Source organism: Streptomyces sp. HB132, from assembly GCF_016909575.1.
GTDB lineage: Bacteria > Actinomycetota > Actinomycetes > Streptomycetales > Streptomycetaceae > Streptomyces.
The window spans coordinates 1-52,028 of record NZ_JAFBGA010000026.1 but is presented as its reverse complement, the minus strand read 5'-3'; the positions used below and the strand labels follow the sequence as shown (position 1 = coordinate 52,028).

The 52,028-nt window shown below is 72.1% G+C and carries 7 protein-coding genes and 1 pseudogene; all 8 read left to right on the top strand.

The window, feature by feature from the left end:
* On the top strand, positions 1–17,260 hold a 17,260-nt coding region (locus JOC24_RS32020; RefSeq protein ID WP_205023956.1), incomplete at its 5' end, for a type I polyketide synthase.
* Positions 17,261–17,305: 45 nt separating this feature from the next.
* Positions 17,306–28,180 carry a type I polyketide synthase gene (locus JOC24_RS32015; RefSeq protein ID WP_205023955.1) on the top strand — a complete coding sequence of 3,625 codons (10,875 nt, stop codon included), beginning with the start codon at positions 17,306–17,308 and terminating at the stop codon, positions 28,178–28,180.
* A complete protein-coding gene (locus JOC24_RS32010) occupies positions 28,177–33,204 on the top strand; it encodes a type I polyketide synthase (RefSeq protein ID WP_374104547.1) in 5,028 nt (1,675 codons plus the stop codon). The genes JOC24_RS32015 and JOC24_RS32010 overlap by 4 nt, the downstream gene beginning before the upstream one ends.
* Positions 33,205–33,264: 60 nt before the next feature.
* Positions 33,265–42,783 (top strand): type I polyketide synthase, encoded by a 9,519-nt coding sequence (locus JOC24_RS33920; protein ID WP_275588672.1) that lies wholly within the window; start codon positions 33,265–33,267, stop codon positions 42,781–42,783.
* 61 nt (positions 42,784–42,844) lie between these two features.
* Positions 42,845–46,795, top strand: a pseudogene (locus tag JOC24_RS31985) (type I polyketide synthase); the annotation flags it as partial.
* A 155-nt stretch (positions 46,796–46,950) separates the two neighbouring features.
* Positions 46,951–47,955 carry a TauD/TfdA family dioxygenase gene (locus JOC24_RS31980; RefSeq protein WP_205023952.1) on the top strand — a complete coding sequence of 335 codons (1,005 nt, stop codon included), beginning with the start codon at positions 46,951–46,953 and terminating at the stop codon, positions 47,953–47,955.
* 48 nt (positions 47,956–48,003) lie between these two features.
* Positions 48,004–51,030 (top strand): non-ribosomal peptide synthetase, encoded by a 3,027-nt coding sequence (locus JOC24_RS31975; RefSeq protein ID WP_205023951.1) that lies wholly within the window; start codon positions 48,004–48,006, stop codon positions 51,028–51,030.
* Positions 51,023–51,892 carry a metallophosphoesterase family protein gene (locus JOC24_RS31970; protein WP_205023950.1) on the top strand — a complete coding sequence of 290 codons (870 nt, stop codon included), beginning with the start codon at positions 51,023–51,025 and terminating at the stop codon, positions 51,890–51,892. Before JOC24_RS31975 ends, JOC24_RS31970 begins: the two co-directional genes overlap by 8 nt.
* Positions 51,893–52,028 lie beyond the last annotated feature (136 nt).

The following is a 52,028-nucleotide window of genomic DNA, read 5'->3' as shown; positions in this document are numbered from 1 at the left end:
GGGCCGGTTGTGTGGGGTGTTGATGGGTGGGGGTGGTGAGGATCAGGTTGCGGTGCGGGGTTCGGGTGTGTTCGGGCGTCGTGTGGTGCGTGCCCGGGGGACGGGGGTGGCATCGGGTGTGGTGGTTGGTGGGACGGTGCTGGTGACGGGTGGTTCGGGTGCGTTGGGTGGGCATGTGGCCCGGTGGGTGGTGGGTGAGGGTGCCGGCCGTGTGGTGCTGGTGAGTCGTGGTGGTTCGGCTCCGGCGGAGTTGGTGGGGGAGCTCGAGGGGTTGGGTGCCGAGGTGGTGGTCGCGGCCTGTGATGTGAGTGATCGGGTAGCTCTGGCTGGGCTGGTGGAGCGGGTCGAAGCGGCCGGTGGTCCGGTGCGTTCCGTGTTCCACGCGGCTGGTGTCGGTCAGATGACCGGTCTGGTGGGTATGAGCACCGATGAGTTCACTGAGGTGCTGCGGGCCAAGGTGACGGGTGCGGACAATCTGGATGCGGTGTTCGGTGACCGGCCGCTCGACGCGTTCGTACTGTTCTCCTCGATCAGTGCCGTCTGGGGCAGTGGCGGCCACGCCGCCTACGCGGCGGCCAACGCGCACCTCGACGCCCTGGCCGAGCAGCGACGGGCGCGCGGGTTGACCGCCACGTCCATCGCCTGGGGCCCCTGGGGCCAAGGCGGCATGATCGAGGACATCGGCGAAGCCGAACTGCGGCGACGCGGACTGTCCACCATGGCTCCGGCCACGGCGATCACCGCTCTCCACCGGGCGCTCGTTGAAGGCGACGTGCACGTGGCGGTCGCCGATGTGGACTGGGAACGCTTCGCGCCCGCGTTCACCGCCGCGCGGCCGAGCCCACTCCTGGACGGTCTGCCCGAGGTGAGGCAGATCATCGAGCGCGCCGAGGCTCCGGTGGAGGACTCCGCCTTCAAGCAGCACCTGGCAGGTCTCTCCACGCCGGAACGTGATGCGGAACTGCTCGAACTCGTTCGCCGTGAGGCGGCGGCCGTGCTGGGACACCGAGGCGCTGAAGAGGTGCCCGCCGACCGCGCGTTCCAGCAGCTCGGTTTCGACTCGCTCACTGCCGTGGAGCTGCGCAACCGGCTGACAGCGGCTACCGGTCTGTCCCTGCCCTCGACGCTGATCTTCGACTACCCGACCCCGGCAGTGCTCGCCGGCCACGTCCGCACCGAGGTATTCGGCGAGGCTCTTGAGGTCCCGGCGACGTCGTCGGTGACCAGGGAGTATGCCGAGGATCCGGTCGTCATCGTCGGTATGAGCTGCCGGTTCCCCGGCGGTGTCGCGACGCCCGAGGAGCTGTGGGCGCTGCTCGAGTCCGGAGGCGACGGCATCTCCGGCTTCCCGGAGGACCGCAACTGGGACGTGGGCGCACTCTACGATCCGGACCCCGAGAGCGTGGGGACGTCGTACGTCTCCGAAGGCGGGTTCCTGCACAACGCGGCGGAGTTCGACCCCGGCTTCTTCGGGATCTCGCCGCGTGAGGCGCTGGCGATGGACCCCCAGCAGCGTCTGCTGCTGGAGGCGTCGTGGGAGGCGTTCGAGCGAGCGGGCATCGACCCGACCTCGCTCAAGGGCGACCGGGTCGGTGTGTTCACCGGAACCAACGGCCAGGACTACGGCTATGTGCTGGGCGGCGCCGGCGACTCCGTGGTGGGGTACGGCGCCACGGGCAGTTCTGCCAGCGTTCTCTCCGGACGCATCGCGTACACCCTGGGTCTCGAAGGACCGGCGGTAACCGTAGACACTGCGTGCTCCTCGTCCCTGGTAGCCCTGCACCTTGCGGTGCAGGCGCTGAGGGAGGGTGAGTGCACCATGGCCCTGGCCAGTGGTGTGACCGTCATGTCGATGCCGGGCGCCTTCGTGGAGTTCTCCCGGCAGGGCGGCCTCGCGGTGGACGGCCGGTGCAAGGCGTTCGCCGAGGCGGCGGACGGCACCGGCTGGGGCGAGGGTGTGGGCATGCTCCTGGTGGAGCGGCTGTCGGACGCGCGGCGCAACGGGCACCAGGTGCTCGCGGTCGTACGAGGCTCTGCGGTGAACCAGGACGGTGCGTCGAACGGTCTGACGGCCCCGAACGGTCCCTCGCAGCAGCGGGTCATCCGCCAGGCCCTGGCCAACGCCGATCTGGAGCCGGCGCAGGTCGACGTGGTCGAGGCGCACGGTACGGGTACGAAGCTGGGTGACCCGATCGAGGCGCAGGCGTTGCTGGCGACGTACGGGCAGGGGCGGTCGGAGGGACGGCCGCTGCTGCTCGGCTCGATCAAGTCGAACATCGGGCACACGCAGGCCGCCGCAGGCGTGGCCGGGATCATCAAGATGGTTCTGGCGATGCGACACGGTGTGCTGCCGCAGACCCTGCACGTCGACGAGCCGTCGTCGCACGTGGACTGGTCGGCGGGCGCGGTGGAACTGCTGACGGAGTCGGTGGCGTGGCCGGAGACGGCTGCGCCGCGGCGGGCGGGTGTGTCGTCCTTCGGTATCAGCGGGACCAACGCGCACATCATCCTCGAGCAGGCTCCGGAGACGGCGGACGTGGTAGTTGCCTCGTCGTTGCCGGTGGTGCCGTTGGTGCCGTGGGTGGTGTCGGCGAGGACGGCCGAGGCGCTTGTCGCTCAGGTGGAGCGGGTGTCGGCGTTCGCAGCGGATCGGAATCCGGTGGACGTCGGGTTCTCGCTGGCTACGTCGCGTGCGGTGCTGGAGCACCGTGCCGTGGTCATCGGCGACCGGACGATCGAGGGGTCGGTGACCTCGGGTCGTACAGCCGTGTTGTTCTCGGGTCAGGGTGCGCAGCGCTCGGGTATGGGCCGTGAGCTGTACGGGGCGTACCCGGTGTTCGCGGATGCCTTCGACGCGGTGTGTGCGGAGCTGGACCGTCATCTGGATCAGCCGCTTCGCGAGGTGGTGTTCGAGGGTGGTGAGCTGCTGGATCAGACGCAGTTCACGCAGGCCGGGCTGTTCGCGCTCGAAGTGGCGTTGTTCCGTCTGGTGTCGGCGTGGGGTGTGAAGCCGGATTACCTGCTGGGTCATTCGATCGGTGAGTTGTCGGCCGCGCATGTGGCTGGTGTGCTGTCGCTGGAGGACGCGGCGAAGCTGGTGGCGGCGCGCGGTCGTCTGATGCAGGCGCTGCCGGCCGGTGGGGCGATGGTGTCGCTCCAGGCGTCGGAGGACGAGGTCCTGCCGCTGCTGACCGACGGTGTCGACATCGCCGCGCTCAACGGGCCGTCCGCGACGGTGGTCTCCGGTGACGAGGACGCTGTCCTCGCGATCGCCGCGCACTTCGAGGCGGAAGGCCGTAAGACCAAGCGGCTCCGTGTCAGTCACGCGTTCCACTCGCCCCGCATGGGCGCCATGCTGGAGGACTTCCGGGAGGTGGCGGAGGGCCTGGCTTTCCACCGGCCTGGAATCGGGATCGTTTCCAATGTGTCCGGTCTGGTCGTGTCGGGCGACGAGATCTGCTCGGCGGACTACTGGGTGCGTCACGTCCGCGAGGCCGTGCGCTTCGTCGACGGGATGCGGGCTCTCCAGGGCCAGGGAGTGACCACGTACCTGGAGCTGGGTCCGGTCGGTGTGTTGTCCGCGATGGGCCAGGACTGCGTCGAGGCGTCGGCGTTCGTCCCGGCTCTGCGCAAGGACCGCGACGAGGCGACGACCCTTGTGACCGCGCTCGCCGAGCTCCACGTACGTGGATCGGCCGTCGACTGGGCGGCGTACTTCGCCGGCACCGGCGCCCGCCGCGTCGACCTGCCGACCTACGCCTTCCAGCGTGAGCACTACTGGCCCGCCGCCGCAGCGCGATGGCTCGGTGACGTGTCCGCCTTCGGGCTGCGCCCGGTCGGGCACCCCATGCTCGGTGCTGCGATGACGCGGGCCGACGCGGACGGGCTGATCATGACGGGCCGCCTGTCGCTGCAGACACACCCGTGGCTCGGCGACCACGCCGTACTGGGTGCGGTCCTGCTTCCGGGCACCGCCTACGTCGAGCTCGTCCTGCAAGCCGGCGAACACGTCGGTTGTGGCCTTCTCGAGGAACTGACACTCCAGACACCGCTGGTGCTCCCCGAGCAGGGCGGAGTCGCCGTACAACTGACCGTGGGCGCACCGGACGCGGAGGGCAAGCGCCCCGTCGCTCTGTACTCACGGCCCGCGGAAGCCCAGGACGACGCCCTTCCGTGGCAGCAGCACGCCGCCGGCGTGCTGGCCCCCGCGGGTTCCGAGGCCAACGATACGGAGCTGGCCGAGTGGCCGCCCCGAGACGCCGTCGCGGTGTCCGTCGACGGGCACTACGAGGGTCTCGCCGAGCACGGCTACGGTTACGGCCCCGTGTTCCAGGGGCTGCGGGCCGCATGGCGCCGCGGTGAGGAGATCTTCGCCGAGGTCGCGCTGCCCGACGGCGCCGAGGCCGAACGATTCGGTCTGCATCCCGCTCTGCTCGACTCCGCCCTGCACGCGATGGGGCTGAACGGTGGCAGCGCGTCCCAGGGCGAGCCGACGGGGGTCGGTCTGCCGTTCGCCTGGTCCGGCGTCTCCCTGTACGCGGTCGGCGCATCCGTGCTGCGGGTGCGGATCACGCCCACCGGGTCGGGTATCCGCCTCCTGGCCGCCGACGGTTCCGGTTCCCCGGTCGCCCACGTCGAATCGCTGGTACTGCGTCCGGTGACCGCAGCACAACTGACGGCGCCCGGAGTGGAACAGGACGCGTTGTTCCACCTCGAATGGTCGCCCCTCCCCGTGCCTCCCCTGCCGTCGGACGGCCCCGCCCGACGGTGGGCGGTGCTCGGCGAGGACTGGCCGGTGGCCCTGGGCGCCGAACCGTACGAGGACCTGGCAGCCGTGGACCCGGCCGTCGACCTCGTCCTCGTCACCCACTGCGCCGATGCCTCCGACGACCTGGCGTCCGACGTGCGCCGGAGCGTGCGCGAGCTGCTCGAGCTGGTCCAGGAGTGGCTGGCCGATCCCCGGTTCGCCGACGCCCTGCTGGTGATCGCGACACGCGGTGCGGTCGTGCCCCGCGGTGAGGACGAGCTGTCCGACCTGGCCGGAGCGGCGGCCTGGGGGCTGATCCGCTCGGCGCAGTCCGAGAACCCCGGCCGACTGGTCCTCGTGGACCTGGACGACTCCCACGCCACGCTGCTTCCCGCACTGGCCACGGGTGAGCCGCAACTGGCCATCCGCGCCGGTGACGTGTTCGTACCCCGGCTGGGCCGTACCTCGGCCGGTGAAGCCCTCGTACCGCCGTCGGGGAGCAGCCCGTGGCGGCTGGACATCACGGACAAGGGGACCCTCGAAAACCTCACACTCGCCGCGTGCCCCGACGCCGTCGAGCCCCTCGCACCAGGGGCGGTACGGGTCGGCATGCGTGCCGCGGGCCTGAACTTCCGCGACGTGCTGATCGCGCTCGGCGTCTATCCCGGTGACGCCACCATGGGCATCGAGGGCGCCGGCGTCGTCCTGGAGACCGGCCCCGGCGTCACCGGGCTGGAGCCCGGCGACCGCGTGATGGGTCTGTTCTCCGGTGCGTTCGGACCGGTCGCGGTGACTGACCGCCGCACGCTTGCCCGCATCCCGGACGGCTGGTCCTTCACCGAGGCGGCGTCGGCCCCGGTGGTCTTCATGACCGCCTATTACGCACTCGTGGACCTGGGGCGACTGCAGCCCGGCGAGTCGGTCCTCGTACACGCCGCCGCCGGTGGCGTCGGCATGGCCGCCGTGCAGCTCGCGCAGCACCTGGGCGCCGAGGTCTTCGCCACTGCGAGCAGCGGCAAGTGGGACGTGGTGCGCTCGCTCGGAGTCGATGACGCGCACATCGCCTCCTCACGCACACTCGACTTCGAACGACAGTTCCTCGACGTCACCGAAGGCCGCGGTGTCGACGTCGTCCTGGATTCCCTCGCCCGGGAGTTCGTGGACGCGTCGCTGCGCCTGCTGCCGGGCGGCGGCCGGTTCATGGAGATGGGCAAGACCGACATCCGTGACGCTGAGGTGATCGCCGAGACCTTCCCGGGCGTCGCCTACCAGGCCTTCGACCTGATCGAGGCCGGCCCCGAGCGGATCGGCCAGCTGATGGCCGAGGTACTCGCGCTCTTCGACAGCGGAGCGCTCAAGCCGCTGCCGATCCGTACCTGGGACGTGCGGCAGGCCCCCGAGGCGTTCCGCTTCCTGGCCAAGGCACGCCATGTCGGCAAGGTCGTCCTGACCGTGCCCGAACCCGTCGAGCGGCACGGCACGGTCCTGGTGACCGGGGCCACCGGCGCCCTCGGCGGGCTGGTGGCACGCCACCTCGTCGCCGAGCACGGTGTGCGCAGCCTCGTCCTGACGGGTCGCCGCGGCGCGACGGCCGCCGACGCCGCCGCGCTCGCCGCCGAACTGACCGAGGCCGGCGCCGACGTCGTGCTGGCCGCCTGTGACGTCACCGACCGCGACCGACTGGCGGCAGTCCTGGCGGACTTGCCCGAGGACAGGCCACTGACCGGTGTCGTGCACGCCGCGGGTGTCCTCGACGACGGTGTGGTGTCGTCCATGACACGCGAGAGCCTCGACACCGTGTTGCGACCCAAGGTCGACGGCGCGGTCCACCTGCACGAACTGACCGCAGGGCTCGACCTGTCGATGTTCGTCACGTTCTCCTCGGTGGCCGGAGTCTTCGGCGGGCCCGGGCAGGCCAACTACGCGGCAGCGAACGCCTTCCTCGACGGTCTCGCCCAGCAGCGCCGCAGCGCGGGACTGGCGGCGACCTCGCTGGCGTGGGGCCCCTGGGCCACCACGGACGGCATGCTGGGACGACTCGACGACTCCGACGTGGACCGGATGGTGCGCTCCGGTGTCCTGCCGCTCGCGGACGAGCACGGCCTCGCCCTCCTCGACGCCGCGCTGGCCTCTCCACGGGCGGCGCTGGTACCGGTCGGCCTGGATCTCGCAGCCCTCCAGGCGCAGGCCGCCGCAGGTGCACTGCCGGGAGTCTTCCGCGGACTGGTCCGTACCTCGGGCCGGCGCCGGGCTCCGGCCGCCGTCACGACGGGTGCGTCCACCCTGGGACAGCGCCTCGCCGGACTCGCCCCGCAGGAGCGCGACCAGGAACTGCTGGACCTCGTGCGCACCCAGGCTGCCTCCGTGCTCGGCCACGCGGGGGCCGAGACGGTCGACGGTGACAAGCAGTTCAAGGATCTGGGAGTCGACTCCCTGACAGCGGTGGAGCTGCGGAACCGGCTGAACGCCGCGACAGGTCTCCGGCTCCCCGCGACCCTCGTCTTCGACTACCCCACCCCCGCCGCTCTCGCCGGATTCCTGCTGACGGAGATCCTGGGCGTCGTCGTACCGGAGAGCGCGGGCGCGCTGCTCACAGCCGCCGATGACGACCCGATCGCGATCGTGGGCATGAGCTGCCGGTTCCCCGGCGAGGTGAACTCGCCCGACGACCTGTGGCGGTTCCTTCTCGACGGCGGTGACGCGATCTCCGGGTTCCCCGACGACCGTGGCTGGCACGCCGACCGGCTGAACGGCCCGGCGTCGGAGGGTGCCACCGACCTGCTGACCACCGTGCGCGACGGCGGCTTCCTGACCGGTGCGAGCGCCTTCGACCCCGGCTTCTTCGGTATCTCACCGCGTGAGGCCCTCGGAATGGACCCGCAGCAGCGACTGCTGCTGGAAACCGCATGGGAGACCTTCGAACACGCGGGTATCGACCCCGCTGACGTACGCGGCAGCGCGACGGGTGTGTTCGCCGGTGCGTCGTCCTCCGCGTACGGGGCCGGGGCACAGCTGCCCGAAGGGTTCGAGGGGAACGCCCTGACCGGCAGCGCGACCAGCGTGGTGTCCGGCCGGGTGTCGTACACCTTCGGCCTCGAGGGCCCCGCGGTCACGGTGGACACGGCTTGCTCGTCCTCGCTTGTGGCCCTGCACCTCGCCGTGCAGGCGCTGCGGCAGGGTGAGTGCACCATGGCGCTGGCCGGCGGTGTCACGATCATGGCCGACCCGGGCATCTTCATCGAGTTCAGCCGTCAGCGCGGGCTGGCGCCGGACGGCCGCTGCAAGCCTTTCGCGGAGGCGGCGGACGGTACGGGGTGGTCCGAGGGCGTCGGCATGGTGCTGGTGGAGCGGCTGTCGGACGCGCGGCGCAACGGGCACCAGGTGCTCGCGGTCGTACGCGGCTCTGCGGTTAACCAGGACGGTGCGTCGAACGGTCTGACGGCCCCGAACGGTCCCTCGCAGCAGCGGGTCATCCGGCAGGCACTGGCGAACGCCGGCGTCGCCGCCGGGGACGTCGACGCCGTCGACGCGCACGGTACGGGCACCCGGCTGGGTGACCCGATCGAGGCACAGGCGCTGTTGGCGACGTACGGGCAGGAGCGGCCGGACGACCGTCCCCTGCTGCTCGGCTCGATCAAGTCGAACATCGGGCACACGCAGGCCGCCGCAGGCGTGGCCGGGATCATCAAGATGGTGCAGGCCATGCGGCACGGCCTGCTGCCCCGCACCCTCCACGTGGACGAGCCGACGTCGCACGTCGACTGGTCGGCGGGTTCGGTGGAGCTGCTGACGGAGTCGGTGGCGTGGCCGCAGACGGGTGAGGCGCGGCGTGCCGCGGTGTCCTCGTTCGGGATCAGTGGCACGAACGCGCATGTGATCCTGGAGCAGGCTCCGGTGATCGAGGCGCCGGAGGAAGCCGCGGAGGCGGTGTCTCCGGGGTTGCCGGTGGTGCCGTGGGTGGTGTCGGCGAAGTCCGAGGCGGGTCTTTCGGCGCAGGTGGAGCGCTTGTCGGCGTTCGCCGCGGATCGGAACCCGGTGGACGTCGGGTTCTCGCTGGTCACGACGCGTGCGGCGATGAATCACCGTGCGGTGGTCATCGGGGACCGGGTGGTGGTTGGTTCTACCGCGCCCGGTGGTCTGGCGGTGTTGTTCTCGGGTCAGGGTGCGCAGCGCTCGGGTATGGGGCGTGAGCTGTACGCGTCCTATCCGGTGTTCGCGGATGCGTTCGATGTGGTGTGTGCGGAGCTGGACCGGCACTTGGACCGGCCGCTCCGCGATGTGGTGTTCGAGGGTGGTGAGCTGCTGGATCAGACGCAGTTCACGCAGGCCGGGCTGTTCGCGCTCGAAGTCGCCCTGTTCCGTCTGGTGTCGGCGTGGGGTGTGAAGCCGGATTACCTGCTGGGGCACTCCATCGGTGAGTTGTCGGCCGCGCACGTGGCTGGGGTGCTGTCGCTGGAGGATGCGGCGAAGCTGGTGGCGGCGCGTGGTCGTCTGATGCAGGCGTTGCCGGCCGGTGGGGCGATGGTGTCGCTCCAGGCGTCGGAGGACGAAGTCCTCCCGCTGCTGACCGACGGCGTATCGATCGCCGCGCTCAACGGGCCTTCCGCGACGGTGATCTCCGGTGACGAGGATGCCGTCCTCACCATCGCCGCGCACTTCGAGACCGAAGGTCGCAAGACCAAGCGGCTCCGTGTCAGTCACGCCTTCCACTCGCCGCGCATGGACGCCATGCTGGAGGAGTTCCGGGCGGTCGCGGAGACTTTGACCTACCGATCCCCGCAGGCCGCCATCGTCTCCAACGTGTCCGGCTGTGTCGTGTCGGACGAGGAGATCTGCTCGGCGGACTACTGGGTACGCCACGTCCGCGAGGCCGTCCGCTTCGTCGACGGCATGCGGGCCCTCCAGGACCACGGTGTCACCACCTTCCTGGAGTTGGGTCCGCTGGGTGTGTTGTCCGCGATGGGGCAGGACTGTGTTGCGGACTCGGTGTTCGTCCCGGCCCTGCGCAAGGACCGTGACGAGGCGACGACCCTCGTCACCGCCCTAGCCGAACTGCACGTACGCGGGTCGGCCGTCGACTGGGCGGCGTACTTCGCCGGCACCGGCGCCCGCCGCATCGAGCTCCCGACGTACGCCTTCCAGCACGAGCGGTACTGGCTCTCCGCGCCCGCGGCTCCCCTCGGGGACATGGCGGCCGCCGGCATGGGCCGTTCCGATCACCCGCTGCTGGGAGCCGGCGTGAGGCTGGCGGGAACCGACGGGTTCCTGTTCACCGGACGGCTGTCCGTCGAGTCCCACCCCTGGCTCGGTGACCACATGGTTCTGGGTTCCGTAGTCGTCCCGAGCGCGGCCTTCGTCGAGCTCGCGCTCCACGCGGGCGAGCAGTTCGGCGCCGAACTGCTGGACTCGATGACCGTACGCACCCCGCTGGTTCTGCCCGAGCACACGTCGGTCGGCGTTCAGCTGGTCGTCGCGGACGACGACGGCACGGGACAGCGCAAGGTGGAGGTGTACGCGCGTTCCACGGCAGGCGGTCCCGAGACGGACTGGACCCTGCACGCCGCAGGCGTACTGGCGCCGGCTCGCGAAAGCCGCGACGTGGAGAACGAGTTCGAGGTGTGGCCGCCGGATGGTGCCTCCCCGGCGTCGGTGCAGAGCGTCTACGACGATCTGGCCGATGCCGGTCACGACTACGGTCCCGCTTTCCGTGGGCTGCGCGCGGTATGGCGCCGGGACGACGAGCTGTTCGCCGAGATCGCGCTCGAGGAGGACACGGACACCCAGGGCTTCGGACTGCACCCCGCTCTGCTGGCCGCCGCCTTCCACCCGGTCGCGGGTGGCCTGCCGTCCTCGTGGTCCGGCGTGACGCTGTCCGCGGTGGGCGCGAAGGTGCTGCGTGTACTGATTCGTCCGGCGGAGCAGGGTGTCGCCGTCCTCATGGCCGACGAGACCGGCGAGCCGGTCGCCGCGGCGGAGTCCGTGGTGCTGACTCCGGTGACGCCCGAGCAACTCCGGACCGACTCGGGCGAGAGGGATTCACTCTTCGCTCTGGACTGGGCGCCCGTGCAGCTCCCGGCCCAGGCCACCCCGGGTACCTGGGCCCTCTTGGGAGAGCCGGGCGCACTCGCTCCGCTCGGCATACCTGCCTATGCGGACCTCGCCGCCGTCGACGGGGCGCCCGACGTCGTCTTCTGCTTCCCGGATGTCGACGACGACGACCTCGCCTCCCGTACACACGCCACCAGCCACGCGGTCCTCGCGACCGTGCAGGAGTGGCTGAGGGACGACCGGTTCGCCGACGCCGTCCTGGCCGTCGTGACCCGGGGAGCGGTCGCCCTCGGGGACAGCGGACCCGATGACCTCGCGGGCGCGACCGCGTGGGGGCTGGTGCGGTCCGCCCAGTCGGAGAACCCCGGCCGCCTGCTGCTCATCGACCTGGACGACCACGCCGACTCGCCCGGAGCCCTGGCCGCCGTGACGGCGGGCGGTGAACCGCAGGTCGCGATCCGCGCGGGTCGCGCCTTCGCGCCCCGGCTGACCCGGCCGGCGCCACGCCCGGCAGCAACGGACCCGAAGCCGCACGGCACCGTCCTGGTGACCGGCGCCACAGGCGCCCTCGGCGCCCTGGTCGCCCGGCACCTCGTGACCCGGCACGGCGTCCGCAGCCTGGTACTGACCAGTCGGCGAGGCCCCGACGCACCCGGCGCCGCCATGCTGGCCGCCGAGCTGACGGAGGCCGGCGCGGAAGTGACACTGGCCGCCTGCGACGCAGCCGACCGGCGGCAGTTGGCGGAGGTCATCGCGGCGATCCCGGCCGACCGCCCGCTGACGGGCGTGGTGCACGCGGCCGGTGTCGTCGACGACGGTGTCGTCTCCTCGCTGACCGCCGACCGGCTGGACACCGTACTGCGCCCCAAGGTCGACGCGGCAGTACACCTCCACGAGCTCACCGCGCAGTCGGACCTCTCGATGTTCGTCCTGTTCTCCTCGGTCGCCGGAACCTTCGGCTCGCTGGGGCAGGGCAACTACGCGGCGGCGAATGCCTTCCTCGACGCACTGGCCCTGCACCGCGCCGGCCGCGGGCTGGCAGCCACGTCGCTGGCGTGGGGGCCTTGGGACCTCGCGGACGGGATGGTCGGACGTCTGCACGACGGCGACACGAGCAGGATGAGCCGGTCCGGCGTGGTGCCCCTGACGGCCGAGGAAGGGCTGACGCTCCTCGACACGGCGCTCACCGGCGGCCATGCGGCGCTCGTGCCCGTACACCTGGACCTCGTGGCCCTGCGCGCCCAGGCCGCCGTCGGTGCGCTCGCCGGAGTGTTCCGCGGACTGGTCCGTACGAGCTCGCGCCGCAGGGCGGGATCCGTAGCCGGATCGCTCAAGCTGCTGCAGAAGCTCGCGGGGCTCACCCAAGAGGAGCGCGGCGCCGTCCTGCTGGACGTGGTCCGTGCCCAGGTCGCTGCGGTCCTCGGTCACACCGGTACCGAATCGGTCGGCGTCGACCGGCCGTTCAAGGAGCTGGGCTTCGACTCGCTGACCGCCGTGGAGCTGCGTAACCGGCTCGACGCGGTCACCGGCCTGCGGCTCCCCGCGACACTGATCTTCGACTACCCCACTCCGACGGCCCTGTCCGACTTCGTACTCGGAGAGGTCCTGGGCACACAGCCCGAGACCCCTGTCGCCCTGCCGACCGCCCAGGCGGCGGAGGACGACCCGATCGTGATCGTCGGCATGAGCTGCCGCTACGCCGGCGGGGTGGCGAGCGCCGACGACCTCTGGCGACTGGTCACCACGGGCGGTGACGGCATAGCCGGCTTCCCCACCGACCGTGGCTGGGACCTGGACAGCCTCTACGCCGCAGGCGGCGAGGACGGCGCGTCCACGACGCTGGAGGGCGGATTCCTCTACGAGGTGGCGGAGTTCGACCCCGCGTTCTTCGGGATCTCGCCCCGGGAGGCCGTGGCGATGGACCCGCAGCAGCGGCTGCTGCTCGAAGTCTCGTGGGAGGCCTTCGAGCACGCCGGTATCGACCCCACGTCCGTGCGGGGCCACCACATCGGAGTCTTCGCAGGAACCGCCTCGTCCGGCTACGGGGCCGGGATGCGACTGCCGGACGGAACCGAAGGCCACCTACTCACCGGCAACGCGACCAGTGTCATCTCCGGTCGTGTCTCCTACACCTTCGGCTTCGAGGGGCCCGCCGTCACGGTGGACACGGCGTGTTCGTCCTCGCTGGTCGCCCTGCACCTGGCGACGCAGGCCCTGCGCTCCGGCGAGTGCTCGATGGCCCTGGCGGGCGGAGTGACCGTGCTGACGAACCCGGGCATCTTCGCGGAGTTCTCCCGCCAGCGTGGTCTGGCGGCCGACGGCCGGTGCAAGGCCTTCGCCGACGCGGCGGACGGCACGGGCTGGTCCGAGGGCGTCGGCATGGTGCTCGTGGAGCGGCTCTCCGACGCCCGGCGCAACGGGCACCGGGTGCTCGCTGTCGTACGGGGCTCGGCGGTGAACCAGGACGGTGCGTCGAACGGCCTGACCGCGCCGAACGGTCCCTCGCAGCAGAGCGTGATCCGGCAGGCGCTGGCGAACGCCGCGCTGTCCCCGGCACAGGTGGACGCGGTGGAGGCGCACGGGACCGGCACCAAGCTGGGTGACCCGATCGAGGCACAGGCGCTGCTCGCCACCTACGGACGCGAGCGGCCGGAACAACGGCCGCTGCTGCTCGGGTCGATCAAGTCGAACATCGGCCACTCGCAGTCCGCTGCGGGCGTCGCCGGCATCATCAAGATGGTGCAGGCCATCCGCCACGGCGTCCTGCCTCGGACCCTGCACGTGGACACTCCGTCCTCGCAGGTGGACTGGTCGGCGGGTGCGGTGGAGTTGCTGACGGAGTCGGTGGCGTGGCCGGAGTCGGGCGAGGCCAGGCGTGCGGGGGTGTCGTCGTTCGGTATCAGTGGTACGAACGCGCACGTCATTCTGGAGCAGGCGCCGGACGACGATGTCGTCGTGGGGGCCGGGCTTCCGGACGGTGTCGTGTTGCCGTTCGTGCTGTCCGGTAAGTCGGAGGGGGCGTTGCGGGATCAGGCGGCGCGTCTGGCTGAGTCGGTGGCGGTCTCGCCGGGTGTGCCGATGCGGGATCTTGCGCATGCGCTGGCGTTGAGCCGGTCCCGTTTCGAGCACCGGGCGGTGGTGACGGCCTGTGGGCGTGAGGAGTTGGTGGCCGGCCTGGAGGCCCTGGCCGGTGGGCGGTCGGGCCCGGCGCTGGTGCGGGGCGTCGCTGATGGTGTGATGCGGCCGGTGTTCGTTTTTCCGGGGCAGGGGTCGCAGTGGGTGGGTATGGCTGCGGGCTTGTTGGAGTCCTCGGATGTGTTCGCGCAGCGGCTGGGCGAGTGCGGTGCGGCGTTGGAGCCGTTCACGGACTGGTCGCTGCTGGATGTGCTGCGTGGTGAGCCGGGTGCTCCTGGGTTCGGTCGTGTTGATGTGGTGCAGCCGGTGTTGTGGGCGGTGATGGTGTCGTTGGCCGAGGTGTGGCGTGCGGCGGGTGTGGTGCCCGCTGCGGTGATGGGCCATTCCCAGGGTGAGATCGCTGCTGCGTGTGTGGCTGGTGGGCTGTCCTTGGAGGACGGTGCGCGGGTGGTGGCGTTGCGGAGCCGGGCGATTGTGGAGCTCTCGGGTCTGGGCGGCATGGCGTCCGTGGCGGAGCCGGCGCAGGAGGTGGAGGTACGGCTCTCCAAGTGGGAGGGGCGCCTTTCCGTCGCGGCGGTGAACGGCCCGTCCTCGGTGGTGGTCAGTGGTGACGATGACGCGCTGGACGAACTGCTGGTGGCATGCAAGACGGACGGGGTGCGTTGCAAGCGCATCGATGTCGATTACGCCTCTCACAGCGCGCATGTGGAGCGGATCCACGACCAGTTGCTGAAGGTGTTGGCGGATCTGTCCCCGCGTGTGTCGAAGGTGCCGCTGTATTCGACGGTGACGGGTGAGTTGCTGGACACGGCGGGGATGGACGGCGAGTACTGGTACACCAACCTGCGCCGCACGGTCCTCCTGGAGGAGACGACCCGCACCCTGATCGACGCCGGTCATCGTGTGTTCGTGGAGGTCAGCCCCCATCCGGTGCTTCAGCTCGGTCTGCAGGAGACGTTCGAGGCGGCCGGTAGTGACGCGGTGGCGTTGGGGACGCTGCGGCGGGACGAGGACGAGCCCCGGCGCTTCATGACCTCCCTCGCCGAAGCACACGCCAACGGGGTCGACCCTGACTGGAAGGCGCTGTTCGCCGGTCATGTTCCGGCCCATGTCGATCTGCCGACCTATGCCTTCCAGCGGCGGCATTACTGGCCGGAAGCTCTGGCGGCCCCGGCCGCGGGTGCCGTGGACCCGGTCGACGCCCAGTTCTGGGAGGCCGTCGAACACGGTGACCTCACCACACTGGCCCGGACCCTCGATGTCGAAGGCGATTCGTTGGGCGCGGTCCTGCCCGCCCTGTCCTCATGGCGGAAGCAGCGCCGTGAGGCCTCCGCCACCGACTCATGGGCCTACCGGTCCAGTTGGATAACACTGGCTGAGGGATCAGCCTCCCTCACCGGCACCTGGCTGATCGTGGCATCGGCGACCGGAGCGAGCGGTGAACTCGCCCCCCTCGTCGCGCACGCCATGCGCGCACAGGGGGCCGACGTCCTGCAATTCGCCGCCGGAGACGTACTGGACCGGGTGACGCTGTCCCTGCGGTTGTCCGACACACTCGGCGACCGCACCGACATCGCCGGAGTCCTTTCCCTGTGCTCCGTCGACGAGGAGCCGGTCGCCGGGACCCCGGAGCTGACCACCGGTCTGGCCGCGACCGTGGCGCTCGTGCAGGCGCTCGGCGACGCAGCCGTCACGGCGCCCCTGTGGTGCCTGACCCAGGGCGCCGTCCAGACGGGTGGGCACGACGGATCCATCAGACCCGCACAGGCCCTGGTCTGGGGCATGGGCAGGGTGGCCGGCCTCGAACACCCGGAGCGATGGGGCGGCTTGATCGACCTCACCGACGCACCTGACGAGCGCGCGCTTTCACGGCTGTGCGGTCTGCTCGCCCGTTCCGGCGATGAGGACCAGCTCGCCGTGCGTCCGGGCGGAGTGTTCGCCCGCCGCCTGCTGCCCGCGCCCCCGATGGCGTCGAGCCGCTCCTGGACGCCGGAAGGGACCGTGCTCGTGACCGGGGGCACCGGAGCGATCGGCAGGCAGCTGGCCCGCTGGCTCGTCGGCCACGGCGCAGAGCACGTCGTGCTCATCGGACGCAGGGGAGCGGACGCGCCCGGTGTGGCCGAACTGATCCAGGAGCTGGCCGGATCGGGCACCGCGGTCACCGCGGCCGCCTGCGATGTGGCGGATCGAGACGCCCTCGCCGGACTGGTGGCACGGCTGAAGGCCGACGGCGACCGGATCACCGCTGTGCTCCACGGCGCGGGAGAGCTGGACGACGCGGTCATGGGCGCGCTCACGCCCGAGCGGCTGGCCGCCGCGCTGCGCACGCACGTGGGTGGCGCCCGGAATCTGCAGGAGGTGACACAGGGCCTGGACCTCACCGCCTTCGTGCTCTTCTCCGGCATCGCCGGCACGGTCGGGGGCGCCGGCCAAGGAGCCTTCGCCGCCGCCGGCGCCTATCTCGACGCGTTCGCCGCGCACCGCAGGTCGCAGGGTCTGGCGGCCACGTCCATCGCCTGGGGGCCGTGGGCGGACGGCGGCCCGGCCACATCCGACGACACGTTCGTCGAACGGATGAGCCGTCGTGGCCTGGCCGCTCTGCCGACCGCCTCCGCGCTGCCCGCACTGAGCCGGGCGGTGGCGCAGGACAGCCCGTCCCTGCTGCTCGCGGACATCGACTGGGCGCTCTTCGGGCCTTCGCTCACCGCGGTCCGCCCCAGCCCGCTGATCGCCGACGTCCCACGGATGCGGGAGTTGGCGCGCGCGGCGGAAGAGGCCGGAGACAGTGCCGCCGACAGTGCGGCAGTGTTCCGGAGGACTGCGGCCGAACTGTCCGAAGTCGAACTCGGCCAGATGCTCCTGGAACTGGTACGTACCGAGGCCGCCGGGACGCTCGGCCACACCGAGATGGAGGCCGTCGGTGCGAAGCGGCCCTTCCGGGATCTCGGATTCGAATCCCTGACCGCCGTGGAGCTGCGCAACCGGCTCAGCACGCGTACGGGGCTGCGTCTTCCGGTCACGCTGGCGTTCGACTACCCGACGCCGGTGGCGCTGGCCGCCTTCCTGCGGACCGAGGTCAGCGACGACGCCGAACCGCAGGCCGTCCCCGTACTGGCCGAGCTTGACCGGCTGGAGGAGACCCTGGCGTCGCTGTCCGCGGACCGCACCGCGCGCCACCGGATCGGGGCACGGCTGCGCGACATCCTCTCCGGCTGGGACGAGGAGCCCGCGACGGGCGACGAAGCCTCCGCAACGGTCGCCGAGAAGCTCCAGGCCGCATCGGCCGACGAGGTCCTGGCATTCATCGACAACGAGCTCGGGGCCTCCTGATGGGTCGGCACCGTATTTCTGTTCTACACAAAGGGGTTAGCGGTAATGGTGGCTGACGACAAGCTCCTCGAGTACCTCAAGCGGGTGACGGCCGACCTCCACCAGACCCGGCAGCGCCTTCGTGAGGTGGAGGCCGGCGAGCAGGAGCCCATCGCGATCGTCGCGATGAGCTGCCGGTTCCCCGGAGGGGTCGCGAGCCCCGAGGACCTGTGGAACCTGGTCGCCGCCGGTGCGGACGCGATGTCGCCGTTCCCGGACGACCGGGGCTGGGACAACGGGCGGATCTACGACGCCGACCCCGAGCAGTCCGGCACGTCCTACGTCCGGTCGGGCGGCTTCGTCGACGGCGTGGCGGAGTTCGACTCCGGCCTGTTCGGCATCAGCCCCCGTGAGGCCCTGTCGATGGACCCGCAGCAGCGGCTGCTCCTCGAAACGGCGTGGGAGGCGTTCGAGCGGGCGGGCATCGACCCGCTGTCGCTGTCCGGCGCACGGGTCGGTGTGTTCGCCGGCTCCAGCGGCCAGGACTACGCCTCCTTGCTGCAGTTCTCCCCCGACAGCGTCGAGGGCTACGGCCTGACGGGCACTGCGGCCAGTGTGGTCTCGGGACGCGTGTCCTACACGTTCGGTCTCGAGGGCCCCGCCGTCACCGTGGACACCGCCTGCTCGTCGTCGCTCGTCGCTCTGCACCTGGCTGCGCACGCACTACGGCAGGGGGAGTGCTCTCTCGCTCTGGCCGGCGGTGTGACGGTCATGTCGACCCCGGGTGCCTTCATCGAGTTCAGCGCGCAGCGTGGGCTGTCCACCGACGGCCGCTGCAAGGCCTTCGCCAAGGCCGCCGACGGCACCGGCTGGGCCGAAGGCGCCGGGCTGCTGCTGCTGGAGAAGCTGTCGGACGCGCGCCGCAACGGACACGAAGTCCTCGCCGTCGTCCGCGGTTCCGCCGTGAACCAGGACGGTGCGAGCAACGGCCTCACCGCCCCCAACGGACCCTCCCAGCAGCGCGTCATCCAGGAGGCGCTGGCGAACGCCGGCCTCACCGCCGACCAGGTCGACGCGGTCGAGGCCCACGGCACGGGTACGACGCTCGGTGACCCGATCGAGGCGCAGGCGCTGCTCGCCACCTACGGCCGGAACCGGCAGGCCGACCAGCCGGTGCTGCTCGGCTCGGTCAAGTCCAACCTCGGCCACACCCAGGCCGCCGCCGGCGTCGCGGGCATCATCAAGATGGTCGAGGCGATGCGTCACGGCGTGCTGCCGAAGACGCTGCACATCGACGAGCCCACGCCGCACGTCGACTGGTCGGCCGGTGCCGTCCAGTTGCTGACAGAGCAGAGGGACTGGCCGCTGACGGGGCGGCCGAAGCGATTCGGTATCTCCTCGTTCGGCATGAGCGGTACGAACGCGCACACGGTCATCGAAGAGGCCCCGAGCCCCGAGCCGACCGCGCGGACCGAGCAGGTCGGCGCGCCGCCCACGCTCGTCTGGACGGTCTCCGGGAAGACCGAGGAGGCACTGCTGGGCCAGGCGGCCCACGTGCTGTCGCACGCGGAGAGCTCCGAAGCGGCCCCTCTGGACCTGGCCTTCTCGCTCGCCACCGGCCGCGCGGCCCTCGACCACCGGGCCGTCGTCGTCGGAGAGAGCCGCGAGGAACTGCTGCGCGGGCTGCGTGCGCTCGTCGCCGGCACTCCGGCGCAGGGACACGCACAGGGCGTAGCCCCGGAACACGGCCGGCTCGGCCTCCTCTTCTCCGGGCAGGGTTCGCAGCGGTCCGGGATGGGCCGTGGACTGTACGAGGCGTTCCCGGTGTTCGCCAAGGCGTTCGACGCGGTGTGCGCGGAGCTGGACCGGCACCTCGACCTGCCGGTCAAGGACGTCGTTCTCGCCACGGACCCCGCGGACGAGGCCACCGCGGGACTGATCGACCGGACCGTCTTCACACAGGCCGGTCTGTTCGCGGTGGAGACGGCTCTCTTCCGTCTCCTCACCTCCTGGGGCATCCGCCCGGACTACCTGCTGGGCCACTCCATCGGCGAGCTGTCGGCCGCCCACGCGGCGGGCGTGCTGTCTCTGGAGGACGCCGCCGCACTGGTTGCGGCACGCGGACGGCTGATGCAGGCGCTCCCCGGAGGCGGGGCGATGGTCTCGCTCCAGGCCACCGAGGACGAGGTGCGGCCCCTGCTGCGCGCGGGTGTGTCCATCGCCGCGCTCAACGGGCCCCGCGCCGTGGTCGTCTCCGGCGACGAGGACGCCGTCCTGGAGATCGCCGCGCACTTCGGGGCACAGGGACGCAAGACCAAGAGGCTGCGGGTCAGCCACGCGTTCCACTCGGCGCACATGGAAGCGATGCTCGACGAGTTCCGCGCCTTCGCCGACACGATCGAGTTCCGGGCCCCCGAGCTGCCGATCGTGTCCAACCTGACCGGTGCCCTCATCGGTGCCAAGGAGATCGCCGACCCCGGCTACTGGGTACGCCACGTCCGTGAGGCCGTCCGCTTCCACGACGGAATCCGGACGCTCCTCGACCACGGGGTCACCGCACTCCTCGAGATCGGTCCGGGCGGCGTACTCAGCGCCATGGGCCAGGAGGCCCTGACGGAGACCGCCGCCGGAGCCGGCGACCCCGTCTTCCTCCCCGCCCTGCGCGGCGACCGCCCCGAGGCCCGGTCACTGGTCACCGCCCTCGCCGAACTGCACGTACACGGCAGCGGACCGGACTGGCACGCGTTCTACGAAGGGACGGGCGCCCGGAACACCGTGCTGCCCACCTACGCCTTCCAGCGCAAGCGCTTCTGGCCGAAGCTGTCCGCCGCCTGGGCCGGTGACGCCACCGCCATGGGCCTGCGCGCGGCCGAACACCCGCTGCTCAGCGCCGCGGTCACCCTGGCCGACGGCGACGGCATGCTGTTCACCGGCAGGCTCTCGCTGGGCACCCACCCCTGGCTGGCCGACCACACCGTCCTGGGCACCGCCCTGCTGCCCGGCACCGCGTTCGTGGAACTTGCCGTCCACGCGGGCGACCAGGTCGGCTGCGGTCAGCTCGTCGAGCTCAACCTCGAAGCGCCGCTCATCCTCCCCGACGAAGGCGGCGTCGCCGTCCAGATGACGGTCGGGGCACCCGATGACACCGGGCACCGCCCGCTGTACGTGTACTCCCGCCCCGACAGCCAGGACGGCGACGAGACCTGGACCCGCAACGCCGGCGGAATCCTGGCACCCGGCCAGGCCGCGGCCCCGGACTGGTCCGTCTTCGCCCAGTGGCCGCCCCGGGACGCCGTACAGGTCCCCATGGACGACTTCTACGCCCAGCTCGAAGCGGCCAACTACGGTTACGGTCCCGCCTTCCAGGGCCTGAAGGGCGTCTGGCGGCAGGGCGACGACGTCTTCGCCGAAGTGCGCCTCCCCGACGAACCCGCCACCGAAGCACAGCGGTTCGGCCTGCATCCGGCCCTGTTCGACGCCGCGATGCACTCACGGGCCATGCTGGGCAACGGCGACGAGGGCGGCCCCGGCCAGGAACGGCTGCCGTTCTCCTGGACCGGTGTGTCCCTGTACGCCGCCGGCGCCGCGTCGCTCCGCGTGCGGCTCTCGCCCACCGGCACCGACACCGTGTCCGTCGCACTCGCGGACGAGACCGGGGCGCCCGTCGCCTCCGTCGGGGCGACGGTGCTGCGCCCGGTCTCCGCCGAGCAGCTCAACACCTCCCGCAGCCCCCACCACGACTCGCTCTTCAGGATCGACTGGCCGGTCGCCCAGGGCACCGGCACGGAACCCGACACCAGTGACTGGATCGTCCTGGGTGACAGCGACTTCGGTCTCCCGTCCGGCGGCCGGTTCCCCGATCTGTACGAACTCGGCGCAGCCGTCGACGACGGCCTCGCCGCACCCGGCACCCTCCTCGTCCCGTGCGTGACCGAACCGGGCACCGACACGGTCGAGGCCGCCCACGGCGCGGTCGCCCGCGTACTGGCGCTCGCCCAGATCCTGCTCGAGGACGAGCGGTTCGCGTACACCCGCATCGTCCTCATCACCCGCGGTGCCGTCGCCGCCACCGCCGAGGACGAGGTCGAGGACGTCGCGCAGGCCACCGTGTGGGGTCTCGTCCGCTCGGCACAGTCGGAGAACCCCGGCAGGTTCACGCTGGCCGACATCGACGGGCTGCCCGCCTCGCACCGAACGCTTCCCCAGGCGCTGGCCGACGGCGAACCGCAGTTCGCCGTCCGGGCCGGCCTGATACGGGTGCCCCGGCTCGCCCGGGTCGGGGCGCAGGCCACCGACACGGCGGTCGCCCCGTTCGCCGACCCCGCGGGCACCGTCCTGGTGACCGGTGCCACCGGCACCCTGGGCAAGCTGTTCGCCCGCCACCTGGTGACGGCCCACGGCATCCGCCACCTGCTCCTCGTCAGCAGGCGCGGGCCCTCGGCGGAAGGCGCCGCCGAGCTGGAGGCCGAACTCGCGGCGCTGGGCGCCACCGTCACCGTCGCGGCCTGTGACGTTGCCGACCGCGTACAGCTCGCAGCCCTGCTGGCCGCGATTCCCGCACCGCACCCGCTGACCGCGGTCGTGCACGCCGCGGGCATCACCGACGACGGCGTCCTCCCGGCCCTCACACCCCAGCGCATCACCGCCGTACTGCGCCCCAAGGTGGACGCGGCGGTCACACTGCACGAGCTCACCCAGGACCTGGACCTCCGCGCCTTCGTCCTGTTCTCGTCGGTCGCCGCCACCCTCGGCGGCGCCGGACAGGGCAACTACGCCGCGGCCAACGTCTTCCTCGACTCCCTCGCCCAGCACCGCCGGGCACACGGACTGCCGGCCACCTCGTTGGCCTGGGGGCTGTGGGCCGACCGCAGCGGCATGGCGGCGAACCTCGACGACACACAGCTGAGCCGCATCGGCAGGTCCGGCGTCGGCTCCATGGAGTCCGCGCAGGGCCTGGCACTCTTCGACGCCACCCGGGGACTGGACGACGCCCTGCTCGTGCCGGCCCCCCTCGATGTGTCCGGGGCGCGCGCAGCCGGCTCCGTCGAAGCGGTCCCGCCCATGCTGCGCGGCCTCGTACGGCTCCCCGCGCGCCCCGCCGCGAACAGCGGCGCCGGCCCGGGCTCCGCCGAGGAGACACTCGCGCAACTGCTCGCACCGCTCGACGAGGCCGGCCGTGCGGCCGCCGTACTCGACCTGGTCCGTACCCAGGCGGCCGCCGTCCTCGGCTACGCGGAGCACGACGAGATCGGCGCCCAGCGGGCGTTCAACGACCTGGGCTTCGACTCCCTCACCGCGATCGAGATGCGCAACCGGATGAACCTGGTCACCGGGCTGCGCCTGCCCTCGACCCTGGTCTTCGACTATCCGACGCCCGCCGCGCTCGCCGACCACGTCACCGAACTGGTCGCCGGTTCCGTACCCGCGGGCAGCGGCGACTCGACGCGGGCCGACGCCGCGGACAGCGGTGAACCCATCGCCATCATCGGTATGAGCTGCCGGCTGCCCGGAGGCGTGGAGACGCCCGAGGACCTGTGGCGCCTGCTGGACGAAGGCCGTGACGCGATCACGGAGGTCCCGGAATCACGGGGCTGGGAGATCGAAGGGCTGACCGGCGGGTTCCTCGCCGATCCGGGCGACTTCGACCCGGCCTTCTTCGGCATATCGCCGCGCGAGGCCATCGCGATGGACCCGCAGCAGCGGCTGCTCCTGGAATCGTCCTGGGAAGCCGTCGAAGCGGCGGGCATCGACCCGGCCGGCCTGCGCGGCACCCGCACCGGCGTCTTCGTCGGCTCCAGCGGCCAGGACTACACCGGTCTGCTGCAACAGGCCGAGGACAACAACGCCGGCTACATCCTGACCGGCACCACCGCCAGCGTCATCTCCGGCCGGGTGTCCTACACGCTCGGCCTCGAGGGACCCGCCCTCACGGTCGACACCGCCTGCTCGTCGTCCCTGGTGGCACTGCACCTGGCAGCCCAGGCACTGCGGAACGGCGAGTGCTCGATGGCACTGGCGGGCGGCGTCATGGTCATGGCCACCCCGGCCGGGTTCGCCGGTCTCAGCGGGCAGGGCGGCCTCGCCTCCGACGGACGCTGCCGTGCCTTCTCCGAATCCGCGGACGGCACCGGCTGGAGCGAGGGCGTCGGCGTCCTGCTCGTCGAACGGCTCTCCGACGCCCGGGCCAACGGCCACCCGGTCCTGGCAGTGGTCCGGGGATCCGCGATCAACCAGGACGGCGCCAGCAACGGACTGACCGCACCCAACGGTCCCTCGCAGCAGCGCGTCATCCGACAGGCCCTGGCGAACGCCGGGCTCACCACCCAGGACGTCGACGTCATCGAGGCGCACGGCACCGGAACGCCCCTGGGCGACCCCATCGAGGCGCAGGCCGTCCTGGCCACCTACGGCGGCGACCGGGCCCTGCCCGTGCTGCTCGGCTCCATCAAGTCGAACATCGGCCACTCGCAGGCTGCCGCCGGGGTCTCCGGCATCATCAAGATGGTCCTCGCGATGCGGCGGGGAACGGTGCCGCGAAGCCTCCACCTCGACGAGCCCACCACCCACGTGGACTGGTCCGCTGGAGCGGTGTCCCTGCTCCAGCAGGCAGTGCCCTGGCCCGACACCGGCAGGCCGCGCCGCTCCGCCGTCTCGTCCTTCGGCATCAGCGGCACCAACGCCCACGTCGTCCTCGAACAGGCCCCCCAGGACACCGAGGCCGCCCCCGCGACGGTCGAGGAGTCGTTCCTCGGAGCGGCGGCCGTCCCGTTCGTGCTCTCCGGCACGTCGGCCGAGGCCCTGAGCGACCAGGCCGGTCGCCTGCACCGCCACCTCCTGACCCACGGCGACGCGGCCCTGACCGACACCGGCTGGTCGCTGGCCACGACCCGAACCCGCTTCGGGCACCGGGCGGCAGTCGTCGCGGCCGACAGGGACGAACTCCTGCACGCGCTCGCCGCCCTCGCCGACGGCAGCGGAGCTCCCGGCCTCGCACAGGCGGTCGCCCCGGCCGAGCAACCCAAGGTCGTCTTCGCGTTCCCCGGCCAGGGCGCCCAATGGGCGGGCATGGCACGCGGACTCCTGGACAGCAGCCCGGTGTTCGCCGAGCGGATCCGCGAGTGTGCCACCGCCCTGTCCGAGCACACCGACTGGTCCCTGCTCGACGTGCTGCGCGGTACGCCGGACGCCCCCGGACTCGACCGCGTCGACGTGGTCCAGCCCGCCCTGTGGGCCGTCATGGTCTCGCTCGCCGAGGTATGGCGTGCCGCCGGTGTCGAGCCGGCCGCCGTCGTGGGCCACTCGCAGGGCGAGATCGCCGCGGCCTGCGTCGCCGGCGGGCTGACCCTCGACGACGCCGCCCGCGTGGTCGCACTGCGCAGCAGGGCGATCCTGGAACTGTCGGGCCTGGGCGGAATGGCCTCCGTGCCCGAGCCTTCGGAGAAGGTACGCGCCCGGCTCACGCCCTGGGAGGGGCGCCTGTCCGTCGCCGCAGTCAACGGACCGTCCTCCGTGGTCGTCTCCGGTGACGCCGACGCCCTGGACGAACTGCTCGCCGCCTGCACGGCCGAAGGGGTCCGCGCCAAGCGCATCGACGTCGACTACGCGTCGCACAGCGCGCACGTGGAGCGCATCCACGACCGCCTGCTCACCGTGCTGTCCGACCTGTCCCCGCGTACGTCGAAGGTGCCCCTGTACTCGACGGTCACGGGCGAACTGCTGGACACCGCGGTCATGGACGCCGAGTACTGGTACGGCAATCTCCGCCGGACGGTCCGCCTGGAGGAGACCACCCAGGTCCTGCTCGGCTCCGGTCACCGGGTGTTCGTCGAGATCAGCCCGCACCCCGTCCTGGCCGTCGGACTCCAGGAGACCCTCGACGAGGCGGGACTCGACGGTGCCGTCCTCGGCTCGCTGCGCCGCGACGAGGGCGGTCCCGACAGGTTCCTGTCCTCGCTCGCCACCGCTCACGTCCACGGGGTGCCCCTCGACTGGACCGCGCTCTTCGCGGGGCGCGACGTCCACCTGGCCGAACTGCCCACGTACGCCTTCCAGAACCAGCGGTACTGGCTGCCGATCCGTAACAGCACGTCCGGAGACCCGGCCTCGATCGGACTCGGCACCGCCGACCACCCGATGCTGGCCGCCGGGGTGGCCCTCGCCGACGCCGACGGCTATCTGTTCACCGGACGGCTCTCTCCCCGGACCCAGCACTGGATCGGCGACCACGTCGTCATGGAGACGATCCTGCTGCCGGGAACCGGCTTCGTGGAGATGGCACTGCGAGCGGCCCAGCAGGTCGGCTGCGACCTCGTGGAGGAACTCACCCTCGAGGCACCGCTCGTCCTGCAGGAACGCGGCGCCATGCACGTGCAACTGGTCGTCGGAGCACCGGACGCCACCGGCCGACGCCCGCTGACCGTCCACTCCCGCCCGGCCGACCATCCGGCCGAGGGCGGCGGCCTCGCCGAGACGCCCTGGCGTCGGCACGCCACCGGTGTGCTCGCCACCCGCACCGCGTCCGTACCGCCGTTCGACTTCACCGCGTGGCCCCCCGCCGGGGCCACGGAACTCGAGCTCGAGGGCGTCTACGAACAGGCCGCCGGGCTCGGCTTCGGATACGGGCCGATGTTCCAGGGCCTGCGCGCCGCCTGGCAGTCCGGCGAGGACATCTACGCGGAGGTGGCCCTCCCGGAGGACGGCCGGGCCGAAGCGGCCGGGTTCTCCCTGCACCCCGCCCTGTTCGACGCCGCGCTGCAGGCGATGGGACTCGGATCGTTCGGTCCCGGCCAGGGCCGCGGCGAGGACGCCGGGAAGCCCAGACTCCCGTTCGCCTGGCGCGGTGTGAGCGTGTACGCGACCGGGGCGTCCGTCCTGCGGGCGCGGCTCTCCCCGAGCGGTGCCAACGGCATCGCGTTCCAACTGGCCGACGCCGCAGGGGCACCCGTCGCCTCGGTCGACGCCCTCGACATGCGGCCGGTCGACCCCCGGCAGCTGAGGACGGCCACCCAGGAGGAGAACGATTCCCTCTTCCGGCTCTCCTGGGAGCCGGGGCCCTCCACGCCCGCCGAGCCTGTCACCGCGGGCCCATGGGCCGTCCTGGGCGCCGACCCCGCGGCGCTGTCCGCAGCCGGCGTCCAGGCGGACGGGCACGCGGGCCTCGACGCGCTCCTCGCGGCCGTCGACGCCGGCAAACCGGTGCCGGACACCGTGATCGTCCGCATCGGAGGGCCCGAGAACCACGGTGCGGCCGCGGCGCACACCGCCGCCCGCGCGGCGCTCGCCCTGCTCCAGAGCTGGCTCGGCGACGAACGCCTCGCCGGAACCCGCCTGGTGTTCCACACCTCGAACGCGGTGGCGGCCAACCCCGGCGACGGTGTCGCCGGCCTGGCCACGGCACCGGTCTGGGGCCTCGTCCGCTCGGCGCAGGCCGAGCACCCCGACCGCTTCGTCCTGGTCGACTCCGACGACAGCGAGGCATCGTGGCAGGCACTGCCCGCGGCCCTGTCCCTGCCGGAGACACAACTCGCGCTGCGGGACGGTGCGGTACTGCTGCCCCGCCTGGTACGTACGGCACCGGCGGCGGAAGCCGTCACCGGTGAGAGCCTCGACGCCGCGGGAACGGTCCTGGTCACCGGGGGCACGGGCACCCTGGGAAGCCTGCTCGCCCGCCACCTGGTCACCCACCACGGCGTACGCCACATGCTCCTGCTGAGCCGGCAGGGCGAAACGGCCGAGGGCACCGCCGAACTGCTGGCCGGACTGCGGGACGCCGGTGCCACCGCGCGTGCCGTCGCCTGCGACGCGGCGGACCGGGACCAACTGTCCCGGGCGCTGGACACCATCGACGACGCCCACCCGCTGACCGCCGTCGTACACGCGGCGGGAGTCCTGGACGACGGTGTCATCACATCCCTCACCGACGACCGGATGGACGCCGTGCTGCGGCCCAAGGTCGACGCAGCGGTCAACCTCCACGAACTCACCCGCGACAGCGGCCTGTCGGCGTTCGTGATGTTCTCCTCGGCCGCAGGAACCCTCGGCAGCTCCGGGCAGGGCAACTACGCGGCGGCCAACGCCTACCAGGACGCGCTCGCCCACCACCGCAGGGCCGGTGGCCTCCCCGCCACCACTCTCGCCTGGGGCTTCTGGGCCCAGGCCAGCGGCATGACCGGGCACCTCAGCGACGCCGAGGTACGCCGGATGAGCGGGGGCGGTGTCACCGGTCTCTCCTCCGAGGAGGGACTCGCTCTCTTCGACCTCGCCACGGCATCCGACGAGGCTCTGCTGCTGCCGGTCCGGCTGGACTTCGCGGCCCTGCGCGCCCAGGCGGCGGCAGGCGCGCTGCCGCCCCTGATGCGACGGCTGGTCCGCGTGGCCGCGCCACGCGCCGCCGACCCGGACGGCACCGGCACCGGGGGAGTCGGGCTGGCGCAGCGCCTGGCCGGGCTGTCCGAGGAGGACCGCGACCGCGTGGTCCTGGACCTCGTGCGTACCCATGCGGCGGCCGTCCTCGGCCATGCCTCCGCCGACGCGGTGGAACCGGACATGGCGTTCAAGAAGCTCGGATTCGACTCGCTCATCGCCGTCGATCTGCGTAACCGGCTCAACGCCGCCACCGGACTGCGGCTGCCCGCGACACTCGTCTTCGACTACCCGACGCCGACGGAACTGGCCGCGCACCTGCGTACCGAGGTCGTCCCCGACACCGGCGCAGCCGACGCTCCGGTGCTCGCCGGCATCGACAGGCTGGAAGCCCTCCTCCGCTCCGTAGGCACGGACGACGACCGGCGCACGCGGATCACCCTGCGGCTCAACGCCATGCTCGCCGACTGGGGCGACATCCGGGTCGCGTCCGGACCGGCCGCACCCCCGCAGGACCTCGACACCGCCAGCGACGACGAAATCTTCGACTTCCTCGGCAAGGAGTTCGGAATCTCGTGACCAGCCGACCGCATCCGAACGAACCGCTCCGAGGGGGGACCCCGGCCATGACCGAGGCCACGACCGACGCCGACAAGCTGCGCTACTTCCTGCGGCGGGTGACCGCCGACCTCCAGGAGACCAGGGGCAAGCTGCGCGCTGCCGAGGAGAAGGACAACGACCCCATCGCGATCACGGCGATGAGCTGTCGCTTCCCTGGCGGCGTACGCGCCCCCGAGGACCTGTGGCAGATCATGATGTCGCAGGTCGACGCCCTGTCCCCGTTCCCCGAGGACCGGGGCTGGGACTTCGAGGGCCTGTTCTTCCGCGACCCCGACGAGCCGACCCGCAGCTATACGCTCGAGGGCGGATTCGTCTACGACATACCGGACTTCGACCCCGAGTTCTTCGGCATCAGTCCGCGCGAGGCACTGGCCATGGACCCGCAGCAGCGTCTGGTCCTCGAAGCCTCGTGGGAAGCCGTCGAACGGGCCGGCATCGACATGGCGTCCCTACGAGGTACCCGGACCGGCGTCTTCGTCGGCACGTCGTACCAGGGCTACGGCAGCACGGTGTTCGTCCCGCCGGAGGGAACGGAGATCTATCTCGGTGTGGGCAACACCAGCAGCGTCGCCTCCGGCCGCGTCGCCTACACCTTCGGTTTCAACGGGCCGGCGGTCACCGTCGACACCGCGTGCTCGTCCTCGCTGGTGGCCCTGCACATGGCCTGCCAGTCCCTGCGCAGGGACGAGTGCTCGATGGCCCTCGTGGGCGGCGTCACCCTGATGTCCAGCCCCGGTGCCTTCACCGAGTTCAGCCGTCAGCGCGGACTGTCGACCAGCGGCCGCTGCAAGGCGTTCTCCGCCGACGCGGACGGCACCGGCTGGGGCGAAGGCATCGGCATGTTCCTCGTGGAGCGCCTGTCCGACGCCCGGCGCAACGGCCACCCGGTCCTCGCCGTCGTCCGCGGCTCCGCCATCAACCAGGACGGTGCGTCCAACGGTCTGACCGCGCCCAACGGCCCCGCCCAGCAGCGCGTCATCCGCCAGGCGCTCGCCGACGCGCGGCTGTCGGCCAACCAGGTCGACCTCGTCGAGGCGCACGGCACCGGCACAACCCTGGGCGACCCCATCGAGGTACAGGCGCTCGCCGCCACGTACGGGAAGGACCGTCCGGCAGGCCGCCCCGTGTGGCTCGGGTCGGTCAAGTCGAACATCGGTCACACCCAGGCCGCCGCCGGTGCCGCCGGACTGATCAAGATGGTGATGGCGGTGCAGCGCGGCGTGTTGCCGCCGACCCTCCACGTGGAGAACCCCACCACGCTCATCGACTGGGTCGACGGGGGCATGGCCCTCGTCGCCGAGCCGGCACCCTGGCCGGAGACCGGACAGCCACGCCGTGGAGGGGTGTCCTCCTTCGGTGTCAGCGGTACCAACTCCCACGCCATCATCGAACAGGCACCGCCGGTGGAGGAGCATGCCTCTTCGCCGGCCTCTTCGCCGGAGGAGCAGGAGCAGCAGGCCGGTACCCCGGCACTCCGGGCGCCGCTGGACGCTGCGAAGCCGCCGCTGGTCGTCTCCGCCCGTACCGAACAGGCCTTGCGGGAACAGGCCAGGCAGCTTCAGGCCCACCTGGCGCGTCATCCGGACACTTCGACGACCGACATCGGCTACACGCTCGCCGTCCGCCGGGCGAGGTTCAGCCACCGTGCCGCTCTCATGGCCGACGCGTCCGGTGACTACACGTCCGCCCTCATGGCCCTCGCGGAGGGGCGCGAGTCGCCCGGGGTGACCCAGGGCACGGCCACCCGGACCACTCGTCCCGTGTTCGTGTTCCCGGGGCAGGGTTCGCAGTGGGTGGGTATGGCTGCGGGGCTGATGGGGTCCTCGGATGTGTTCGCGGAGCGGATGCGGGAGTGTGCGACCGCGTTGTCGGCGCATACGGACTGGTCGCTGCTGGATGTGCTGCGGGAGGAGCCGGGTGCTCCTGGGTTCGGCCGTGTTGATGTGGTGCAGCCGGTGTTGTGGGCGGTGATGGTGTCGCTGGCCGAGGTGTGGCGTGCGGCGGGTGTGGAGCCCGCTGCGGTGATGGGCCACTCCCAGGGTGAGATCGCAGCGGCCTGCGTGGCCGGTGGGCTGTCCCTGGAGGACGGCGCGCGGGTGGTGGCCTTGCGGAGCCGGGCGATTCTTGAGCTCTCGGGACTGGGCGGCATGGTGTCCGTCGCGGAGCCGGCGCAGCAGGTGGAGGTACGGCTCTCCAAGTGGGAGGGGCGCCTTTCCGTCGCGGCGGTGAACGGCCCGTCCTCGGTGGTGGTCAGTGGTGACGGTGACGCGCTGGACGAGCTGCTGGTGGTGTGCAAGGCGGACGGGGTGCGTTGCAAGCGCATCGATGTGGACTACGCGTCTCACAGTGCGCATGTGGAGCGGATCCGTGACCAGTTGCTGGAGGTGTTGGCGGATCTGTCCCCGCGTGTGTCGAAGGTGCCGCTGTATTCGACGGTGACGGGTGAGTTGCTGGACACGGCGGGGATGGACGGCGAGTACTGGTACACCAACCTGCGCCGGACGGTCCGCCTGGAGGAGACGACCCGCACCTTGATCGACGCCGGTCATCGTGTGTTCGTGGAGGTCAGCCCCCATCCGGTGCTTCAGCTCGGTCTGCAGGAGACGTTCGAGGCGGCCGGTGGTGACGCGGTGGCGTTGGGGACGCTGCGGCGGGACGAGGACGAGGCCCGGCGCTTCATGACCTCTCTGGCCGAGGCACACGTCAACGGGGTCGACCCTGACTGGAAGACCCTGTTCGTGGACCACACCCCCACCCACCTGGACCTGCCCACCTACCCCTTCCAGCGGACGCGGTACTGGATCGATGACCTGCGCCCGGTCATGGACGCACCCGCCGGATCCGTCGGCGAGCTGTCCGTGGCCGACGCGCAGTTCTGGAGCGCCATCGAGCAGGAGGACATCAACTTCTTTGCCGACAGCCTCGCCCTCGAAGGCGGCGAAGAAGCCCGCTCCGCTCTGACGGCGATGCTGCCCGCGCTCTCCTCCTGGCGCCGACGCAGCCGCGAGCTCTCCACCGTCGACGACTGGCGCTACGAGGTGGCCTGGCGCCCCATGCCCGAAGCCGCGATGAGCAGGCTCTCCGGGCACTGGCTGGTCGTCGTGCCCGAGGGCCACGACGGGGACGAACTCGTCCTGGCGTGCCTCGAAGCCCTGGCCGCCCACGGCGCCAGGACCCACACCGTCACCGTCGACGCCGGCGCGCTGCACCGCGAACTGTTCGCCGAACACGACCTGCCCACCGGCATCGAGGGAGTCCTCTCGCTGCTGACCCTGGACCGCGCCTGGCACGCCGACCACCCCGACGTACCGCGCGGTTACGCCGCCACCGTCGCGCTGCTCCAGGCACTCGGCGAGGCGGGGGTGTCCGCACCGCTGTGGTGCGCCACTCGAGGGGCGGTCCAAGTGGGGCCCGCCGATGCGCCGGACGGCGCGGAGCAGGCGATGGCCTGGGGCATGGGGCGCGTCGCCGCGCTTGAACACCCCGACCGGTGGGGCGGCCTCATCGACCTGCCCGCGACACTGGACGCACGTACGGGAGCGATGCTCAGCGGTGCGCTCGGCGGCGCCGGGGACGAGGACCAGCTGGCCATCCGGCCCTCAGGGACCTTCGTACGCCGGTTGAACCGGGCCCGCCTCGGCGCAGCCACCGGGTTGCGGACCTGGGACCTCCGGGGCACCACCCTCATCACGGGCGGGACCGGGGCCCTCGGCGGCCACGTCGCCCGCCGGCTGGCCGGCGACGGCGCCGAACACCTGCTGCTGGTCAGCCGCCGGGGCCCCGACGCCCCGGGCGCGGCCGCGCTGCGCGACGAACTGACCGCACTCGGTGCCCGGGTCACCGTCGCGGCCTGCGACGCCGGCGACCGCGCCGCCCTCGCGGACCTGCTCGCCGGGATACCGGCCGAGTACCCGCTGACCTCGGTCGTGCACACCGCCGCGGCGCTGGACGACGGACTGCTCGACGCCCTCACCCCCGATCAGCTGGGGAGGGCCCTGCACGCCAAGGCACGAGCCGCGCAGAATCTGGACGAGCTGACCCGGGACGCCATGCTCTCGGCGTTCGTCCTGTTCTCCTCGTTCGGTGGCATCGTCGGTACACCGGGGCAGGGCAACTACGCACCGGGCAACGCCTACCTGGACGCCCTGGCCCAACAGCGCAGGTCCCAGGGCCTGGTGGCCACCTCCATCGCCTGGGGCGCCTGGGGCGGCGGCGGGATGGCCGAAGGCGCCTTCGGGGACGTACTGAACCGGCACGGCCTGCGGGAGATGGACCCCGAGGCCGCGACCGGCGCGATGCGGCAGGCGGTGGAGCACGACGCCACCTGTGTCCTGATCGCCGACATCGACTGGGAACGCTTCTTCGTCGCCTTCACCGCGACCCGGCCCAGCCCGTTGCTCGCCGACGTGCCCGAGGTGCGCCGGATCGCGCAGGACGGCAACGGCTCGGCCGGCACCGGTGCCGAGGAACCGTCGGCCCTGGCACAGCGCCTCGCCGGGCTCGACGACGCCGAGCGGGACGCCGTCCTGCTGGAATCGGTACGCGAGCAGGTCGCCGCCGTGCTCGGATTCCCCGGGCCGGAGGCCGTCAGTGTCAAACGGGCCTTCAGGGAGGTCGGGTTCGACTCCGTCACCGCTGTGGAACTGCGCAACCGGATCGGGGCCAAGACCGGGCTGCGGCTGCCGGTGACCCTCGCGTTCGACTACCCGACTCCGGTGCGACTGGCGGCCTTCCTGCGCGAGCAGCTCGTACCCGACGGGGAGACCGTGGCCGAGTCCGTGCTCGAGGAGCTCGACCGGATGGAAGCCGCACTGGTGACGGTCGCGCCGCACGACGAAGGACGGGCCAGGGTGGTGCGGCGCATGCAGGCACTGCTCGCACAACTGCAGGAGACACCGGCCGCGCCGGTCGGTGAGCAGATCGAGGCGGCCTCCGACGACGAGATGTTCGAACTGCTCGGCAAGAAGTTCGGCATTTCCTGACAGGTCGTCCCAGGCGGCACGCACATCGCACCACACAGTTCCTGACAGAGGGGTCGCCCGATGGCGAACGAAGAGAAGCTCCGGTACTTCCTGAAGCGGGTCAGCACCGATCTCGAAGCGGCGCACGACCGGATCCGCGAGATGGAGGAGCGCGACACCGAGCCGATCGCCATCATCGGCATGAGCTGCCGCTTCCCCGGCGGGGTGCGCTCCCCGGAGGAGCTGTGGGACCTGGTGGCCTCCGGTGCCGACGGCATGACCCCCTTCCCGTCGGACCGCGGCTGGAACACGGACTCCGTGTTCCAGCCCGGTGCAGGGGGGCAGGGATACGCCGGTGAGGGCGGCTTCGTCCAGGACGCGGGGGAGTTCGACGCGGCGTTCTTCGGGATCAGTCCGCGCGAGGCGCTGGCCACCGACCCCCAGCAGCGTCTCCTCCTCGAGACGTCCTGGGAAGCGGTCGAGCGGGCCGGGATCGATCCGGAGACGCTGCGCGGTACCCGCACCGGTGTCTTCGCCGGGACCAACGGCCAGGACTACCCCTACCTCCTGATGGGCTCGACGGGCCTGGAGGGGTTCACGGGCACGGGAAGCGCCGCCGCCGTGGTCTCCGGGCGCGTCTCCTACACGCTCGGCCTCGAAGGTCCCGCCGTCACCGTCGACACCGCCTGCTCGTCGTCGCTGGTGGCTCTGCACCTGGCGGCGCAGGCCCTGCGCCGGGGCGAGTGCACGCTGGCGCTCGCGGGCGGGGTCACGGTCATGTCGACCCCCGGCATGTTCAGCAGTTTCAGTGCGCAGGGCGGGCTGGCGCAGGACGGCCGCTGCAAGGCCTTCGCCGCCGCGGCGGACGGCACGGGATTTGCCGAGGGGGTCGGGGTCCTGCTCGTCGAGCGGCTCTCCGACGCCCGTCGGAACGGGCACCGGGTGCTTGCCGTGCTCCGCGGCTCGGCGGTGAACCAGGACGGCGCGAGCAACGGGCTGACCGCTCCGAACGGCCCGTCCCAGCAGCGCGTCATCGAGCAGGCGCTCGCCGACGCCTCCGTGACGCCGTCCCAGATCGACGTGGTCGAGGCGCACGGCACCGGTACGGTGCTCGGCGACCCGATCGAGGCGCAGGCGCTGCTGGCCACCTACGGGCAGGACCGCCCGGCGGACAGGCCGCTGTGGCTGGGCTCCGTCAAGTCGAACATCGGTCACACGCAGGCCGCCGCAGGCGTGGCCGGGGTGATCAAGATGGTCATGGCGATGCAGCGGGACGCGCTTCCGGCGACGCTGCACGTCGACGCGCCCACACCCCAGGTGGACTGGACCACGGGCGAGGTGCGGCTGCTGACGGAAGCGGTGCCGTGGCCGGAGACCGGGCAGCCCAGGCGTGCCGGCGTCTCGTCGTTCGGCATCAGCGGTACCAACGCCCACGTCATCATCGAGCAGGCGCAGGCGCAGGCGCAGGCGCAGGCGCAGACGCAGCCCGGGACGACATCCGCACCCGCCCCGTCGTCCGGCACCGAAGCGCGGACCGGGCCCGTAGCCCTGACCGTCTCCGCGCGCGGCGAGACCGCGCTGGCCGCACAGGCCGCCCGGCTGCGCGTCCTGCTGGCCACCCGTCCCGAGTACGCCCTGACGGACGTGGCCCATGCGCTCGCGACCACGCGCAGCGCCTTCGAGGACCGGGCCGTGGTGGTCGCGGAGGACCGCGACGACGCCCTGCTCCAGCTGGAGGCCCTCGCGGACGGCACGGCCGGACCGGTGCGCGGCACCGTGACCGAAGGCCGGGTCGCCTTCCTGTTCAGCGGCCAGGGCAGTCAGCGACCGGGTACGGGGCGGGAACTCGCCGCGCGGTTCCCCGTCTTCCGTGACGCGCTGGACGAGGTGTGCACCCACCTGGACCCCCACCTCCAACACCCTCTGCGGAGAGTGCTGTTCGCGGAGGAGGGTAGCGAGCGAGCGGCCCTGCTGCACCGCACCGCCTACACGCAGGCCGCTCTCTTCGCGATCGAGGTGGCACTGTTCCGCCTCCTCGCCGACTGGGGCATCCGCCCCGGAATCCTCGCCGGTCACTCCATCGGAGAGGTGTCCGCCGTGCACGTCGCCGGGATCCTCTCCCTGGACGACGCGTGCACCCTGGTGGCGGCGCGGGGACGGCTGATGCAGGCGCTGCCCGAAGGCGGGGCGATGGTGGCCGTCGAGGCGGGCGAGGACGAGGTCGTCCAAGCGCTGGCCGATCGCACGGACCGTGTCTCGGTCGCCGCGGTGAACGGCCCCCGCTCCGTCGTCGTCTCCGGGGACGAGGCGGAAGTGCTGGCGGTGGCTGCCCACTTCGAGGCCCGGAACCGCAGGACCAAGCGGCTTGAGGTCAGCCACGCCTTCCACTCCCCGCACATGGATCCGATGCTCGAGGAGTTCGGCCGGATCCTGCGGGGCCTCACCTTCGCCGCTCCGGCCGTCCCGGTCGTCTCGAACGTGACCGGCCGGATCCTGACGGCCGAGGAGGCAGGTTCGGCCGACTACTGGGTCTCCCACGTCCGTCGGGCCGTCCGTTTCCACGACTGCGTGCGGACCCTGGCCGGCCAGGGCGTGAAGACGTACGTGGAACTCGGCCCGGACGGCGTGCTCAGCGCGATGGTCGCCGACTGCCTGGACCAGGGTGCGGACGCCTTCCCGGTCCTGCGGGCCGGACGCCCCGAGGCCGGGTCGGCGATGACCGCGCTGGCCCGCCTGTACGTACGCGGCGCCGACTGCGACTGGACGGCCCTGCTCCCCGCCGCCACCGCAGCGGTTGCCCTGCCGACCTACGCGTTCCAGCGCACCCGGTACTGGCCCGAGTCGCTCGTGTGGACGGCGGCAGCGGACGCGCGGGGCGGCGAGGACGCCGCGGAGGCGGGGTTCTGGTCCGCGGTCGAGCGCCAGGACCTGGACGCCGTGACCGGCACGCTCGCCCTCGACGGCGACCAGCCGCTCAGCACCGTGCTCCCGGCACTCGCCCACTGGCGGCGCGGACGGCGTGACCAGTCCGCCATCGACTCCTGGCGGTACGAGGTGCAGTGGCGCCACGCACCGGAACCCGACTCGGCCGTGCCCTCCGGAACATGGCTCGTCGCGGGCCCCGACGACGCCACCCACGACGTCGCGGCCGCCATGGGCGCCCAAGGGGTCCGTGTCCTCCGCGTCCCGGCGTCCAGCGGCAGTGCCCGGCTGCGGGAGGCCCTGGACGAGGGCGGAATCGCAGGCGTCCTGGCCCTGACCGCCCTGTCGGGTGAGGGCACCCAAGGGCTGCGGGACACCCTCGCGCTCGTACAGACCCTGGCGGACGCCCGGCTGCGCGCACCGCTCTGGCTCGCCACCCGCGGTGCCGTCGCCGTCGGCGAGTCGGACTGGCCGGCCGCCCCGGAACAGGCCATGGTCTGGGGCCTCGGCCAGGTCGTGGCCGTCGAGGAACCAGGTCTGTGGGGCGGCTTGGTCGACCTGCCCGAGGCTTTCGACACCCGTGCCGCCCGCCGCCTGTGCGGAGTGCTCGCAGACCCGGCGAGGACGGAGGACCAACTGGCGATCCGGTCCTTCGGCGTGCACGTACGCCGACTCGTCCGGGCCGCCCCCCTGCCGCCGGACACCCCCACGCCGTGGCAGCCCTCCGGCACCGTCCTGGTCACCGGCGGAACCGGCGCCCTGGGCGCCGTCGCCGCCCGTTGGCTGGCCCGCAACGGGGCCTCCCACCTGCTGCTCACGAGCCGCAGCGGCCTCGACGCCCCCGGCGCCCGGGACCTGGAGGCCGAGCTCACGCAGCTCGGAACATGCGTCACCGTGGCCGCCTGTGACGTCACCGACCGGGAGGCGCTGGCCGCCCTGATCGACTCCGTACCCGCCGAGCACCCGCTCACCGCGGTCGTTCACACGGCCGGCGTGCTGGACGACGGCATGCTCGGCTCGCTGACGCCCGAGCGGGTCGAGCGGGTCCTGCGGCCCAAGACCGACGCCGTCCTGCACCTGCACGAACTGACCCGCCACCTCGACCTGTCGGCGTTCGTCCTCTTCTCCTCGCTGGCCGCGACGTTCGGCAACGCCGGACAGGCCGCGTACGCGGCCGGCAACGCCTTCCTCGACACGATCGCCGCCGTACGCCACGCCCAGGACCTGCCCGCCACGTCCATCGGATGGGGCGCCTGGGACGGCGCGGGCATGGCCGCCGACCCGCTGGTGGCCGAACGCGTACGCCGCGGCGGAACGCCTCCGCTGCCGCCGGAACTGGCGATGCGCGCACTGCGACAGGCGGTCGAGAGCGGTGCGCCCCACACGATCGTCGCCGACGTGGACTGGGAGCGGTTCGCCCCGGCCCTGCCGCCCGGCAGGGCCGCGTTCATCGGCGAACTCCCCGAAGTGCGGAGCCTGTCGGCCGCAGCCGGCACGCCCGCGCCGGAGAAGGCGGCCGAGAGCGCCCTGCACGAGCAGCTGGCGGGTGCCTCCCCGCAGGAGTCCGAGCGCATCCTGCTCGCCGTGGTCCGTGGCCAGGCCGCCGCAGTGCTCGGACACGCCTCGGCGGACGGGGTACAGCCCGGCAGGGCCTTCCGGGACCTGGGCTTCGACTCGCTGACCGCCGTGGAGCTGCGCAACCTCCTCGGCGCGAGCACCGGACTCGCCCTGCCCGCCACACTCGTCTTCGACTATCCGACCCCGCTGGTCCTCTCCCGGCACCTGCGTGACGAACTCGCGGGGTCCCGGTCCGGGCCGGCCCAGGAGGGCCCCGTCGCCGCCCTGGACGACGACCCCATCGTCATCGTCGGCATGAGCTGCCGCTTCCCCGGCGGGGTCCGGTCCCCGGAACAGTTCTGGGACCTCCTGGAGTCGGGGACGGACGCCGTCTCCCCGCTGCCCGACGACCGCGGCTGGGACATCGAACGGCTCTACAGCGCGGATCCCGACCAGCAGGGCACGTCGTACGTGCGCGAGGGCGGGTTCCTGCACGACGTCGCCGACTTCGACGCGGGCTTCTTCGGCATCGCGCCGCGCGAGGCACTGGCCATGGACCCGCAGCAGCGACTGCTCCTCGAGACGTCGTGGGAGGCGTTCGAGCGTGCCGGCATCGATCCCGATTCGGTGCGCGGGGGGCGGGTCGGCGTCTTCGCCGGCACCAACAGCCAGGACTACACAGGGCTTCTGATGGGCTCGGCCGAGAGCGCCGAAGGCTTCGTGGCCACCGGCAACGCCGCCAGCGTGGTCTCCGGACGCATCTCGTACGCACTGGGTCTGGAAGGACCCGCGGTCACCGTCGACACGGCGTGCTCGTCCTCGCTGGTCGCCCTGCACCTGGCCGTCCAGGCCCTGCGCGCGGGTGAGTGCACCCTGGCCCTGGCCGGCGGCGTGACCGTGATGTCGACGCCGTCCGCGTTCATCGAGTTCAGCCGCCAGCGCGGACTGTCCTCCGACGGCAGGTGCAAGGCCTTCGCCGAGTCCGCCGACGGCACCGGCTGGGGCGAGGGCGTCGGAGTCCTCCTCGTCGAACGGCTCTCGGACGCCCGCCGCAACGGCCGTGAGGTGCTCGCCGTCGTACGGGGCTCCGCGGTGAACCAGGACGGGGCGAGCAACGGGCTGACCGCGCCCAACGGCCCCTCGCAGCAACGGGTCATCCGGCAGGCGCTGGCCGGAGCCGGCCTGACCGCCGACCAGGTCGACGCCGTGGAGGCGCACGGCACCGGCACGACCCTCGGCGACCCGATCGAGGCACAGGCGCTGCTGGCCGCGTACGGGCAGGGCCGCCCCGCAGACAGGCCGCTGTGGCTGGGATCGGTCAAGTCCAACATCGGTCACACGCAGGCCGCCGCAGGTGTCGCCGGGGTGATCAAGATGGTGATGGCGATGCGGCACGGGGTACTGCCCCCGACACTGCACGTGGACGAGCCCTCCTCCCACGTCGACTGGTCGGCGGGCGCGGTCGCGCTGCTGACGGAACCGGTCGGCTGGCCGGAGACGGACCGGCCGCGCCGCGCGGGCGTGTCGTCCTTCGGCGTCAGTGGCACGAACGCCCACACCATCATCGAGCAGGCCCCTGCCGCCGTTCCCGCCCCGTCCGCCCCCGAGCGGGACGTCCCGCTCGACACCGGCGCCACCACCGCGTGGGTGCTGTCCGGCAGGACGCGTGAAGCCCTGCGGGACCAGGCGTCGCGGCTGCTGGCCGCCGTCGGCACAGCGGACCCCGCCGCCCTCGCCCACGCCCTGGCGACGACCAGGTCCCGCTTCGAGCACCGCGCGGCCCTCGTCGCCCGGGAGCCCGCCGAGTTCGAGGCGGGCCTGCGGGTCCTGGCCGCGGACGGCTCCGCCGCCGGGATCGTGCGAGGGAGCGCCGCCGGCGACACGAGCCCGGTCCTCGTCTTCCCCGGGCAGGGTGCCCAGTGGCCCGGCATGGCGAAGGAACTCCTCGACACGTCCGGCGTGTTCGCCGCACGCATCGCCGAGTGCGCCGAGGCTCTGGCGCCCCACACGGACTGGTCGCTCGAGGACGTCGTACGGGAGACCCCCGGTGCCCCCGGCCTCGACAGGGTCGACGTGGTGCAGCCCGTGCTGTGGGCGGTCATGGTGTCGCTGGCCGAGCTCTGGGGTGCCTGCGGAGTCCGTCCGGCCGCGGTGATCGGCCACTCTCAGGGCGAGATCGCGGCCGCGACCGTGGCAGGCGCACTGTCCATCGAGGACGCCGCGCGCGTCGTGGCGCTCCGGAGCCGGGCGCTCCTCTCCCTGTCCGGCAAGGGCGGCATGGCCTCGGTCGGGGAGTCCGCAGGGCTGCTGCGCGAGCGGCTCACCGCATGGGGCGACCGGCTGTCGGTGGCCGCGGTCAACGGTCCTTCGTCCGCCGTCGTCGCGGGTGAACCGGAGGCGCTGGACGAGCTCCTGAGCTCCTGCGAGGCCGACGGCGTACGCGGCAGACGCATCGCGGTCGACTACGCCTCGCACTCCGCCCAGGTCGAGGCCATCCGCGAGGAACTGGACCGGCTGCTCACCGGAATCACGCCCCGCTCGTCCACCGTGCCCTTCTACTCGACCCTCACGGGCGCACTGACCGACACCGCGGCGCTGGACGCCGGATACTGGTTCCGCAACCTGCGCTCCACCGTGGAGTTCGAGGCCGCCACCCGCGCGGCGCTCGCCGACGGACACCGTACGTTCCTCGAGGTCGGCCCCCACCCGGTGATGGGGCTCGGGCTCCAGGAGACGTTCGACGCCGTGGAGACCGAGGCGACCGCACTGGGCACGCTGCGCCGTGACGAGGGCGGCCCCCACCGCTTCCTGACGTCCCTGGCCGAAGCCCACGTCGCCGGTGTGTCCCCCGACTGGCGTGCCGTCCTCGGCGACCGTACGGGCCACGCCGACCTGCCCACGTACGCCTTCCAGCGCAGCCGGTACTGGCCCAGGCCCGCCGCGCTCCCCGCCCCGGCCGAACACCGGGACCCCGTCGACGACGCGTTCTGGGCCGCCGTGGACACCGAGGATCCCACCGCGCTGGCCGGAATGCTGGGTGCCGCCGACGACGACGTACGCCGCTCGTGGGAGAGCGTCCTGCCCTCCCTGACGTCCTGGCGTCGCGAACGCCGTGACCAGACCGTCGTGGACAGCTGGCGGTACCGGATCAGCTGGAAGCCGGTCACTCCGGCACCGGCCCCGGCACCCTCCGGGACCTGGCTGATCGTCAGCCCCTCCGGGGTGCCGGACAAGACGGGCGAGGCCGTCACACGTGAGCTGGTACGCGACGGGGCCCGCACCGTCCAGGTGCTGTTCGAGGCCGACGACACCGGACGGGCCATGGCGCTCCAGCGGCTCGGGGACGCCCTGCCCGACGGAGGCCGGATCGAAGGCGTCCTGTCCTTCCTCGCCGAGGACGACCGCCCCGACCCGTTCCACCCGGTCGTACCGGCGGGCGTCGCGGCGACGACCTCCCTGATCCAGGCGATGACCGATCTGGACCTGACCGCCCCCCTGTGGTGCCTGACCCGGGGAGCCGTCTCCGTCGACGGCTCGGGTCCGCTCACCGGCCCGGCCCAGGCACAGGTCTGGGGACTGGGCCGCGTCATCGGCCTCGAGCACCCCGACCGCTGGGGCGGCCTCATCGACCTGCCCGCGGAACCGGACGAACGGACCGCCGCCCAGGTGTGCCGTCTGCTGGCGGGCGCCGGGGACGAGGACCAGCTGGCCGTCCGGCCGCAGGGCGTGTTCGCCCGCCGCCTGGGACGCTCGCCCGCCGGTCCCCGGCCGGCCGTGCCGTCGCGCTGGAAGCCGCGCGGTACGGCCCTGATCACCGGAGGCATGGGAGCGCTGGGGTCCCACGTGGCACGCTGGCTCGCGAGCAACGGCGCCGAGCACCTGGTGCTGACCGGCCGCAGGGGCGAGGCCACCCCCGGTGCCCTCGCGCTGAAGGACGAACTCGGCGCTCTGGGCGCCCGCGTGACGCTCGCCGCCTGTGACGTCGCCGACCCCGAGGCCCTGTCCGCCCTCGTGAAGGAGCTGGCACAGGACGACACGGCGCCCGTACGCACCGTGGTGCACGCCGCGGGGGAGAGCCTGGTCTCCGGCCTGGAGCAGAGTGACCCCGCCGAGTTCGCCCGGGTCATGTCCGCCAAGGCGGCGGGCGCTACCTCCCTCGACGCGCTCTTCCCGGCCGACTCGCTGGACGCCTTCGTGCTGTTCGCCTCCGGCGCCGGCGTCTGGGGCGGATCGGCGCAGGGCGCCTACGCCGTCAGCAACTGTCACCTCGACGCCCTCGCCGAGCGCCGCCGTGCCCGTGGTCTTGCCGCCACTTCGGTCGCCTGGGGCGGCTGGGCCGGCGGAGGCATGGTGGACACCGCCGCCGGGTCCACGCTCGACCGCATCGGACTGCGCCCCATGGACCCCGAGGTCGCCGTCCGGGCCCTCGTCCAGGCCGTCGAACGGCAGGAGACCTGCCTGACCGTCGCCGACATCGACTGGACCCGGTTCGCCCCCGCGTTCGCGATGGGAGGGCCCCGACCGCTCATCGAGGACGTTCCCGAGGCCGCCGCCGCACTCCGGCCGCCCGGGGACGACCACGACGCGCCTGACGCCGGGGCCGTCGCGCTCGCGGACCGACTGGCCGGAGCCTCCGGGTCCGAGCGGAAGCGGATGCTCCTGGATCTCGTACGTGCCGAGGCGGCGGCCGTGCTCGGGCACCCCGCGGCCGATGCCGTCGACCCCCAACGGGCCTTCCGGGAACTGGGATTCGACTCGGTCATGGCCGTGGAGCTGCGCAACCGCCTGAACACCGCCACCGGGCTTCGCCTGGAGACCACCGTGGTCTTCGACGAACCCTCACCCACCGGCCTCCGCGACCGGCTGATGCGCGAACTGCTGCCGCCGGACGCGGAAGCCTCCGCCCAGGACGACGACGAGGCGCGGGTGCGTTCGCTCCTCGCCACCATCCCGATGGCCAGGATCCGCGAGTCGGGCCTCCTGGACGCGCTGCCGCCTGCGGAGGACCCCGGGCCCCCGCAGGAGCGGCAGGCGTCCGATTCCGGGGACCGGGTGGACGAGATCAACGCCATGGACGTCAGCGCCCTCGTCCGCATGGCGACACGTACGAAGGAAGCCTGATGCGACGAGCAGCGTGGAGCACATGATGGGGACGCAGGTCGAAGAGATCGTCGAAGCGCTACGGGCGTCTCTCGTGGAGAACGAACGGCTGCGCCTGCAGCACCGGAGCCTCGTCGACGAGCGGGCGGAGCCGATCGCGGTCGTGGCGATGAGCTGCCGCCTGCCCGGCGGTGTGCGGTCGCCGGAGGACCTGTGGCGCCTCGTCATGGACGGTACGGACGCCATGTCCGCCGTCCCCGACGGCCGTGGCTGGGACGTGGACTGGCTGCGCGGACTCGGCGACACGGGCATCACCCCCGAGGGGGGATTCGTCGACGACGCCGACGCGTTCGACGCGGCCCTCTTCGGTATCGGCCCGCGCGAGGCACTGGCGATGGACCCGCAGCAGCGGCTGCTGCTCGAGTCGTCGTGGGAGCTGTTCGAGCGGGCCGGGATCGACCCGTCGTCCCTGCGCGGCACCGGCACCGGCGTGTTCGTCGGCGCCTCCTCCTCGGGCTACAGCGCCGGGATGTACGGCGACGCCCAGGGAAGCGACAGCTATCTGCTCACCGGAGGGGCGGGCAGTGTCATCTCCGGCCGGGTGTCCTACCTCCTCGGCCTCCAGGGCCCCGCTATCACGGTCGACACCGCCTGCTCGTCCTCCCTGGTGGCCATCCACCTGGCCGCCAGGTCGTTGCGCGACAAGGAATGCTCGCTGGCGCTGGCGGGCGGGGTGACGGTCATGGCCACCCCCGGAGCGTTCGTGGAGTTCAGCAAGCAGCGCGGACTGGCGGGGGACGGCCGCTGCAAGTCGTTCGCGGCCGGCGCCGACGGGACGGGCTGGGGCGAAGGAGCGGGCGTGCTCCTCCTGGAGCGGCTGTCCGACGCCCGCCGGAACGGCAGGAAGGTACTGGCCGTGCTGCGGGGCAGCGCCGTCAACCAGGACGGTGCGAGCAACGGACTCACGGCTCCCAGCGGGCCGGCCCAGCGTCGCGTCATCGCGCAGGCGCTCGCCGACGCGGGACTGAGCCCGAACGACGTGGACGCAGTCGAGGCGCACGGCACCGGCACGGTGCTCGGCGACCCGATCGAGGCCCGGGCTCTTATCGCCGCGTACGGCCGGGAACGCCCCGAGGGCCGGCCCCTGCTCCTGGGCACCGTCAAGTCGAACGTCGGGCACACCCAGGCCGCGGCCGGGGCCGTCGGCGCCATCAAGACCGTCCTGGCGCTCGGTCACGGGACGCTGCCCCCGACCCTGCACGTCGACGCACCCACCCCCCACGTCGACTGGTCGGGCGGCGAGGTGTCCCTGCTGACCAGTGCCACGCCCTGGCCGGCCACGGGACGACCCCGCCGCGCGGGCGTCTCGGCCTTCGGGCTCAGCGGCACCAACGCGCACCTGATCCTCGAACAGGCACCCGTGAGCGAGCCCCCCACCGGCTCCACCACCGAGCTGCCCGTCGTCCCGTTCCTGGTGTCCGCGCGCACCGAGGAAGCCCTGAGGGGCCAGGCGGCCCGACTCCTGGACCGGCTGCGCGACGATTCCGGTGAGTCGACGACAGACCTCGGCCACTCACTGGCCGTCTCCCGCGCGGCGCTCGACCGCCGCGCGGTGGTACTGGCCGACGACCGCGACGGCCTCGTACGCGGGCTCACATCCCTGGCCTCCGGTGAGGCGGCCCCCGGCCTGATCCGAAGCGTGCGCCGGGCAGGGGAAGGCACCGCCTTCCTCTTCACCGGGCAGGGCAGCCAGCGACCGGGCATGGCGGACGAGCTGTCCGCGACCTTCCCCGTCTTCGCCGCGGCCCTGGACGCCGTCTGCGACGGGTTCGGCCCCCACCTGGACACACCCCTGCGCGCGGTGATGTCGGGCGCGGACCAGGAGAAGCTCGACCGGACCGAGTTCGCGCAGCCGGCGCTCTTCGCGTTCGAAGTCGCCCTGTACGAGCTGCTGGTGAGCTGGGGTGTGCGTCCCGACGCGGTGGCCGGCCACTCACTCGGCGAGCTGACCGCGGCACACGTCGCCGGAGTCCTGTCGCTGGAGGACGCCTGCACGTTCGTCGCGGCCCGCGGCCGTCTGATGCAGGCCATGCCGGGCGGCGGACTCATGGTGGCCGTCGAGGCGTCCGAGCAGGAGGTGACGGACCTCCTCGGTGCCGGCACCGAGCAGGAGGTGACGGACCTCCTCGGTGCCGGCACCGGTCCGTCGATCGCCGCCGTCAACGGACCGAGTTCCGTGGTCCTGTCCGGAGACCGGGACGAGGTCCATGACATCGTGACCCTCTGGACGAAGCAGGGACGCAGACACAAGGAACTGCGGACCAGCCACGCCTTCCACTCGGCGCACATGGACGCCATGCTCGACGACCTCCGCGCGGTCGCCTCGAACCTGGCTCTCCGGCCGGCACGGACCGATCTCGTCAGCGCCACGACCGGCCTGCCCCTCACCGCGGACCAGGCGCTCAGCCCCGACTACTGGACGCGACACGTCCGGGAGCCCGTCCGGTTCGCCGACGCCGTGCGGCGACTGCGTGACGACCGGGTCGGCACCTTCCTGGAGATCGGCCCCGACGGGGTGCTCACCGCCCTCGCGCAGGACTGCCTCGCGGCCGGCGCAGGCGAGACCGAGCCGCCCCTCCTCGTCGCGACCCAGCACCGTGACCGCTCGCCGGTGCGCGCCCTGTTCACCGCGCTGGCCGAGCTCCACGTGCACGGCCTCCCCGTCGACTGGACGGCGGTCTTCGCCGGACGGGGCGCCCGCCTGACCGATCTGCCGACCTACGCATTCCAGCGCCGCCGGTACTGGCCGGCGCCTCCCGCGTACGCCCCCGGCGGGACAGCCCCCGGCCCCGGGGTCGCCGACGCGGCCGAGGACATCCCGCCCGCCGAGGCGTCGACGGCACTGGCCGCGCGGCTCGCCGACGCCACTCCCGCCGGTCGGCACACGCTGCTCCTGGACGTCGTCACCACGTGGGCCGCCGCGGCACTGGGGCTCCCCTCGGCCGAAGAGCTGGACACCGGGCGGGACTTCCTGGAGCAGGGCTTCGACTCCCTGACCGCCCTGGAGCTGCGGAACAGTCTCCGGGCGGTCCTCGGTACCGAGGAACTGTCGGCCACCCTGCTCTTCGACCACCCCACACCGACCTGCCTGGCCCGGCACCTCTCCGCACTGCTGGACGGCGACGGCGACGCGGCACCCGCGGCCGGGCCGGGCGGCGGCATTCTGGGACCCCTCCTCCAGCACACCCGTTCCACCGGCCAGGCCGTGGAGTACGCGAAGGTCCTGATGCAACTGGCGGAATTCCGTACCGTCTTCAACAACGAGACGCCACCCGCCCAGGCCGCGCCCGTGGTCCGCCTGGCGACGGGCGACGGCCCCCCGCTCATCTGCCTCTGCACGATGTCGATGCTCTCGGGAGCGCACGAGTACGCGCGCCTGGCCGCCGGCTTCCGCGGGGAACGCGACGTGTACGCGCTCCCGCACCCCGGCTTCGCCGAGGGTGAGGAACTCCCGGAGAACTTCGACGTCCTGATGCGCACGCACGCCGAATCGGTGCTGCGCACGGTGGGGGACAGGCCCTTCGTCGTCACCGGCCACTCCGGCGGCGCGCTGCTGGCCAACGCGCTCTCCCACGCACTGGAGGGGCGAGGACGTCCGCCGGCCGCCGTGATCCTGCTCGACAGCTATCCCGCGGACAGCGACGTCATGGCCACCTGGATGCCCGAACTGCTCGACGGCATGGTCGAACGCGACGACGCGTACACGCCCATGGACGACTACCGCGCCACGGCGTGGGCTGCCTACCTCCCCTTCCTGTACGCGTGCCGGGCGCAGCCCGTCGACGTTCCCACGCTGCTCGTACGCGCGGGGGAGCCCCTGCGGGCGTGGTCGGGCGAAGGCGACTGGCACGCCGTCTGGCCGCTGCCCCACTCGGTCGCCGAGACCGAGGGGAACCACTTCACGATGCTCGGCGAGCACGCGGGGCCACTGGCCCGGCGGATGCGCGAATGGCTGACGGAGCAGGGGTGCTGAGAACAAACGCACAGAATCCGCACCGCCCTCGTACAGGGGTCGGCGGACGGTAGATAGGGGTTGCCGTCAATTCGGCCGAATCCATAGTCTGCGGACTGGAGTCGACTTGGCGAGCCCGTTCCTTCGCATCAACTCTGCCCATGAATGGTTGAATTATGCCTGCCGAAGTCAAGCCGAAAATCGGCGACGATGCCCAGATATCGCTCGACGGTCAGGAGAAGGGCGAACTGACCCTTCTGGCCGAGCAACTGCGTGACGTCGCTCCACGCCTGAACGACGACCCCCGCTGGACGTCCGCCGCGCGGGAGCTCTCCAGCCGGCTCCCCCTTCGGCTGCGCCAGACGCTGCGCCGCTTCACGTGGAACTCAGGCCGTGAGGCCATGCTCCTGGTACGCAACCTGCCGGTCGACGCGGAGACCGTCCCCGACACGCCGACGGTCCGCGGCTCCGTCCAGCGCGGGACCACCACACCGGCGTCCGCGTTGATGCTGATCGCGATGGCCATGGGCGAGGTGATCGCGTTCGAGAAGGAGAAGACCGGCGCGCTCGTGCAGGACGTGGTCCCCGTCCCCGGAATGGAACAATTCCAGGGGAATGCCGGATCCATCAAACTCAACATGCACACCGAGAACGCATTCCATGAGCACAAGCCCGACCTCGTGGGTCTGATGTGCTTGCGCAACGACCACGAGAACGTCGCCGGTCTGCGTGTGGCGTCCGTGCGCAACGCGGTTCCGCTGCTTTCCGCCCGGACCAGGGAGATACTCCACCAGCCGCGATTCGTGACCATGGCGCCGGCTTCCTTCGAGATCGCCGACGGCTTGGAGGAACCGCACGGGATCCTCGCCGGCAGCTTCGAGGACCCCGATCTCAAAGTGGACTTCAGCAGCACGATCCCGTCCGACGACGAAGCCGCACAGGCCATGGCCGAACTGGAAGCCGTCATCGAGCGGGTGGCCCACACGCTGATCCTCGGCCCCGGTGACCTGGCCTTCGTCGACAACCGGCTGGCCCTGCACGGCCGTAACTCCTTCCAGCCGCGCTACGACGGCCGGGACCGCTGGCTCCAACGCGTCTTCGTCCACCTGGACTTCCGTAGGTCCCGCGTCATGCGCGAGGCCGACGGCCAGGTACTCGGAGCCGGCGAGCCGGTTCGCTGACCGGACGTGACGCACCACCGACCGACCCGAATCGAAAGAGGTATCCCCATGTCCGCGGGTGAGGACGACAACGTCTACAGCCGGCCCGTGTCGCCCACCGAGACATGGTTCCTGGTGTACCCCGAGTCGGTTCCCGGTGTGATCCAGATCGTCATCGAGGGGGCCGGCCACATCGGTCACGACGAGCTGGTCCGCGCCGTGGAGACCGCGTCCGAGGCCTGCCCCGGTGCCCGGCTCACCCGCCAGGACATGACCTGGGTGGACAGCGGCGTGGCACCGGTCGTGCGGGTCCTGCCCGGTGACCGGGTCGACCGGCGCACCTTCGCCGACGCGGCCGAACTGCACAGCCCGCTCATGGGCAAGGACGGCGGCCCCACCTGCGAGCTCCTCCTCCTCACGGACGCGGAGTCGGACACGCTGATCGTGCGCGCGTTCCACGGAGTGATGGACGGCCAGGGTGTACGCGCCTGGGCGGAGGACATCTTCCGGGTCCTGCGCGGCGAGGACCCCGTGGGCGCACCCTCACGCATCACGGAGAACGAACTGATCGAGCAGGCCGGTGCCCCGCAGGAACGGGATGTCACCCCGGACCTCGACTGGCCGTCCGCGCTCGGCTCCCGCCCGCAGGGCCAGCACGACTTCTTCTGGCGCAGGCGCACCGTCGACGGCACGCACCCCGCGCTGGTCGCCAAGATCGCCTGCGCCGTCACCCAGGCGTGCGGTCTGCGTACCGGCAGGTTCCTCGTCCCGGTCGACCTGCGCAGGTACCTGCCCGGAATCCGCTCGACCGGCAACCTCACCAACAATCCGCTCTACGAGGTACGAGGGGACGCCGGCTGGGAGCAGGCCCAGGAGCGACTGCTGTCCATCCTGTCCACCGGTCAGGACCTGGCTGCCCGCGTCGACCCCTCGCTGCCCGGCCAGAACCTGACGGAACTGCACCAGCAGATCATGGGTCTGGACGCCTACTCCGCGCAGAAGGGCTGTTACAGCAGCCTGGCCACGCTCTCCCACATGGGCCGCGTCGCCCCCGCCGCGTTCAGCACGAGCTCGTTCCACGCCACCACCGTCTACTCGCTGCCCAACTCCGGGCCCCTGGGGCCCCCGGAGATCAACGCGGTCGAGTTCGGCGACCGCACCGAGATCACCATCGGCTGGTACGACGGTGCGCAGACCCCGGACCGCGCGGAGGCGCTGCTCGACCGCATCGAGGAGGCCCTGTCCCCGAGGGCGCACCGCGAATGGGACGGCAACCGGACCGACCGGGCGCTCGCCCGGCCGGGAACGGCCGTCGACCAGTTCCGCGGGCAGGTCTCCCTCACACCCGGCGCGATCGCCCTGACCGGCCCCGAGGGCGAGGTGACCTTCCGTGAGCTGGACCGGCGGGCGGACGCCGTCGCCGTCGCGCTGCTGGACCGGGGCATCGGACGCGACGACGTCGTGGGTCTGCTGGCCGGCCGTACGGTCGCGGCGATGGCCGCCATCTGGGGGGTGCTGAAAGCGGGTGCCGCCTACCTGCCGCTCGACCCGCAGCAGCCCGACGACCGGCTCGCCGGCCTGGTGGCGGACGCCGGCGCCACCGTGTGCCTCGCCGAGCGCGTCCACGCCGCGCGCCGTCTCGCCCCGGACTCCGGCTGCGACGTGGTGGTGCTCGAGACACTGGAGCCCTCGGAGCGCCGCCCCGAGGGCGTCGAGGTGCGGCCGGAGGACCTCGCGTACGTCATCTACACCTCGGGATCGACCGGGCGCCCCAAGGGCGTGGAGATCGAGCACCGCCAGCTCGCCACGTTCATCAGCTGGGCCACCCGTGTCTACGGGGTGGATTCCACCACCAGGTTCCCGCTGTTCACCTCGCTGGCCTTCGACCTCTCCAACACCGCGATCTTCCTGCCCCTGCTGGCCGGCGGATCGATCGCACTGGTACCCGACGAGCCCAACCACGTCGTGCTGCGCGACATGCTGGAGAACTCGGGGGCCAACGCGCTCAAGCTCACCCCCACCCATCTCGACCTCATCGGCAGGCTGGGGCTCGCCCCGACCGGTTTCCGGGCGGTCATCGCCGGCGGGGAACTCCTGCGGGGTGCGGTCGCCGGCCGGGCCCAGCAGCTCTTCGGGCCCCAGTGCGGCATCTTCAACGAGTACGGCCCCACCGAGACGACCATCGGCTGTATGACGCGGCGTTTCGACCCGGACCAGGACGCGGGCCTGCCTTCGGTGCCCATCGGTGTGCCGACGGACAACACCCGGATCCACCTGATCGGTGGTGACGGCCGCCACGTGGTTCCGGGCGAGGTGGGCGAGATGTACCTCGCCGGTGATCAGCTGGCCCGTGGCTACCGCGGCCGGCCCGATCTCGTCCGCGAACGGTTCACCGCACTCGCCGACGGCACCCGCGTCTACCGCAGCGGTGACCTGGCCAGGATGCTGGACTCGGGCGAACTGGAGTCCGTGGGCCGCAACGACGAGCAGGTCAAGGTGCTCGGCTACCGTGTCGAGCCCGCCGAGGTCGCCAAGGCCCTGGAGGAACACCCGGCAGTGGCGACGGCCTTCGTCACCGGCCTGGTCAGGCCCGGCACCACCGGCAAGGTCCTGTGCGCCTTCGTCGTCCTGCGCGAAGAGGCCACCGTCGACCAGCTCACCGACCACGTCGCGGGTCGCCTTCCCCGCTACATGGTGCCGGCCACGACGACGGTCGTGACCGAGCTCCCCCGCACGGTCAACGAGAAGGTCGACGTCGCCGCGCTGCCGGTACCGTTCACCGGGCCGCAGGCCGAGGCCGCGGCCGCGGAGGCGAAGTCCCGCGGCGAGGTGGAGGAGGCGGTGGCCAAGATCTGGGCCCGCGTCCTGGCGGTGGACGTCAACCGGCTCGGCGCCGGCGCGGACTTCCACCGGCACGGCGGCGACTCCGCCACCCTCCTCGCGATGCTCGCCGCGGTCAGCGACGAGGTCGTGGGCTCCCGGCGGGAGCGGGAGTTCATGGCTTCCCTGCCGGCGATCCTCCGGCAGCCCACGCTCGCGAAGGTCTCGGAGATCGCAGAGCGCACGCGTGACGGGCAGGGGGCCACAGATGGCTGACCCGGGGCCCGGACGCATCGTGGCGATCAGCGACGTGCACGTGCGCTACGACGAGAACAGGAAGATCGTCGACCGGATCAGACCGGACAGTGACAAGGACTGGCTGATCGTCGCCGGTGACGTCGGTGAGATCGTCTCCGACATCGAGTGGGCGCTGCGCACGCTGCGCGACCGGTTCGCCCGGGTCATCTGGGCGCCGGGCAACCACGAACTGTGGACCGCCCCCGACGACCCCGTGCAACTGCGGGGTGAGCACCGCTACCAGCACCTGGTGGAGATCTGCCGCAAGCTCGGTGTGTCCACTCCCGAGGATCCGTACCCGGTCTGGGAGGGAGAAGGCGGTCCTGTCGCGGTGGCACCGCTCTTCGTCCTGTACGACTACTCCTTCCGGCCGCCGGGGACGTACTCGAAGGCGGCGGCGCTCCAGGTGGCCGAGGAGGCCGGGGTGGTCTGCAGCGACGAGTTCCTGCTGCACCCGGACCCCTATCCGAGCCGTGAGGCCTGGTGCCGTGCCCGTGTGCGGATGACCGAGGAACGTCTCTCGGCCCTTCCCGACGACCTGCCCACCGTCCTGGTCAACCACTGGCCGCTCGTACGCGAACCGACACGGGTGCTCTGGCGGCAGGAGTTCGCGCTGTGGTGCGGAACCACGGCGACGGCCGACTGGCACACGAGGTTCCGCGCCCGGTCGGTGGTCTACGGGCACCTCCACATTCCCAGGGTGATCCGATGTGACGGTGTGCCGCACCAGGAGGTCTCCCTGGGGTACCCCCGCGAATGGCAGCGCCGTCAGGGCACACCGGGCCGGCTGGTCCAGATCCTGCCTGCCGTCACCTCCCCTCACAGAGAGCCGGTGCGATGACCGTTGCGTACGAACGTTCTGCCGGAGCGACCGCCCCCGCAACGCGTGGCCGGGTGGCCGAGCTGCTGGCGCTGCGTGAGCAGGCCCGGCGTGGACCGAGCGACCGGGCGACCGAGGCGCAGCACGCCAAGGGCAA

What these genes read in the sequence shown, in the direction of transcription:
- JOC24_RS33920 (WP_275588672.1), top strand. Translation starts at nt 33,265, where the DNA reads ATGGCGAACGAAGAGAAGCTCCGGTACTTCCTGAAGCGGGTCAGCACC.
- JOC24_RS31975 (WP_205023951.1), top strand. Translation starts at nt 48,004, where the DNA reads ATGTCCGCGGGTGAGGACGACAACGTCTACAGCCGGCCCGTGTCGCCC.
- JOC24_RS32015 (WP_205023955.1), top strand. Translation starts at nt 17,306, where the DNA reads ATGGTGGCTGACGACAAGCTCCTCGAGTACCTCAAGCGGGTGACGGCC.
- JOC24_RS31970 (WP_205023950.1), top strand. Translation starts at nt 51,023, where the DNA reads ATGGCTGACCCGGGGCCCGGACGCATCGTGGCGATCAGCGACGTGCAC.
- JOC24_RS31980 (WP_205023952.1), top strand. Translation starts at nt 46,951, where the DNA reads ATGCCTGCCGAAGTCAAGCCGAAAATCGGCGACGATGCCCAGATATCG.